This is a genomic window from Streptomyces sp. NPDC001920, from assembly GCF_053594495.1.
Window position 1 is genome coordinate 39,092 of sequence record NZ_JBSFEP010000030.1, and the last position, 57,671, is coordinate 96,762.

A 57,671-nucleotide genomic window follows, 5' to 3' on the forward strand; every position below is an offset into this window, starting at 1 on the left:
CACCGCCTGCCCCCCCCCCCCCCGCGCCCCCCCGCCCCCGCCCGGTCCCCCCCCCCCGGCGGCTTCTCCCCCGCGGGGGGGGGGGGCGGGGGGGCGCCCCCCGCCCCGCCACCGGCGTACGGCTGCCCCGGCCGGTCCCGGGCTCGCGGTACTCCACGCGGCACCTGTCGCCGGGGGGCTCCACACGTGCCGTCGCCCAGGCGATGCCGAACCTGTCCCACTACCTCGTATCCCCGCGGACATGCCTGCCGGGCGGCGTTTCTTGGCCCAACCGGAACCTTCAGGCCAGGCTTTTGTTGTCGCACGACAACTGAGTTAACCTTCACGAGATTTTCTCAACCGGCCGGTGCCGTGAACAGCGGAAACACGGACGGTAAGGGGGCCCTTCGCGGCCCGGCGCGGTTCCGAGTCCCCGGTGCGGGGGCTCTTGGGGAGCGGAACGAGGGTGCGCATGACCAGCAAGATGATCGACGTCGTCGACGTGTCGCCGGGCGAGCAGGAGCTGCGGCAGCTGCTGGCCGGACTCACCGCCGTACGCGACGGCGACTTCGGCACTCGGCTGCCGGCCGACGGTGAGGGCCTGCTCGGTGACATCGCCACGGTCTTCAACGGCATGGTCGACCAGCTGTCCGTGTTCACCTCGGAAGTCACACGGGTGGCGCGCGAGGTCGGGACCGAGGGCACCCTGGGCGGTCAGGCCGAGGTGCCGGGCGTCTCGGGCACCTGGGCCGATCTGACCGACTCGGTCAACGCGATGGCGGGCAACCTCACCACCCAGGTGCGCGACATCGCGCAGGTGGCGACCGCGGTCGCCAAGGGTGACCTGTCGCAGAAGGTCGACGTGCCCGCACGCGGCGAGATTTTGGAGCTGAAGGAGACCGTCAACACGATGGTCGACCAGCTCTCCGCCTTCGCCGACGAGGTCACCCGCGTCGCCCGCGAGGTCGGCAGCGAAGGCCGCCTCGGCGGACAGGCCCAGGTGCCCGGCGTCGGCGGTGTGTGGCGGGACCTGACGGACTCGGTCAACTTCATGGCGGGCAACCTGACGTCCCAGGTCCGAAACATCGCCCAGGTGACGACCGCGGTCGCGCAGGGCGACCTCTCCCAGAAGATCACCGTGGACGCACGCGGCGAGATCCTTCAGCTCAAGAACACCATCAACACGATGGTCGACCAGCTCTCCGCCTTCGCCGACGAAGTCACCCGCGTGGCCCGCGAGGTCGGCACCGAGGGCCGCCTCGGCGGACAGGCCGACGTCAAGGGGGTGAAGGGCACCTGGCGGGACCTGACGGACTCCGTGAACTTCATGGCGGGCAACCTCACCGCGCAGGTCCGTAACGTCGCCCAGGTGGCGACGGCCGTCGCGCAGGGCGACCTCTCCCAGAAGATCACCGTGGACGCACGCGGCGAGATCCTGGAGCTGAAGACCACCATCAACACGATGGTCGACCAGCTGTCCGCCTTCGCCGACGAGGTCACCCGCGTGGCCCGCGAGGTCGGCACCGAGGGCAATCTGGGCGGCCAGGCGATCGTCCGGGGCGTCTCGGGGACCTGGAAGGACCTGACGGACAACGTCAACGTGATGGCGTCGAACCTGACCGGTCAGGTCCGCTCGATCGCCAAGGTGGCCACGGCCGTCGCGCGCGGTGACCTGTCCCAGAAGATCACGGTCGAGGCCAAGGGCGAGGTCGCGGCCCTGGCGGACGTCATCAACACGATGGTCGACACGCTGTCCGCGTTCGCGGACGAGGTGACCCGCGTGGCCCGCGAGGTGGGCACGGAGGGACGCCTCGGAGGCCAGGCGCACGTGCCCAACGTGGCGGGCACCTGGAAGGACCTCACCGACAACGTCAACTCCATGGCCAACAACCTCACCGGGCAGGTGCGCAACATCGCCCTGGTGACGACGGCGGTGGCCAACGGCGACCTGTCGAAGAAGATCGATGTCGACGCGCGCGGCGAGATCCTGGAGCTGAAGACCACCATCAACACGATGGTCGACCAGCTGTCGTCGTTCGCCGCCGAGGTCACCCGCGTCGCCCGCGAGGTCGGCAGCGAGGGCCGACTCGGCGGACAGGCGGAGGTCGAGGGCGTCGAGGGCACCTGGAAGCGGCTGACCGAGAACGTGAACGAACTTGCCGGGAACCTCACCCGTCAGGTCCGTGCGATCGCCGAGGTCGCGAGCGCCGTCGCCGAGGGCGACCTGACCCGCTCGATCACCGTGGAGGCGTCGGGCGAGGTCGCCGAGCTCAAGGACAACATCAACTCCATGGTGGAGTCCCTGCGGGAGACCACACGGGCCAACCAGGAGCAGGACTGGCTGAAGACCAACCTCGCCCGGATCTCCGGGCTGATGCAGGGCCACCGGGACCTGCCCGTCGTCGCCGAGCTCGTCATGGACGAACTCGCGCCCCTGGTCTCGGCGCAGTACGGCGCCTTCTACCTCGCCGAGGACGCCGAGCGCGGACCCGAGCTGCGGCTGGTGGGCTCGTACGGCTATCCCGACGACGTCGACCGGCCCGACCGCATCCGCGTCGGGCGCTCCCTGGTCGGGCAGGCCGCGCGCAACCGCCGCGCCATCACCGTGGAGGAGCTGCCGCCGGGCTATGTGACCATCTCCTCCGGTCTCGGCCAGGCCGTGCCCAGCGCCCTGACGGTGCTGCCGATCGTCGTCGAGGACCAGGTGCTCGGTGTCATCGAGCTGGGCTCGGTCACCCGCTTCACCCAGATCCACCAGGACTTCCTCGCCCAGTTGATGCCGACCATCGGCGTCAACCTCAACACCATCGTGGCCAACGCCCGCACGGACGAGCTGCTGGACGAGTCCCAGCGGCTCACCGCCGAACTCCAGGCCCGGTCCGAGGAGTTGCAGGTCCAGCAGGACGAACTCCAGCGTTCCAACGCCGAACTGGAGGAGAAGGCCTCCCTGCTGGCCTCGCAGAACCGCGACATCGAGGCCAAGAACCTGCAGATCGAGCAGGCACGGCAGGAACTGGAGACCCGCGCGCAGGAGCTGGCGCTGGCCTCGAAGTACAAGTCGGAGTTCCTGGCGAACATGAGCCACGAGCTGCGCACCCCGCTCAACAGCCTGCTGATCCTGGCCCAGTTGCTGGCCCAGAACCCCTCACGCAACCTCACGCCCAAGCAGGTAGAGTACGCGGGCATCATCCACTCGGCGGGCTCGGACCTGCTGCAGCTGATCAACGACATCCTCGACCTGTCGAAGGTCGAGGCCGGCAAGATGGACGTCGCTCCCGAGCGCATCCCGCTGCGCCAGCTGCTGGAGTACGTCGAGGCGACGTTCCGGCCGATGACGACACAGAAGAGCCTGGACTTCACCGTGGCCACCGCGCCGGGCACCCCCGCCGATCTGCTCACCGACGGCTCCCGGCTGCGGCAGATCCTGCGCAACCTGCTGTCGAACGCGGTGAAGTTCACGGAGCAGGGCCAGGTGGAGCTGCGCATCGAACCCGCCGCGGACCGGGAGGTCCCGGTGGGCGTCCTGCGCGGCGGCCCCGTCGTGGCCTTCCGTGTGAAGGACACCGGCATCGGCATCCCGCAGCAGCAGCTGGAGACGATCTTCGGGGCGTTCCAGCAGGCGGACGGCACGACCAGCCGCAAGTACGGCGGGACCGGCCTCGGTCTGTCGATCACCCGGGAGATCGCCCATCTGCTCGGCGGCGCCGTCACCGTCGACAGCACCCCGGGCCAGGGCAGCACCTTCACCCTCTACCTCCCGGTGACGCGCGCGGACTTCGAGGACCTGCTCGCCGGAGGCGGTGCCCAGACGGAGCAGCCGCACGCCACCGCCCCCGAGCTCCCGTCGACGGCCTCCGCGGAGACCGCTCCCGTCAGAACTCCCGAGCAGCGCAGGCGCCGCCTGCTCGTCGTGGAGGGCCGCCCCCGCGGGCTGCTCACCCTGGTCGCCGAGCGTGCGGTGGCCGACATCGTCACCGACCCGCACGACCCGCTCGGACAGATCGACGTGATCACGGCGGTCGGCGCACAGGAAGCGGCGAGCACACTGGCCGCCGAACCGTGCCACTGCGTGGTCCTGGAACTCGACATGCCCGACGACGAGGGCGCGCGTCTGCTGCAGGCCATGGAGGGCGACTCGGCACTGGCGAGTGTCCCGGTGCTCGTGCACACCGGGCACCACGCCGACCTGGCGCAGGAGCAGTCGCTGCGCTCCCGCGCGGACGGCCGCCCGCTGGACTTCCTCTCCAGCCTGGACGAGCTGCGCGAGCGCATCACCCTGCATCTGTCCGCCGAGGAACCGGGGGACGTGTTGTCCCTGGTGCGCGGCGAGGAGCCGCAGCGCTCGATGACGCAGATCGTCGACGACGCCTTCCGCGGGCGCACGGTGCTCGTGGTCGACGACGACGCGCGCAACCTCTTCGCGTTGAGCGGGGCGCTCGAACTGCACGGCTTCCGCGTGCTGCACGCGGACAACGGCCGCAGGGGCATCGAGACGCTGCTCGCCCACGAGGAGGTCTCGCTGGTCCTGATGGACGTGATGATGCCCGAGATGGACGGTTACGCCGCCACCGCGGAGATCCGTGCGATGCCCCAGTACGCGAACCTGCCGATCATCGCGGTCACCGCCAAGGCCATGCCCGGCGACCAGGAGAAGAGCCTGGCGTCCGGAGCCGACGACTACGTCACCAAGCCCGTCGACACCAACGACCTCATCAGCCGCGTCCAGCACTGGCTGTCCGTATGAACGGCAGCCGCGCGACCGCGCGCGTCGGTCGACCGCCCGGCGTTCTCGGACGCCCGAGCCGAGAAGCAGGGCAACTGTGAGCAATCCCCATCAGCCGACCGAGCCGGAGAGCCGCGGCGCTGCGGTGTCCGGCGACCCGCCTGCCGAGGACCCGGCCACGGGCGGGGAACTCCTGCCCGCCGACCGGCCGACCTCGGTCCCCGCCGCCCGCCCGGGCGACGACCGGGCCGGGGACGGTGTGGCGGCTCACGACAAGGACGGTCACCCCTCCCCCGTCGGCAGGCTCGCGGCGACCGTGGACCGGTTGCGCCGGGAGGTGCGGGCGGCCCAGGCGGAGGCGGACGGGCGGGCCCTGATCGAGCTGGCCAAGGGCATCCTGGTCGAGCGGCTCGGGTGCGGGCCGGCTCAGGCGGCACGGCAACTGGCCGAGCTGACCGAGCAGGCGGGCATGACACCGCTCGAATTCGCCGTCGAGGTCATCAACCAGGCTTCACGTGACCGGCTCTCCGAGGTGACGACGGCTTTCCTCGCGGCCACGGTGGATGCCACCGACGCCGTCGAGGCACCGTCGAGCGTCTCCTCCGCCGTACGGCTCCGGGCCGCCGAGAGCGGGGCTCTGGCCGCCCACGACGCCCAGGCCGTGGCCGACTCCCTGATGGAGCACGCTCTGCGGCCGCTCGGTGCGGAAGCCGTGGCCATCTGGGCGCTGGACGGTGACGGCTCGCTCACCCTGGCGGGCAGCGCCGGGTTCTCGGCCGCCGAAGCACGGCGCTGGCGCTATGTGCCGCCGGGTGTGGCGACCGTGGCGCGTCGCGGCCTCGGCGAGCGGACGGGCCATTGGATCGACTGTCTGTCGGCGACCGGGCTGCCCTCCGTCGGCCAGCACCAGTACCCGGACGGCGGCCGGGTCGCCGTACCCGCCGGGACCGCCGGACGGATCCACGGCGTGCTGGAGATCGTCTGGCCGAAGCCGCTGGAACCGCAGCCCCCGCAGATCGTCCGCCAGGTGGAGGCCCTGGCCGAGCTGTGCGCGCACACGCTGGAGACCTCCGCCGCGCGCCACCCCGACGACGAGGTGCGGCCGGCCGTCCTGCCGGACGTCGCCGAGCTGATGGACCTGGCCGACGGTCTCCACGACCCCGCGCTGGTGCTCGTCCCGCACCTGGACACCGCCGGCGAACTGGTGGACTTCCGCATCCACCACGTCAACAGCCGCTTCCTCGACCCCACCGGTCGGCCGCGAGGCGTGGTCAACGGCTCCCTGCTGCTGGAGGCGTACCCGCTGGTCGCCGGCGAGAGCGAGCTGTTCGAACAGATCGAGCGGGTGTACGCCACGGGCGAGCCGTTCCGCGCCCACCGCATGCGGCTGACGGCACTGGTGGACGACGTCCCACTGGCGGCGGTCGCCGACATCAACATCAGCCGGCACGGTGGCAGTGTCCTGCTCATCTGGCGCATAGAGGACGAAGCGGCACGGCTGGCGAGCCTGCTGCAGCACGCCCAGCGCCTCGGCCGCATCGGCGGCTTCGAGGAAAACGTCCTCACCGGCGAGATCACCTGGAACGTCCAGCTCTACCACCTCTACGGCAGGCCCACCGCCGACGCTCCGATCCCGTTGGAGGACCTGCCCGCCCACGCGCACCCCGATGACGCGGTCGCCATCGGCAGGTTCCTGCGCACGCTGCTGCACCACCGCCGCCCGGCGTCCACGGCCTTCAGGCTGCAGCGGCCCGACGGCGTGACCCGGCACATCCGCGTGGTGGCCGAGCCGGAGCTCGACTCCGACGGCCGGCTGTTCGTCGTACGCGGCGCGTACCAGGACATCTCCTCCCACCACTGGACGGAGGTCGCGCTCGCCGCCACCCGCGACCAGCTCGCGCACACCGAGCAGCAGGCGATCGAACGCGCGCGGCTCGCCCTTCAGCTGCAGCACGCGATCATGCCCCCGGAGCAGGGCCCTCTGGAGGCCCCCGGCCTGCGGGTGGCCGTCCGCTACCGGCCCGCGGAGACCCAGCAGCTCGTGGGCGGCGACTGGTACGACGCGGTCGTACTGCCGTCCCGGCTGGTGCTGCTGTGCGTGGGGGACGTCGCCGGACACGGCATCGAGGCGGCCACCAGCATGGTGGTCCTGCGCAACGCGCTGCGCGGCCTCGCGGTGACGGGTGCCGGACCGGCCCAGCTGCTGGCCTGGCTCAACATGGTGGCCCACCATCTGACGGGCGGGGTCACCGCCACCGCGGTCTGCGGCCTGTACGACCCCGACCGCCGCACCCTGCGCTGGGCCAGGGCCGGCCATCTGCCGCCGGTCCTGGTGCGCGACAGCGAGGCGGCGCCGCTGCCCTTGGTCAAGGGCCTGCTGCTGGGCGCTCTGCCCGAGGCGACGTACGAGGAGCACGAGGTCCAACTGGCCGTCGACGACACCCTGCTGATGTACACGGACGGTCTGATCGAGCGCCGTGACCGTTCCGTGGAGGAGTCACTGACCCAGCTGCTGGCGGCTGCCCGCAAGGTCCCGCCCACGCTCGAACAGCAGCTGGACCGTCTGCTCACCTACAGCAGGTCCGACACGGACGACGACACCTGCATCGTGGGTGTGCGGGTGGCCTGAGCGCGACGCCGGTGGTGACGCGGGACGGTGGTGACGCGGGACGGTGGTCCGTTCGGGCGGTGATAGCCACATCACAGGTCTGTGCGGGCGAAAGCAGGGCACCTGAACTCCGACTTCACCTACGGAGAAGGAGTAGCGAACGTGGCGAAGGACCTCACCCCCAAGTACACGGTGCCGGGCATCGAACGCGAGGCGGCCGGTCGGCTCATCGACGTCCTCCGCCTGCGGCTGCACGCCCTCAACGACCTCCATCTGACGCTCAAGCACGTCCACTGGAACGTCGTGGGACCCCACTTCATCGCGGTGCACCAGATGGTCGACCCGCAGGTCGACAGGGTGCGTGACATGGCGGACGACGTGGCCGAGCGCATCGCGGCGCTCGGCGGGGTCGCGCAGGGCACCCCCGGCTCGCTGGTCGCCGAGCGGACCTGGGACGACTACTCGATCGGCCGCGAGGACGCGCTCGCCCACCTCGGTGCCCTCGACATCGTCTACACCGGTCTGATCGAGGACGTCCGAGCCGCGATCAAGGTCGTCGGGGAGATCGACCCGGCGACGGAGGACCTGCTCATCGAACAGCTGCGGGACCTCGAACAGTTCCAGTGGTTCGTCCGGGCCCACCTGGAGAACGCCGGCGGCGCACTGACGACGGCTCGGGCGGGCACCGAGGAGGATGCCGCCAGGGCCGCCAAGGGGTGACGCGCCGGGCTTCCCGGCCGGGTGTCGGATATGTTCCCGAGCCATGACTCAGTACGTGGGGCCGCTGGAGAAGGTCGACGACCAGTGGGTGATCGGGGATCCGACGCGGAAGGAAGGGCTGTACGTGGTGCTCACTCCGGTGGGGGTGGAGCACCGCCGGCGCGGGGGGACGGCGCCCCTGCTGACCGTTCCGTGGTCCCGGTTCCTGGAGCTGAGGGTGCGTGCCGCCTACCGGAGGTGGCAGCTCACCCCGCTCGGGGGGCTCGCGGGAGCGGCTCAGCCGGGCGCCGACATGGGCCGTGACGGCTGCTCACTGCAGGGCATCGTCCGGAATCCGTACGACCTGTGGAAGGTGCGGTACACGCACCACCTGCGCACCTACAAGGCCGGCCACGTCATCGTGCTCAAGGCCCTGTTCGACCAGCTCACCGAGGCGAAGGCGCTGGACCGGCTCGGCGATCCCGAGTGGCTGGGCGCGGCGGTCGCCGAGCTCTCGTCGTACACCTCCTGGTACGCCCCCGAGGGAAACCGTCTGGTGGAGGCGACCCTGCGGAGCCTGGGCACGTGAGCGGCCCTCCCGGGACACGGTGACCTGCGGCGGCACCCCCGGGGATCAGGACCGGACACGGTAGGTCAGGTGCGTGACCAGGCTCGCCGCCCGCGATCCCACCTGCTCCAGGTTCAGCGGCGGGACGCCATCGAACAACCGCGTGCCGGCGCCGAGCGTGAGCGGCACGATGTGCAGCCGCAGCTCGTCGACCAGGCCGGCGGCGAGGTACTGGTTGATGGTGGTCGCGCCGCCCTGGATGCCGACATCGCCGCCGTCGGCCGCGGCGCGGGCCTGTGCCAGCGCCGACTCGATCCCGTCGGTGACGAAGACGAACGTGGTGCCGCCGTCCATCGGCTGCGGCTCGCGCGCGTGGTGGGTGAGCACGAACACCGGCGCGTGGAACGGCGGCAAGTCGCCCCACCAGCCGTTCCACCGCCGGTCCCACTCGCCGCGCACCGGGCCGAACATGTTGCGCCCCATGATGAAGGCGCCGGCGGCACCGAGCTGTTCCACCTCGGCCCGGTTCTCGTCGGGAGTGTCGAACATCCAGGCGTGCAGCCGCTCGCCCGTGCCGTCACCGCCGTCGTCGCCGAACGGGCGCTCCTCGCTCTGGCCGAGCCCGGCCGAGTACCCGTCGACGGAGATCGTGATGTCGCAGATCACCTTGCCGATGTTTCCGGTCATGGGCCCAGCATGCCGCGGTCCGGCTCCGGTGGCCGGTCACGTCAGGAGCGACGGCCGCTTTCCCCGGGCGTGGTCGGCACCGGCCGTCGCGGCGGCCCGGCCGGTTTCGCTCGGCCACCAGGCCACCCTCCCGAAATCTCGGGCCAGTGCCGGCACCAGCAGGGAGCGCACCACCAGCGTGTCGAGCAGCACGCCGAAGGCGACGATGAAGGCGATCTGGACGAGGAACGCCAGCGGGATGACGCCGAGCGCCGCGAAGGTGGCGGCCAGGACGACCCCGGCGGAGGTGATCACCCCGCCGGTGGCGACCAGTCCGCGCAGCACGCCCTGGCGGGGGCCGTGCCGCAGGGTCTCCTCCCGTACGCGGGACATGAGGAAGATGTTGTAGTCGACGCCCAGGGCGACCAGGAACACGAAGCCGTACAGCGGAACGGACGGGTCCGTGCCCGTGAAGCCGAACACGTGGGTGAAGACGAGCGCCGAGATGCCCAGCGTGGCGAGGAAGTTGAGGGCCACGGTGGCCACCAGCAGCACGGGCATCAGCAGCGAGCGCAGCAGCACGGTCAGGATCAGCAGGATGATGGCGAGGACGACGGGGACGATGAGGGTGCGGTCCCGTTCGGCGGTGCGCAGCGTGTCGTACTGCTGGGCGGTGTAGCCGCCGACGAGGGCGTCGGCGCCGGGTACCGCGTGCAGGGCGCCGCGCAGCCGCTCGACGGTGTCCTTGGCCGCGTCGCTGTCGGCGGCCGCGCGCAGGGTGACGTCGACGCGGACGCGGCCGTCGACGATCAGCGGGGTGCCGCCGGGTCGTCCGGAGGCGCTCACCGCGACGGCCGAGGCGACGCCGTCGGTCGTACGGGCCGTGGTGACGACCCGGTCCAGGCGGTCGGCGTCGGCGACGACCACGGTCGGGTTGCCGGAGCCGCCCGGGAAGTGCTCGGCGAGGGTGCGCTGGGCGGACACCGAGGGTGCGTCGTTGACGAAGGTCTCGTCGAGCGGGACGCCCCTGGGGGTGAGGGTCGGTGCGAAGGCGGCGCAGGCCAGCAGCCCGGCGAGCGAGACCGCCCACACCGTGCGCGGTGCCCGGTCGACGAGGGCCGCGACCCGGCGCCAGACGCCGCTGCCGCCGGCACGGCCCTCAGCGGACGGGGGCTTGGCGGGCCAGTAGGCGGCGGGGCCGAGCAGTACGAGGGCGGCGGGCAGGAAGGTGAGCGAGCCGACCACGGCTGCGGCGATGCCGATGGCCCCCACCGGTCCGAGGGCCCGGTTGTTGGTCAGGTCGCTGAGCAGCAGGGCCAGCAGGCCCGCGGCGACGGTCGCCCCGCTGGCCACGATGGCGCCCCAGGACTGCCGCAGCGCGGCCCGGGCGGCGGCGAACCGGTCGTCGTGCCGGGCCAGTTCCTCCCGGAAGCGGGCGCTGAGCAGCAGGGCGTAGTCGGTGGCCGCGCCGATCACCAGGATGGACAGGATCCCCTGCACCTGGCCGTCGACGCGGACCACGTCGCGGTCGGCGAGCGCGTAGACGACGGCGCAGGCCAGACCCAGGGAGAAGACCGCACCGAGGATGATCAGGAAGGGCAGCAGCACGCTGCGGTAGACGAGCAGGAGGATGGCCAGGACCGTCACCAGGGCGACGGTCAGGAGCAGTCCGTCGATGCCGGCGAAGGCGTCGGACAGGTCTGCCTGGCTCGCGGCGGGGCCGGCCAGCACGACCGTGGTGCCGGGGACGCTCTCGGCGGTCGTGCGGATGCTCTCCAGCGCGCCGGGCAGGTCCTCGCCGAGGTTCGGGCGCAGGGGTATGACGCCCTGCAGGGCCTCGCCGTCCTCGGAGGGGACCGCCGGTGAGATCCGGCCCGCCACTGCGGGGGCGTTGGCGAGGGAGGCCAGCGCGCGTGCGGCGGCGTCCCGGCGGTCGGTCACCGCGGCCCCGTTCTCGTCGGTCCAGACAACGACGGCGGGCAGTGTCTCCTTCTGCCGGAACGCCCGCTGTGCCTCGACGACCTCGGTGGACTCCGCGCTGCGCGGCAGGAAGGCGGCCTGGTCGTTGGTGGCGACCTCGCCGAGCCGGCCGGCGAAGGGCCCGAGGGCTCCGCCGATGCCGAGCCAGGCGATGAGCAGGAGGACGGGGACGAGCCGGCGGGCCCGCCGTGCGGTGAGGGACATCGTTCTCCGGTTGCGAGGTGAGGTGCGGGAGGAGGGAAGAGGCATGTAGCTCGACAATAAAGTATCTCAATCATCGAGCTAACAGCCTTCGGCCGGTCCTCATGGGCACCGATGCCTCCGCCGCGGCGCCGCCGGCGGATGCATCCGACGGCGCTCCGCCGATCAGGGCCTGAGCCGGCCCATCTCCTCGTTCATCGCGGCCAGGAAGCGCAGCACGGTCGCCAGTTCGTCCTCGGTGAAGCGCTCACGCGCCGCCTGGGTCGCCTGTGCCAGCGGGCGGAAGTATGTGCGGGCCGCCGACCTGGCGTCGGCCGCGTAGTGCAGGTGCACGACCCTGCGGTCGGCGCTCTCCCGGACCCGGCGGATGTGTCCGGCGCGCTCCAGCCGGTCGACGCACGCGCTGACCGCGCCCGAGGTGAGCCCGAGGTGCTGCCTGAGGCGACTCGGCGTCATGGGCTCCTCGGCGTCCAGGATCGCCGCGAGCGCCTGGACGTCGGTGGCGTGCAGGCCGTGGTCGCCCGCGAAGCCGTGCACGAGGCGGTTGATCTCGCCGTTCATACGGCGCAGTTGCACGGCGAAGTCCTGGAGGTCACCGCCCGCGCGCCCCCGCTCGGGCACCACCCGCCCGGCCGCCGTCTCCCCCGCCCTGCGCTCGGGTCCTTCTCTTCCTGCCACGCGAGCAGCCTATAGAAGCCGCCGCATCCGAGACGGCGCGGCCGGTGGAAGTAGTGATCGACCGGTGGAAGCAATGAGCACGGGGAGCGCGGCCCGTCCGCCGGCGCTCCTTCCTGCCGCGACCGCTCGCTTTCTCGTCTCCTCCTGGAGTGCGCGCCATGAACGTCTCAGTCGTCCTGTTCACCTCCGACCTGCGGTTGCACGACCATCCGCCGCTGCGGGCCGCGGGCGACGGCAACGGGCAGATCGTGCCCCTGTTCGTCCGGGACCGTGCCGTGGACGCCGCCGGTTTCGCCGTTCCCAACCGGCTGGCGTTCCTCGCCGACTGCCTGCGTGACCTGGACGGGGCACTGCGGGAGCGGGGCGGGCGGCTGATCGTCCGCTCCGGTGATCTCGTCGAGCAGGTGTGCCGGGTGGTGACCGAGGCGGACGCCGACGAGGTGCACATGGCGTCCGAGGCCAGCGCGCACGCCCACCGCCGTGAACGGCGACTGCGGCGGGCGCTCGAAGCACAGGGGTGCCGCCTGCACGTCCACGACACGGTGACCACTGCGGTGGCACCGGGTGGCGTGACGCCGGCCTCCTCGGACCACTTCGCCGTCTTCACGCCGTACTTCCGCCAGTGGTCGGCGCAGCACCTGCGCGGCGTCCTCGGCGCGCCGCGCGTGGTTCGGGTCCCGGACGCGGTGACCTCCGAGCCGCTGCCCTCCCGCGCGGACCTGCGGGGTCTGTCGGAGGGCCTGGCCCCGGGCGGTGAGACGGCGGGCCGCAGGCGGCTGTCGCACTGGCTGCGCGGGGGCGTCACCGCGTACGAGGACCGGCACGACGACCTGGCCGCGGACGCCACGTCCCGTCTCTCACCCCACCTGCACTTCGGGACCCTCTCCCCCGTCGAGGTGGTGCACCGGGCGCGCGCGACCGGGGGGCCCGGAGCCGAGGCGTTCGTACGGCAGGTGGCCTGGCGTGACTTCCACCGCCAGGTCCTGGCGGCCCGGCCGGACGCCGCCCACCGCGACTACCGCACGCGGGGCGACCACTGGCGGTCGGAACAGGAGGCCGAGGCGGACGTGGCGGCCTGGAAGGAGGGCCGTACGGGCTACCCCGTGATCGACGCGGCGATGCGTCAACTGCGTCACGAGGGATGGATGCACAACCGTGCCCGACTGCTGACCGCGAGCTTCCTGACCAAGACCCTGTACGTCGACTGGCGGGTCGGCGCCCGCCACTTCCTGGACCTGTTGGTCGACGGGGATCTGGCGAACAACCAGCTCAACTGGCAGTGGGTCGCGGGAACCGGAACCGACACCCGGCCCAACCGGGTCCTCAACCCCCTCATCCAGGCCAAACGGTACGACTCCGACGGCGGCTACGTCCGGCGCTGGGTGCCCGAACTCGCGGGTCTGGACGTCCCCGCGGTGCACGAACCGTGGAGGCTGACCGGCCTGGACCGCGCGGAGATCGACTACCCCGAACCGATCGTCGGCCTCGCGGCCGGCCTGCGGCGGTTCCGCGAGGCCCGCGAGCGCGCCTGACCGGCCGTCACCGCGGCTACCGGCCCAGGTCGCGCAGGACCTCACGTGCCGCCCGGGCCCCGGAGGCCATCGCGCCCTGCGCCGAGCCGGTGGCCCGATGGTCCCCGCATACGTAGCGGCGGCTCGCGAAGCGGGAGGTGCGGCTCAGCGGCTGGGGCGGCCGCATGACGGGCAGGGCCGCGGCCACGGTACGCACGGCCAGCAGGTCCCAGTCGCCGGTTGCGGCGCGGTAGGCCTCGGCCAGTGCCGCGCGCACGGCGTGCTCCCGGCCGTCGGCGTCCGCGCCGAGCACGGATGTGCAGACGAGCGCCGCGCCGGAGGGTGCGTAGCCGGGGACCACCTCGCTGAGGACACAGGTGTTGAGGAAGCGCAGCCGTGTGTCCACGAGGAGCGTCGGCTCGCCGAGCGGGGAGCGCGGGGCGACGTGGTAGTAGCTGGTCACCGTCCGGTAGGCAGGCACGTCCAGTCCGGGCAGGAGAGTGGCCGCCGCTTCGGGACCCGTCGCCACCACCACGGCACGCGCGGCGAGTTCCTGACCGGCCGCCGTGGCCACCGCGTCGTCCGTCAGCGAGGTCACCGGTGTCTGAAGGCTCACGGTGCCGGTGGGCAGCCCTGCGGCGAGGGCTGCGGGCACCGCCCCGATCCCGGCGGCGGGCAGACAGAGCGTGCCGCGCAGCATGCTGCGCCAGACCAGGTGGAAGAAACGGCTGGACGTCTCCAGTTCGTCCTCCAGGAACACCCCCGACAGGAACGGCCGGAGCACGGCCTCGACGAACTCCTCGGAGAGCCCGGCGTCCGCCAGTGCGGTGCGGGTGGCGCGGTCCTGCGAGCGCTTCACCAGGCGCACCGGAGCGAGCATGTCCCGCGCCGACAGGACGCCGAGGGCCATCAGATCGCGGGGGCCGGCGAGACGGCCCGGCACCAGATCGGGCAAGGCACTCGGGCGTCGCGTGGGGTCGCTGAAACGCAGGCGCCCGTGGTCGCCATGGACCAGGAAGCCCGGGGTGAACGGCCGCAGCCTCAGATCCCGCAGCCGCAAACGGCGGCGGAGCTGCGGATAGGAGGTGTTGAACACCTGGAAGCCGCGGTCGATCACGAAGCCGTCCACGTGGTCGGAGCGCATGCGCCCGCCCACCCCGTCGGACGCCTCCAGCACACGCACGCCCAGCCCGGCCGCGAGCAGGTCCTGCGCGCAGGCCAGGCCGGCCACCCCCGCGCCGATCACGATCACGTCGGTGCTCGCCCGGGACCCGGACACGGCGTTCTCCCTCGCTGTCGCACACCGGGCGTGCCGGTGGCCCTCGCTCGTGCGCCGCGGCGCACCCGTCACCGTTCGATTCCCCCTCCGCGCGCCCCGCGGATGCGCCCGCGCCCCGGTTCACCCGGCCTGCCCGGTCACCCCGCCCGGTCGGCGGACCCGCCTACTCGACGGCCCCCTGAAGCCGACCGGCGTCGGCGAGGACGTCCAGCGCGTCGCGCAGGCTGGACGGCCTGAGCATCCCGGCGGCGGAGCGCCCGGCCCACCCGTTGCCCCCGAGGAGTACCAAGGGCTGACTGCGGGCCCCTCGAACGCCCCACTGGGCGGCGGCGACATGCCGGGCCAGGGGCAGGCTCGCCGTGGACCGGGCCTGCGCCCACAGGACCACGGCCGCCGGCCCGATGCGCCGCACCGCCGCGGTGAGCGCCTCGACGGGTACGGCCGCGCCGAACATGCGCGTGGAGACGCCCTGTTCGCAAAGCGCCGCGTTCAGGGCCTCCAGGGGAAGCGTGTGCTGCTCACCGGGGACACAGGCCAGGACGACCGGTCCGGAGCCGTCCCCCTGCCGGGCCACAGACCGTGTGCAGCGCCGCAGCACGGACGAGACGTGCCACGACAGCAGGTGCTCGACCTCGACGTAACGGTCCCCGGACGACGCCCACTTGCGGCCCACCGCGTGCAGCGTCGGCACCATCACCTCCTGCCACGCCACCACCACTCCGTGCCGGTCGACGGCGGCGGCGAGCTGGTCCTCCACCGCGGGCGCGTCGAGCCGTACGGCGGCGCGTGCCAGCCCCCGGCACTCCTGACGCACGTCCCCCAACGGCAGGGCGCCGGCCGCGTGTGAACGACCTCCTGCCGGGGCGGCGGCGGGTGGGGCCGAGGGGCCCGGCGGCCGGGCGTGCGACGGTCCGGGGCGGTCCTCGGGTGCCTCGGGCGAGGGGTTCCCGGGTGCGGGAGCCCCGGGCGCGGGAGCCCCGGCCGGGAGCGCGGAGCCGCCCTGCTTGGCCACCCGGGCGGCCTCGGCGGGCGGGACACCGGCCGAGGTGAGCCGGCACATCGTCTCCAGGACCGCCACGTCGTGCGGGCTCCATCGCCGGTGCCTGCCGCCGCCCTGACCTGCGGGGCCGATGCCGTAGCGGCGGTCCCAGGAACGCAGGGTGGTGGGCGACACCCCGATCCGGCGAGCCACGGCCCCGGTGGCCAGCGGCGCCTCGGGGACCGGGGCGGCGGGCGCGGGACGGCCGCCCGCACCCTTGCCGCCGTTCCTGCCGTTCGCGCTCCCGCCGGTCGTGCCGCTGCCGCGAGAAGCGTTTCCCACTGCGGATCCGTCCATGTCCTCCAGTATATCGATGCAGAAACGATGCGAGTTGTCCGAGCATGAGGACCGCACGCACGATGGCGGGACCTGGAAGTCCGAGACGTCCCCATCCGACCGGCGGCGGGAACCACCGACCGCCGAGCGCCGGGGCGGATCCGGTCCGAGCGAGGAGCCGTCCGATGAATCCGCAGCACCGCACTCCCTTGTGGATGCCGGCCGAGGAAGACTACGGCGACGAGGAGCTGGCGCGGGGCCTGGTGGCCGGCGACGAGGCCTGCCTGGCCGCCGCCTACCACCGCTGGTCGGCGATGGTGCACACGCTCGCCTGGCGTTCCCTCGGGGACGCCAAGGAGGCCGAGGACGTGGCCCAGCAGGTCTTCCTCGGCGTCTGGCGCGGACGCCACGGCTTCCGGCCCGAGCGCGGCACTCTCGGCGGCTGGATCGTGGGCATCACGAAGCGCAAGATCGCCGACGCCCTCGCCGCCAGGACCCGCCGCAGCGACCTGATCGCCTCGGCCGGCTCGGCGCCGGAGCTGTCCGACGGCGCCGTCGGCCGGCCGGAGGCGGCCCTGGACCGGGTACTGGTCCGGCACGCGCTGGCCGGACTGCCGGCACCGCAGCAGCGGGTCCTGCGGCTGGCGTTCTTCGAGGACCTGACGCAGACACAGATCGCCGAGCGCACCGGGTGGCCGCTGGGCACGGTCAAGAGCCATGCCCGGCGCGGGCTGCACCAGCTGCGTCGATGCCTGGAGCCGGAACTCGTGGGCTGAGACCCCCGCGGCCGGCTCCTCGTGCAAAACGATGCACAAACGATGCAGGGAAATCGACACCGTTCGGCGAAGGGTTCAGCGACCAGTGTCCCGACGCCTCCCACGGCGGAGTCGGGCTGCACGGCGGACCCGGAACCCTCACCCTGGAGCAGCGAAGAGACCGACCGAAACGGTGGCTACGGAAGTGGGGCGCAGTGGACGACGAAGAGCGCGAAGCGATCCGGGACCGGTTCCGTGAGCTGGTGAACATGACGCCGGCCGAGCTGGAGAAGTGGCTGGAGACCGACGAGTCACAGAGCTCCGGCCAGCACCCGGACGGCGGGGAGTCGACCGGGCATGCCTCCGGCCGCCGCATCGTGGAGATCCTGAGGACCAAGAAGGGCGACCTGTCGGACGACGACTACGCGCACATGCGCAAGGTCGACGGTTACATCGGCCGCCATCTCGCCCAGCGGCCTTCAGGCGACGTGACGGACACCCGTTGGCGCCACTCCTTGATGAACTGGGGACACGACCCGCTGAAATGACATCGGCCGCTCCTGGACGGCGCGGTGCGCCGGTGCGTTCACCCGCTCACCCACCCGGCCATCCCCCGCAGCAGCGCGCTGCGCCCGCGCCGGGGCACCGTCCACAGGGTCTGACCGCGCACCCCCCACCGCTGCAGCAGGGCGTTGGCGGCCAGAAAGCCCGTGGTCGCCGCACGTTCCATCAGCGCCACGGGCAGGTCGGTACGCACCACGTCCCCGGCGACCACCACGCGCGGGTCCGGGGTGCGGACGGTGGGCCGGTCGGCGTAGCCGCCCACCGGGAACAGCGGGCAGTCGTCGCGCCACTCGTGGCGGACGTCGACGACACGGGCCGTACGCGTCTCCGGGCACACCCACCGCAGCTGCTCGACGAGGCGCTTCTCCTCGACTTCGCGGACCGCTCCCGGCGGCAGCGCATAGGCGTGCAGTTCGACGACGGACCCTCCCGTGCGGTCCGCCCAGCGGGCCGCCTCGTCCTCCCAGCGCTCCAGCACGCTGACGTTGTCGAGGCTTGCGAAGCCGCTGGTGCCCTGGAAGCCCGGCCGGTGGGACGCGACGGGCCGGTCCAGCCACAGTCGGGTCACCAGGAAGGGCGGGGCGTTGCGCAGCCGCGCGATGCGTCCGCGCCACGCCTCGTCCCCCAGCCGGCCGGAACGCGCGACGAGGCGACGCAGACCGGCGGGGTCGAGGGCGAGGACGACGCTGTCGTGGCGCCGCTGGTCGCGCTCGGTCACGACCTCGAAGCCGCCGTCGCCCCGCGGGGTGATCCGCTCGACGGCGGTGCGGACGCGGACGTCGGCGCCGTGCGAGCCCAGGTATTCGGCCAGCGGGTTCCACAGGGCGGCCGGGAAGGGGGCTGCGGGCACGTCGAACAGCAGTCCTTCGGCCGAGCCGAGGAAGTAGATGTGGAACATCAGGGCCATCTCCGCCGCCGACAGCTGCCGCGGGTCCGCGAAGAAGCTGCGGGAGAAGACCTCGAACGCCAGATGGCGGGCCCGGGCGGGGAATCGGACCGCTTCGAGGAGGTCGTGGGCGCTGGTGGAGTCGAGGCGTGCGTACACCTCGGGGACGCGGACGTCGAGCAGCGGCAGGGCCGCGACCGGGTCCAGCGCGCGAAGGTCCCGCAGGCCGAAGGAGGGGCTCAGGGCGACGAAACCGAGGGCGCTCAGCGGCGGGGTGCGCGGGACGTGCCGGAAGCTGTCGCGCAGTCCGCTGCCGTGGAGCAGCGGGTAGTCCGGCAGACCCGTGAGCCGCTCCAGCCCCGGATCGGTCCGGCGCAGCAGGCCCCGCAGGTTGTAGTACTGGCGGAAGAAGGCGTGGAAGCCGCGGCTCATGGTCACCGTGGTGCCGTCCCGCAGTGCGGTCGGCCAGCCGCCGACGCGTCCGCCGAGGTAGGGCTGCCGCTCGTACAGCGTCACGGCGACGCCGCGTTCGGCCAGGGCGGTCGCCGCGGCCAGCCCGGCGATGCCGCCGCCGATGACCGCGGTGCTGGGCGGGGGGCCGTCGACGCGCTCCGCGCCCGCGGGCGCCGGCAGCACACATGCCCGGCGGTCCCGGCCCCGGCGGGCGCCGTCCGCGCGGCGTGGGGCGGTCATCGTACGGTCTCCGCGCGACGGGCGACGAAGGTGTGGGTGATGCCGGTCTGCCAGCCCGGCAGCGGCAGGGACCGGACGCGCTCGAAGCCGGCCGCTCGCACACGCCGGGCGAAGCGGTCGGCGGTGTCGAACCCGACCACGCTGCGCCACAGGTGGCGGTACAGCTCGCCGTCGCCGAGCACGGTCGCCGCCGGCTGGACGATCCCCCGGCAGACGGCCGTCCACACCACCCGGTCGACGCGGCGGCCGCTGAGGGTGTACTCGTGCACGCCGAGCCGTCCGCCGGGCTTGAGCAGGTCGCGCGCGAGGGCGAGTACGGCGTCGGGGTCGGACACGTTGCGGAAGAGGTACGCGGCGAAGACGGCGTCGAACGGTCCGCCGACGCCTGCCGGGGTGAGGCGTTCGACGGGGGTGTGGACGAAGGTCACCCCGTCCGCCCAGGGCTTGAGCGCGGCCCGTCGCAGCATGCCCGCGGAGGCGTCCACGGCCGTGACGGCCGCGCCCGGCAGGACCGAGCGAAGCGCGGCGGTGGACGCGCCCGTTCCGCAGCCGAGGTCCAGCAGGCGCAGCCCCTCGCCCCGGCCGGGCAGGCCGAGCCTGCGTGCCGAGCGCCGCAGGTGCGCGTGGTAGCCGGGGTTGGCGGCCACCAGGGTGTCGTAGCCGCGGGCGGCGTGGTCGAACGCGGCGGCGAGGTCCTCGTCGCGCAGCAGGGTCATGCGGTCTCCAGGTGGTCGGGGCCGGGCGGCTCACTCGAAGGGGCGGCGGGGCAGGCGGGGCAGTTCCACGGCGGAGCGGAGCATCGGGGCGATGGGGGTGCGCAGGCCGATCCGGAGGTCCTCGGGCAGGCTGGTGCGTCCGTCGAGGAAGCGCAGGATCCGTTCCATGGGGACCTGGCCGAACAGCCCGCTCAACAGCGCGGGTCCGTCGGCCCGGCCGCTGTCGAGGGCGCGCAGCAGGACGGCGTCCATGGCACGGGAGCGCGCCGAGTGGGCGGGCGGCGGCACCGGGCGCCGTCCCTGGCGCAGCGCCGCGGCGACGGCCCGGGTCTGCCGCTGGATGCCGGCGAAGGTGTAGCCGGTGGCGGGCCTGGTGGCGCCGCCCGCGGCGCCGATACGGAAGACCGATGCCCCGACCCGTCGCGGCATCGGGGCGTCCGTCATCGGGATGACTCCGGTCTCGGTCGCGGTGATGTGCCGCTCGCCGACCCGCAGGACGTCGTCGGCGTAGTGCCGTACGGCCTCCTCGTAGCCGTCGGCCGTGCGCAGCCTCGTTGAGAACTCGGTGTACTCCACGAGGGCCTCGTGCGTCCCGACCGGCAGGACGTACCCGAAGGACAGGCCGTCGGCGGGCTGCGCGGTACGGAAGTCCATGAGGTCCGCGGTGCCGGGTTCGAAGGCCGGCCGGGACGTGCGGACGAACCAGCCGTGGAAGTGCTGGAGCAGGGTCGTGCGGGCGGCCGGCAGGCTGCCGAGGGGCCGGGAGTCGAAGACCCAGCGCGCGGCCAGGACCCGGTGCCCGCCGCCGGGGTCGTGCAGATGGACGTGCGCTCCCCGGCGGACCTCCTCCACGGCCTCGACGGTGGCCTGCACGCGCCGCACGTTCGGACTGCGCCGCAGGTGCCGCGTCACGAGCTGCTCGAAGTCGTCCGAGCGGATCATCTTGTACCGCAGGGGCGCGATGTCCCCTTCGATGGGGGCGCCGGTTCGAGGGCGCACCCGCAGCCGGCCCCAGTCGGCCGTCACCGCCGCGTCGAAGCGGCCACGGCCCGGCTCCCAGAAGCACCATGTGCGGCGCGGCGGACGGAGCGGCCCCGGTGGCGCCTCGACCAGCACCACCGACGGGGTGCGCATCCCGGACACGTGTCCGGACAGGCGGTGAGCGAGGGACAGTCCGGCGGCGCCCGCCCCCACGACGGCCACGTCCGCCTCCAGCACGGCTGCTCCCTTCGTCCTGCGTCCGGGTGTTCGTCTCCGGTCTTCCCGTGTGCGGGCCCCGGCGGATGCAGTCACCCGTACGCGCCGAGACGGTGCCGCCGTCCGGCGGATCCCGCGCAGGCACCAACCGTTTTCCGGGAATCCGGATCACGCCGCATCCGTCCGCCGCACACGGGCCGAAGGACGTCGGTGAGGGAGCGATCCGCTGCACGACGACACGTACGAGAGGAACGGGATGGGCCCCACACCGGCGAAGGATCACCACGCGGCCGTACCGCCGCCCGCCCCGCGTCTGGTCTCCGTGGCGGGAGGCGGCCGGGTGGGTGCCGCCGGGGTGTCGCAGGACACGCCGGACGCCACGGCCCTCCTCGTGCCGGTCGACGCGGGCGACGCACGGGCGGTCGACGCGGACGTGCCGGCCGCCGTGGCCGCGGTCCTCCAGCAAATCCTGGCCGATCGTGTCGCCCGCGCCGGTGCCCTGGATCCGCTGTTCGCCGAGGATCTGGCCGGCCGGGTCGCACGCTTCACCCAGGCGGGCGGCAAACGCGTCCGTCCGCAGCTGCTGTGGTGGTCCCTGCGAGCCTGCGGCGGCGGCAACGGGTCGGCCGCCGCCGCGCTGCGGATCGGCGCGGCCCTGGAACTGCTGCAGACCTGCGCCCTGGCGCACGACGACGTCATGGACGGCTCGGCCGTGCGCAGGGGCAGGCCCGCCCTGCACACCCAGGTGCGATCCCGGTACGAGGGCCGCGCCCCCGCCGGGCGCGCCGCGCGCTTCGGGGAGGCGGCCGGGATCCTTGCCGGTGACCTGGCGCTCGCGTGGGCGGACGACCTGGTGGCCGAGACGCCGCTCGGGCCGCGGACGGCGACGGTCGTGCGGCGGCTGTGGAGCGACATGCGCACGGAGATGGTGGCCGGTCAGTACCTCGACGTACAGGCCCAGCTCACCGGGTCGCCCTCGCTGCCGCGGGCGCTGCGCACCGCCTGCCTGAAGAGCGCCCTGTACTCGGTCGCCCGGCCCCTGGCGTTCGGCGCCGCCCTGGCCGGCGCGGACGACGCCACGACGCGAGCCCTGTGCTCGGCGGGCCGCTGCGTCGGCATGGCGTTCCAGTTGCGCGACGACCTCAACGACGTCTACGGCGACCCCGGGCAGACCGGCAAGGTGTGCGGCGGGGACGTCCGCGAGGGCAAGCCGACGTATCTGATCGCGCTGGCCCGGGCCCGGGCCGAGGCGGCCGGCGACCGCGGTGCGCTCGCGGTGCTCGAACGGTCACTCGGGGACCCGGAGTTGACCGAGGCGGATCTCGGTGACGTGCGTGGCGTGCTGGAGCGTACGGGAGCCAGGGCGACGGTCGAGACCAGGATCGACCGTCTGGTCGCGCAAGGGCTGCAGCATCTCGACGGTGCTCTCCTCGACCGGGAGGGCGGGGCGCGTCTGCGCCTGCTGCTGGGCGCGGCGGCCGGCGGGACCGCTGCCGTAGGCAGGGGGGCCGGGAGTCTGGCCACCACCATCGGCGCCGCCACCGCCGGGGCCACTGCCGAGGGCACGGAGGCCGGGAGCCGGGCCGCCACCATCGGCGCTGCCGCCGCCACTGCCGAGGAGCGTGTGCGATGAGCGCCGCGGTGCCCGGACGGACCGACCATGTGGTGGTCGTGGGAGCGGGACTCGCCGGCCTTTCGGCCGCTCTGCATCTGCTGGGGGCGGGACGTCGTGTCACCGTCGTCGAGCGTGATCCGCTCCCCGGCGGCCGCGCCGGACGTCTGGACCTCGGCGGCTACCGGATCGACACCGGCCCGACGGTGCTGACCATGCCCGAACTCGCCGACGAGGCCTTCGCCGCGGTGGGCGACAGTCTCGCCGAACGTGTGGAGCTGATCGCCCTGCGTCCGGCCTACCGGGCCTGCTTCGCGGACGGCAGCACACTCGACGTGCACACCGACGCGGAGGCCATGGCCGCGGAGGTCGAGCGCTTCGCCGGACCCGACGAGGCGGCGGGCTACCTGCGGCTGCGCGACTGGCTGCGCCGGCTCTACCGGGTGCAGATGCGCAGCTTCATCGACGCCGACTTCGACTCCCCGCTGAGCCTGCTCCACGGGGACCTCGCCCGGCTGGCCGCACTCGGTGGCTTCGGCCGGCTGGACGCCCGTATCGGCCGCTTCCTGCGCGACGAGCGGCTGCGTCGGGTCTTCTCCTTCCAGGCCCTGTACGCCGGGGTGCCGCCGGCCCGGGCCCTGGCCGCGTACGCCGTCATCGCCTACATGGACACCGTCGCCGGCGTGTACTTCCCGAAGGGCGGCATGCACGCGCTGCCGCGGGCCATGGCGGACGCCGCCGCGGACGCGGGCGCCGAACTGCGGTTCGCGGAGCGGGTGACCCGCCTGGAACGTTCCGGGCAGCGGGTCACCGCCGTGGTCACCGAGCAGGGCCGCATCCCCTGCGACGCGGTGGTCCTCACGCCCGACCTGCCCGTCGCCTACCGGCTCCTGGGCCGGCGCCCGCGCCGACCGCTGCGGCTGCGGCACTCGCCGTCCGCCGTGGTGCTGCACGCGGGGACGGACCGGACCTGGCCTCAACTGGCCCACCACACGCTCTCGTTCGGCGCGGCCTGGGAAGGCACCTTCGACGAGCTCACCCGGCAGGGGCGGCTGATGAGCGATCCCTCGCTGCTCATCACCCGGCCCACCGCCACCGACCCCGGTCTCGCTCCCCCGGGCCACCATCTGCACTACGTCCTGGCGCCCTGCCCCAACACCGACATCGGACCCGCAGCCGCCACCTGGGGTGACCTCGGCCCGCGCTACCGGGCCACGCTCCTGAGGGAGTTGGAGCGGCGCGGCCTCGACGGCTTCGAGGCCGCCATCAACGAGGAGGCCCTCGTCACGCCCGCTTCCTGGCAGGCCGAGGGGCACGCCGCGGGCACCCCGTTCTCCGCGGCCCACACGCTCTCGCAGACCGGGCCGTTCCGCCCCCGCAACGTCGTGCGGGGCACCGACAACGCCGTGCTCGCCGGCTGCGGCACGACACCGGGCGTGGGCGTGCCGACCGTCCTGCTGTCGGGGAAGCTGGCCGCCGCCCGGGTCACCGGCCGCCCCCGGCGCCGCCCGGGCCGCGCGGGGCCGGACTCGCCGTACCGGGCGCCCGTGTCCACCTCACCCTTCCCCGTCAAGGAGACCTCGGCATGACCGACCGCGAACTCGACGCGGCGGGCATCGGTGACCCGGCGCTGCGCCAGGCGTACCACCACTGCCGCACGCTCAACGCACGGCACGGCAAGACGTACTTCCTTGCCACCCGGCTGCTGCCGATCGAGCGCAGGCCGGCCGTGCACGCCCTGTACGGCTTCGCCCGCTGGGCCGACGACATCGTCGACACGCTCGACCCCACCTCCTCGGCCGCCCACCGTGTCGCGGCTCTCGCGAAGCTCGAACGCGGCCTGGAGGAGGGGCTGCGGCACGGGCACAGCGACGAGCCTGTGGTGCGGGCCCTCGCCGACACCGCGCGCCGCTACGCCATCGCCCACGCGCACTTCCACGACTTCATGGCGGCGATGCGTTCCGACCTGGTGGTGAGCGACTATCCCAGCTACGCCGACCTGCGCCGCTACATGCACGGTTCGGCCGCGGTCATCGGACTGCAGATGCTGCCGGTGCTCGGCACGGTGGTCCCCCGTGAGGAGGCCGCACCGCACGCCGCCGCGCTGGGCGTGGCCTTCCAGTTGAGCAACTTCCTGCGGGACGTCGGCGAGGACCTCGACCGCGGTCGGGTCTACCTGCCCGGCGATCTGCTCGCCGGCCACGGCGTCGACCGGGGTCTGCTGCGCTGGAGCCGGGACACGGGCCGCGGCGACCGCCGTATCACCGCCGCGCTGCGGGAGTTCGAGGCGCTGACGCGCGGTGTGTACCGCGAGGCTGCGCCGGGCATCGGGATGCTCGACCCGGTGGCACGGCCGTGCATCCGTACCGCCTTCGTGCTCTACGGCGGGATCCTGGACGCGGTCGCCCGTGACGGATACGCGGTCCTGCACCGTCGGGCGGTGGTGCCGCGCCGACGGCGCGCAGTGGTGGCCGCCGACGGGCTCGCCCGGGTGGTCTCCGCGCGGCTGCGCGCGGGCACGCACGGCCGGCACCTTGCGGAAGCGGGGCCGGGCCACCCGCGGTTCGCGCCGCCCGGTGTTCCGCACAGGCCCGTCCCCGAGGAGGTCGCGTGACCGCCGGCCCGGGCCGACGCCGTCGGCTGCCGCTCTCCGTACGCCGCCGTCCCCTGCCGTGGGACCGGCAGCGGCCCACGTGGCGCGCCGCCAAGCCGGCGGTGATCGCCGGGGCGCTCAAACGCGCCCAGGCCCGTCCGTCCGGGAACTGGTACGTCGTCGGCGCCTCCCGCGACCTGCGCGCCGACCGTCCGCTGGCCCGCACCGTGGCGGGGCGCGAGGTGGTCGTCTGGCGCGGCGCGGACGGCCGGGTGGTGGGCGGTCCCGGTGTCTGCCCGCATCTGGGAGCCCCTCTGCGGGACAGCCCCGTGCGCTGCGGCACGCTGGTGTGCCACTGGCACGGACTCGCACTCGAAGGCACCCCGTACGCGGGCTGGGCCCCCTTCCCGGTGCACGACGACGGCGTCCTCACCTGGGTGCGGCTGGACGAGGCCGGTGGGGAACCGCCGCTGCGGGCGCCGGTGGTGCCGCCACGACCCGAACGCACCGTTGCGCTGACGGCCGTCCACGTCGGTACGGGGACGTGCGAGCCCGAGGACGTCGTGGCCAACCGTCTCGATCCCTGGCACGGGGCGTGGTACCACCCGTACTCGTTCGTCGACCTCGACGTGACCGGTGTGCCCGACGGGTCCGCGAGCGGGGCCGACGACTGCTTCACCGTCGACGTCTCCTTCAAGCTGGCAGGGCGGCTGGTCGTACCGGTCCGGGCCGTCTTCACCGCTCCCGAGCCGCGTACGGTCGTCATGCGCATCACCGAGGGAGAGGGCGAGGGCTCTGTCGTCGAGACCCATGCCACTCCCCTCGGACCGGACCGGTACGGCCGTCCGCGCACCGCGGTGATCGAAGCCGTGATGGCGACCTCCGACCGGCGGGGCTTCACCGTCGCCCGCTCGGCGGCACCGCTCCTGCGCCCGCTGGTGGCCCGGGCGGCGGGCCGACTGTGGCGCGACGACCTCGCCTACGCCGAACGCCGCTGGCAGCTGCGCTCGACGGGCCGCTTTCCCGGCTGAGACACCTGCTCACGCGCCCGGCCGGCCGCCGGGTGGCGTCACCCGGCGGCCCACCATCGGCACCGGCACGGGGATCCCCCACTGCATCCCCGGTGCCGCCCCGGCGGGTGTCCGGCTCATCCCCTGGCGGCGAGATCACGCGGACCACTGCCCGGCGGCGCCTTGCCCCCGGGAGGGGAGAGATGGCACGCAGGGCAGTGAGATCAGTGCATCGTGAGGATCTGGGAAGGATGCCGTCTCGAAGCTACTCGGAGGAGCACAGGGATGCCGTACGTCGTGGCACGTGACGGGACGAAGATCGCGTATCGCTCGCTCGGGCAGGGACCGCCGCTGATGTGCCTCGCCGGTGGGCCGGGGACGGACGTGCGGAGCCTGGGGAACCTGGGCGGGCTCGACCGGCACAGGACGCTCGTTCTGGTGGACTCACGCGCGGCGGGTGCCTCGGACGTGCCGGCCGACCGGTCCGGCTGCGCCTACACCGAACAGGTCCACGATCTGGAGGCGCTGCGTCGTCACCTGGGAGCCGGGCCCGTGGACGTACTGGCGCACTCTGCAGGTGCCCTGACCGCCCAGCACTACGCAGCCTCGTTCGCGGACGGGGTGCGCCGTCTGGTACTGGTCGCGCCCGCCGGCCGCATCGGGCGGGAGGTCGACCCGACCGAGGTCGCCGCCCTTCGGGCGCGGCGCGCAGACGAGCCGTGGTATCGCCCCGCCGCCGCGGCCGCGGAGCTGTTGGCCACCGGCGTCTCGGGCGCCTCGGCCGAAGAGGCGCAACGGCGATCGGCGCCCTTTCTGTACGGCAGGTGGACGGAGAAGACCCGTGCTCACCATGAAGCCGACCGTGTCCGGCCGCCCTCCTGGCTCTACGAGGCCTTCTACCGAGGGAACCCCGCCGAGCACGCGGCCGAGGAGCGGTTGAGGTTCCTGCGGTCGGTGGCAGTCCCGGTGCTGGTGCTGGCAGGCGCCGAGGACTGCGTCGCCGGCACCCGGCCGGCCGCGCTGACCGCCAAGCTGTACCGGTACGGCAGGCTCGAGACCGTTCCCGGCGCCGGCCACCATCCGTGGCTCGATGAACCGGAGTGCTTCCGCGACGTGATCGAAGCCTTCCTCAGCGACTGACTCCGGGCCCGGGGAGGCAGGCCCGCTCCCCCTCCGGGGCATCGCCCGTGGACCGGGCCGCGTGCTGCACCAGCTTCAACGCCCCGAAGGACAGCAGCCCTTGCACGCCGCCTTCGTAGCCGTACCCGCTCGCGCCGCGTCCGCCCAGGGGCGCGTCGGGAGCGGCCCCCGGGGAGCAGTTGACGCCCACGCTCCCGGCGTCGAGTCGCCGGGCCAGCTCACGCGCATGGGCGGTCTCGCCGTAGACGTACGCGGACAGCGCGTACGCGGTGCTGTCGGCCAGCGCGACGGCTTCCGCGTCGTCGCGGTAGGGCAGGACCGGCGCGACCGGCCCGAACGGCTCCTCGTGCAGGATCCGCGCCTGCGGCGGCACGTCACTCAGCACCGTGGCCGGGTAGTGGAAGCCTGCTGTCTCGGGGACGCGCCCTCCGAGCACCAGGCGTGCGCCGCAGCGTACGGCGTCCTCGACCAGGGCGTGCACGGCCGCGCGGCGGCGCGCGCTGTTCAACGGCCCCATCGTGCCGCCCGGCTCGCTGTCCGGTGCGGGCGCGCCGAGCACCAGGCGTCGTACGAAGGCATCGACGACCCGTTCGTGCACGATGAAGCGGCTCGGGGCGCCGCAACTCTGGCCGGCCGAGCCGAACTTGGCGACCGTGAGGGCGTCCACGGCGGACTCGACATCCGCGTCCTCGGTCACGATCACCGGTGCGTGCCCGCCCAGTTCGAGAACACACGGAGTGAGCTGCTGCGCCGCGGCGGCAGCCACCTGGCGGCCGACGCCGGTGGAGCCGGTGAAGGAGACGCGCCGGAACTCCGGGCGGCGCACCAGCGCCTCGGCCTCGGCCGGCGCCGCGTGCACCACCTGGACCAGACCGTCGGGCAGCCCGGCCTCGGCCGCCGCCCGAGCCACCGCGGCGGGGACGCAGGGGGTCTCCTCGGGCCCCTTGACGACGACGGAGCAGCCCATGGCGAGGGCGGGGCCGAGCTTGCGGGCGAGTACCACGGCGGGGAAGTTCCACGGCACGATCGCCAGTACCGGGCCGGCCGGGTCCACCACGACCTCACGCACGATCCCGGCGCGTTCGGGCAGCGCGGTGGGCCTGGTGACCTCGACAGCGGCGTCGGCGCTCCACCGAAGGGTCTCCACGGCGCGCCGGAGCTCCGCCAGGGCCTCGGCCGGCGTCTTGCCGTGCTCCTGGCTGAACCGGGGCGCGAGCTCGGGCAGTCGGCGGTCCAGGGCGTCGGCGAGGTCCCGGATCTTGCGGGCCCGGTGCTCCACCGCCCTGCCCGCCCAGTCCGGCGACGCCTGCGCGGCCCTGCGCGCGATCCGGGGCACGTCCGCCGCGGCCAGCAGCGGGACCTCACCGATGCGCCGTCCCGTACGGGGATCGACCACGGCCGCGACCGCGCCGCGTCCCGTCTCGGTGGCCATCAGATCGCCGGCCGGAAGAAGTAGGTACGACGGCCGACGATCCGGCCGTCGCGGACGGTGTAGGTGTCCGCGAACTGCTCGTCCAGGGCTGCACCGGACCGGCTCGTACCGGTGAACCTGCCCCAGCAGGCGGCGGCTTCCAGATCACTGACGATGTGCAGCACATGATGGCACCCGGAGGCGACGACGCGTTCGAGGCGATAGAAACGCTCGATCCGGGCCAGGCCGCGCAGCGGCTCGTAGCCGGGGCGGTCGTACACGCAGTCCTCGGCGAAGACACGGCCGAGGTCGTCCCAGCGTGCCGCGTCGATGATGGAGAAGAGCTCGGTCACCAGGCTCTCTGCCGACCGGGTGACCGTCGTGGGTGCAGCCATGTTCCTTCCTGTCCTTCCTGCGCAGGGGTTCGTGAACCGGGTCAGGCCAGCAGGGACGCGGCGGGAACCCGGCGGATGCCGTCCGCGTCCTCGAATTCGTAGGTGAGAACCGCCAGGGCCTTCGCGATCACGGCGGTCATCGCGGCGTGGTCGTCGCAGGCGCCCCACAGGATGTCCATCTCGTGGGTCATCACCCCGCCGGGCAGCTCGTCGCCGGGCCGCACGAACGTGCGGTACCCGCAGATCCCGTCCAACTGCCGCACCTCCCGCCGGCCGTGGACGGCGACGAACCGGCAGGGGGCGACCGGCGCGAGCCCGTGATGCTGGAAGTGCACGCGCTCCGGCCGCAGTTCGCCGGCCTCGACGTCCTCGCCGAGCGCCTGCCGGCCCGCGAGCCGCACCAGGTCGACTCCGCAGGCACGCCGGGACAGCTCGTTGATGTGCCCGCCGACGCGCCCGTTGACCTCGATGATCCTTGGCCCCGCCGGGGTCAGCTTGATCTCGGTGTGGGTCAGGCCGGTGCGCACGCCCAGGGCCATGAGCGCGCGCGTGGTCAGATCGAGGATCTCCCGCCGTTCCGCGTCGGATGTCTGGGCCGGCCAGTACTGGCCCGGCTCCCGGAAGGGGTGCGCCAGCGGGAACTTACCGGTCAGCGCCAAGTGGTCGACGCCGTCGGGGCCGCACAGGCTCTCGACGGACACGTAGTCACCGGACGGCAGACCGGGCCTGCCCACCAGCAGTTCCTCGACGACGAGCGGCGCTTCGCGGCCGGGGGGCGTGGGGACCGCGGCGAACAGTTCGGCGAGCAGGGCCGGGGCCACGGCCGCATCGTGCACCGCGTGGGTGTTGCGGCTGCCTTCGCCTCTGACGGGCTTCACGATCGCGGGGAGACCGACCGCCGCGACCGCCGAGGGCCAGTCCGCCGGAGCGCGCAGCGGATGGCTGCGCACCTCGTCGACGCCGGCCTCCCTGAGCCGTCGCCGCTGGCGCACCTTGTCGGTGAGCAGGCGGGCGGTGTCCTCGTCGTGGAAGGGCAGCCCGAGATCGGCGGCGAGCCGGGCGGCGGTCCGCAGCATCGGTTCGCTGAAGGTGACCAGCGCCGACGGCCCGTAGCCCCGCAGCGCCGCGGAGTCGGCCGCCGGGTCGCCCGTGAGCGGGAGTACGGCGCCCAGGGTGCCCAATACCTCGGCGAGCCGCGCCACATGATCGGTGGGGGCCACCACGAACACGATGTCCGCGAGGTCACGCAGCCCCACGGCGATGTCCCCCGCGGCCACGGCACCCTTGTCATAGACGACGGCGATGACCGGCCGACCGCCCGTCATGCCCGCACCGCCGGCGATACGGACGGCCGTCCGGCCGGGGCGGAGGGATCCTCGGCCGCGACGGCCAGCGCCTGCCGGTACAACTCGGTGTAACGCCCCGCATGCTCCGGATCCACCAGGTCGGGATCGAAGTCCACGACGACGCGGCTGCCGCCCTCCAGCCCCTCGACCTCGAAGTCGACGCGGAACGGGAAACTGGGCTTGCCCGCCACCCACCAGCCGTCGGCACGCAGGGCGGTCAGACTCTCCAGGCCGTCGTAGAGGTGGAAGTCGGTGTAGTTGAACGTGACGTCGAAGGCCGGACGGCCGAGCCGGTTCTCGATCTCGGCGAGGGGAAACGCCCGGTGGGGCAGGGACCGCCGCTCGGCCGTCATGGCGTCCCCGGCGAGGTCCGCCCACGAACGGGCGGTCCGTGTGAACCGCATGGGCAGCGTGTTCAGGTGCAGGCCGACCACCAGGTCGGAGTCCGCGGTCTCCGGGCGGGTGCTGACCACCACGCCGGTGACGATGTCCTGGTCGCGGCCGAGCCAGGCGCCGAGTGTCCAGGCGTGCACACCGAGCACGAAGGCCTTCAACGACGTCCCCGACCGCCGAGCCGCGGACCGCAAGGCCGCGAGCAGCTCCGGCTCCAGGTCGAAGGCGTGCTGGCCGACCGGGTTCGCCGCGGCCGGGCGGGCGCCCGGGTCGATCAGCAGCACCGGCGCGTCCGCCTCGGCCCGCCAGAACTCCGCGGCCTCGGGAGAGGCGAGCGCCGCGGCCTCGGCGGCGGCGAAGTCCCGGTGAGCGGTGGCGGGCAGCTCCGGCAGGTCGGGGGTGACACCGCGCAGCAACGCGTCGTACACCGTGAGCAGGTCCACGATCAGCCGTCCCAGCCCCCAGCCGTCGGCGATGGCGTGATGGCAGGAGAGCGCCACCTGGAAGGAGTCCCGATCGGTGACGACATGGCAGCGCAGCAGCGGCGCCCCGCTCCAGTCGAAGGGCCGGTTCACCTGCTCCGCACTCCACCTCCGGGCGAGCTCGGCCGCCGTGTGCGGACCGTCCTCGCCGGCCGACTCGACGGTGAACCGTGGCTCGGCCTCGGCCCACACCAGTTGGACGGGCACCGAGAACGTGCCGAGTTCGAAGGAGGTGCGCAGCGCCGGGTGGCGGCGGCTCACCTCGGTCAGCGCCGCACCGAACAGTTCCTCGTCGAACGCCGCCCGGGTCCGCCAGCCCGTCCTGGAGTGGTACAGCTCGGGATCCCCGCTCGCCTCGCACAGGTAGATCATCCCGACCTGCAGCGCCGAGGCCGGGATCGCCTCGGCCACTCGGTCGGGCACCAGGGCCCGGTCGGCCGGGTCGAGCAGAGCGGCGGGAGCCGGCCCGGCAGCGCCGGACGCGGATGCCTCGGCGTCCTTCTCGGCGGCGGACTGTTCGAGGTGGGCCGCCAGTTCGCGGGCCGTCGGGTAGTACAGAAGATCCCGCAGGGAGACGGCAAGACCCCGGCTCTGCGCCTCGGTGACGACGCGCAGCGCGGTGAGCGAGTCCCCGCCCATCGCATAGAAGTCGTCGTCGGGGCCGATGTCCGCATCGCCCAGGTGCGTGCGCACGAGATCCAGCAGCAGGTCGGTGACAGAGACAGTCATGGGCTCCCCTCAGAGCGGACGGGCCTGGCTCGGGGCGCGGCGGCGTGCGTCCGCGCTCAGCCGGGTGCGGACGGGCACTCGGGTGAACCCCGCCACGAAGTTGGACGCGAGCCGGCGCGGCGGCCCGGCCGGCTCGAACTCCTCGACCAGGGCGACGATCTGCTCGAAGAGCACGCGCAGGGTCAGCCGGCCCACGGCCGCGCCCAGGCAGTAGTGGGGGCCGTAGCCGAACGCGATGTGCCGGTTGTCGGGCCGGGGGACGAGGAACCGCTCGGGGTCGGCGAAGACCGTCTCGTCACGGTTGGCCGAGCCCACCCACACCGCCACCGCGTCCCCCGCCGGCACCACGCCGCCGCTGAGTTCGACGTCCTGGACCGCGTACCGCAGGAAGGAACGGGCGGCTGACGTCCAGCGCAGTCCCTCCTCCACGAGCGCCGGGACGAGTTCCGGGTTCTCCCGCACCGCCCGGTACACCTGGGGGTTCCGGGCGAGGGCGAGCACGGTGCCCGCCGCGGTGTGCGGGGTGGTGGCGTTCGCGCCGAGCAGCACGCTGTAGCAGTTGACGACGACCTCGTCCCGGGTGAGCGCGGTCCCCTCCACGGAGGCGGCCGTCAGGTGGCGGATGAGGTCCTTGCCCTCGGTGCCCGCCCTCGCCCGGGCTTCTCGCGCGAAGTACTCGAACAGCTCGTGGTGCGCGATGGCGAGCGTCGCGGCGCCGCTGCCCGTGCGGTGGACCGGATCCTCGGGCGCCGCCGCCATGCCGGTCCATCGCACGAGGTCCGGCCAGTCCTCCTCGGGCAGGTCCATCAGTGCCGCGGCCGCCGCCATGGGCAGCAGCGCGGCATGCTCGCTCACCTCCCACACCTGGTCGTCGGCGACCGATCGCAGGGCCGCGTCCACGGCCGTCCGGATCCGCTGCTCCGCCGCCGCCAGCGAGGCACCGCTGAACAGGGCCCGCAGCGGCCGGCGCAGTTCGCCGTGGCGGGGCGGGTCCGTGGCGACGAGCATCTTGCCCGCCGCGGCGTCACCCCGCCCGAGCTGCTGGAGGAGGCTGCCCCGCTCGGACGTGAACTCGCGGTGCTGACCGAGCACCCGGCAGGCGTCCTGGTAGCGGGTGACCGACCAGAAGGCGCGTCCGTCCGGCAGTTGCTGGCGGTGCAGCGGCGCCCGGCGCCGCATCGCCGCCCACACCGGATGGGGGTCGCCCGCTGCGTGGAAGCCCGCGTCGAACAGGTCGACGCCGTCCAGGTCGACCGCGTCGAGGTCGGTCACGGACCAGCCGCCCGCCAGGTCCTGCGTCATGATCGCGACCTCGCTTCCGCCACGGCTCGGGCCAGTCCGGCAGGGCTCGGGTCCAGATACAGGGAGCGCGGCGAGATGTCGACGCCGTACGACCGCCGCAGTTCGCCCAGGATCGTGACGGCCAGCAGCGAGTTCCCGCCGATCTCGAAGAAGTCGTCGTCCGCGCCGATACCGACGACGCCGATGTGGTCCGTCCACAGCTGGACGATCGCGCGCTCCAGCGGCGACCCGGGCGCCCGGTGGGGCGCGCTCAGCTCGGGCCTGTCCTGCACCGACGTGGCGGCCAGGGCTGCACGGTCCACCTTGCCGTTCGGGGTGAGCGGCAGCGTGTCGGCGATCCGCACGAGCGCGGGCACGCAGTAGTCCGGGAGCACCCGCACCAGTCGCTCCCGCACGTCCAGCGCGGACAGGGGACCTGTGTCGTCGGCGACCACATGGCCGATCAGCCGGCGTTCCCCGGACGGTGCCCGTTGGACGACGACCGCGGCCCGGGCCACGCCGGGCAGCGCGGCCAGCGCCGACTCCACCTCGCCGGTCTCGACCCGGAAGCCCCGGATCTTCACCTGGTCGTCGTCGCGCCCGAGGAACTCCAGCGTGCCGTCGGACAGCCGCCGCACCCGGTCTCCGGTGCGGTACATGCGGGCGCCGGGCGCCGGTGCGTACGGGTCGGCCACGAACCGCTCGGCTGTCCGTCCCGGGGCCCCGAGATAGCCGTGGGCCAGGCCTTCACCGGTGACGTACAGTTCCCCTTCCGCGCCGTCCGGCACGGGACGCAGCCGCTCGTCCAGGACCCGCGCCCCGGTGCCCCTGATGGGCCGGCCGATCGGGACCGTCGCGGTGGCGGGCGCCTCCCGCATGGGGTGGCAGCAGCTGAACGTGGTGTTCTCCGTGGGTCCGTACCCGTTGACGACGGTGGTGCCCGGCAGGGCGGCGACGGCGCGGGCGACATGCGGCCCGGACAGCACGTCGCCACCCGCCAGCAGGCAGCGCAGCCCACGCAGGTCGTCCACACCGGTGTCGACGACCTGGTGGAACAGGCCGGCGGTCAGCCACATCACCGTGACGCCCTCGCGGCCCGCGTACGCGGTCAGTTCGGCGGCGGACAGCTGCCCGGGCGGGGCGACGGCGAGCCGTGCCCCGGACAGCAGCGCCCCCCAGACCTCCCAGGTCGACGCGTCGAAGGCGAGGGGCGCGAACTGGAGGAACACGTCGTCCGCGCGGATGTCGGTGATGTCCGTCCCGACCACCAGGCGCAGCACCGCCCGGTGCGGGACGCACACCCCCTTGGGCCGGCCGGTGGACCCCGAGGTGTAGGCGACGTAGGCGATGTCCTGCGGTCCGGTCCCGGCGGCCGGCCCCGCGGCCGGCAGGTCGTCGTCCTGCTCGCCGCCGTCCGGGGTGAGCACCGTACGGCCGTGGGCCGACATCTCGGCCGCCAGGTGAGGTGGCGACAGCACCACCTTCACCGAGGCGTCGTCGAGGACGGTCTGCCGCCGTTCGAAGGGCTGTCGGGCGTCCAGCGCCAGGTAGGCGGAACCGGCCTTGAGCACGGCGAGGAGCATCACCACCGCCGCGGCGGATCGCTCGGCGTGCACGGCGACGACGTCTCCGGGCCGCACCCCGTGCCGCCGCAGCCGCCCTGCCGTCCGGTCGGCTCTGGCGTCGAGCGCGGCGTAGGTCAGCTCGCCGTCGTGGGCGCTGACCGCGACCGCGTCGGGTGTCTCGCGGACCCGCTCGGCGAACACCCCGTGAATGGTCTGCATGATCAGCCGTGCCCTCCTGAGTGACCGGTCCCCGCACCACTGGGTTCAGGGCTCCTCGGGTCGGCGAGCAGCGAGGCGAGGAGGTCCGTCAGCTGCTCCGGTGCGCCGAGGAAGGCGTAGTGCCCGCCGTCGAGCACGGAGAACCGGACGTCCGCCGAGTACTCCCGCCACGGCCGGATCTGCTCCAGGGTGATCTCCTCGTCGTCGGCCCAGTGCAGCGCGGTGATGCCGACGGGCAGGGTCAGTGGGCGCTGCCGGCGGTAGACACGGTTGGCGTCGAGGTCCTGGTGCAGCACCTCCAAGGTCAGCTCGATCAGGGCGGGATGCGGTTCACCGCCCCGCTCGACGACGATCCGGCCCAGCTCCCGGCCGAGTTGCTCGTCGTCCATGTCCAGGAAGCGGTCCTGCGGACAGTGGTGCGGGGGCACCTGGGCCGAGACGACCAGCCGGTGCGGCAGGGGCAGGCCCCGCTCGGCCAGCAGAGCCGCCGTCTCGAACGCGGGCAGCGCGCCCGCGCAGTGTCCGAACAGCACGAACGGCCGGTCCAGATAGGGCAGCAGCTGCTTCACCAGGTCGGCGGCCAGTTCCTCGTAGGTGCCGTAGTGCGGCTCCCGCACCCGGTTCTCCCGGGCCGGGAGCTGGATCGGGCACACCTCGGCGGTGCCGATCATGCGGGGCCACTGGCTGAACATCGAGCCGCCCACACCGGAGTACGGAAAGCAGAAGACTCGGGCTTCGGCGTCGTCGGACGGCCTGCGCAGCAGCCGGGTGGGGAGAGGGTGCGTGTCGCTCATGTCCACGACACCACGGTGCTGTCGTCGACGAAGCCGAGGATGCCCGCCAGCGTGGTGCGGCGCAGCCGCGGATCGGTGTTGGGCTCGACCGCGTGGACGTGCGCGCCGTTGAAGACGTAGACGTCACCGGCGTGCACGTCGACCCACTTCAGCTCGACTCCCTCCAGGGTGTCCAGCGGGTAGGGCGAACCCGTGTAGTGCAGGCCCAGTGCCCGCTTGGACGTCTCGTCGGGCCGGATGTTCCAGTACGCGAGTCGGCCGCCGTCGCCGTTCTCCAGGCAGATGTTCAGCGCCGCGGGCTGGTAGCCGGCCACCTTCTGTATCTCGAAGTCGGCCTGCTGCGGTTCGGTGCACTGGGACAGGTCGTCGTGCGGAGCCAGCGCGTACTCGCCCTGGCCGTGCCAGGAGCGCAGCAGTCCGCGGCAGGCCTCCCGGCCCCCGTGCCGGGCCGGCCGCACCGTGGCGCCGGCCTCGGCCAGCACCCTGTCCAGCCCTTCGTAGAAGATCTTCAGGGGGTCGTCCGGAACGGCGAGCACGTCGTCGAGCGCCGCGGCCACCTCCGCGGTCTCGTCCAGGTACGCCGCGGTGGTCTTGTGGTAGTGGAAGGCGCCCAGGAAGTAACCGGGCGCCTCCGCGCCGCGGGTCCTCCTGGCGGGGCTGGCCCAGAACCGCTCGGCCAGTTCGGCGCAGGTGTCCGGCTTCACCATGCCGCGGAACATGACTCCGGCGATCCGGCCGTGCAGGACGTCGAGGAGCGCCCTCGGCTCGAAGGTGTCGTACTCGCGGAAGACGAAGTAGTCGGCGTCGCCGCTCCAGCCGGTCAGCCGGCGGCGGGACGCGGTGCTGTCGGTCGTGGCGAACGTGGTCATGATTCCTCCAAACGGTGGTCGCCGCGGGCCGGTTCGCCGCCCGCTTCCGGGCGGTTCCCGGGCGGGCCGGAAGCCGGGACGGAGACCTCGGGTGTCGCGCTCGCCGGGGACTGCCCGTCGTCGACCGCGCGCACCGAGGGCAGCAGCAGGACGAGGGGTCCCGCCAGCACGATCAGCACACCGGCCCCCACCAGTGCGGGGCCGACGCCGAGCGCAGCCGACGCGGGACCGGCGAGGGCGAGCCCGAGGGGAACGAACGCGAAGGAGCCCACGGCCTCGTACGACATGACCCGGGCGAGTTTCTCCTCGGGCACGTTCTTCTGCAGGGCGGTGTCCAGCAGCACTTCGTAGACGTCGATGCAGACGCCCGCCGCGAAGGCGAGCACGGCGACGGCGGCGACCGGCGCCTCGGCGGCGAGCAGGAACAGAGGCAGCGGGAAGCCCATGGTCAGCAGTGCGGCCAGCCGGATCGGGCGGCGGGTGCGCAGCCGTACGGCCGTGGTGCTGCCGACCACGTAGCCGATGGCCTGCGCGGTGAGGATCAGACTCCAGGCGGGCGCCCCGCCCAGATGGTCCTTGGCGACCACCGGGCCGAGCACGTAGAAGCCGCCGGCCAGCAGCACGTTCACGAAGCACAGCTGGGCCACCATCAGCCACACCCACTGGCGTGCCGTGAACTCCTTCCAGCCGTCGCGCAGTTCCCGCACCAGGGAAGCGGACGTCTCGGCGGGCGGGGTCGACTTCAGCCGGATCCCCAGCAGGAGCGCGGCGGAGATGAGGAAGGAGGCCGCGTCGATGGCCAGCGTCGGCCCGGCGCCGACCAGGGCGACCAGGATGCCGGCGACGGCCGCACCGATGATGTTCCCGCCGCGCATGGCCAGTTGCAGCAGGCCGTTGGCGGACTGCAGGACGTCCCCGGAGACGAGCTGCGGCATCACGGACCGGGAGGCCGGTTCGAAGAGTGCGGCGGCGGCGCCGTTGACGCAGGCCAGGAGGGCGAGGGAGAGCGTCGAGGCGTACTCGGTGATCACCAGCGCGGCCGCGGCGCCCTGCGCGAGGCCGGCCACCACATCCGCTCCCACCATCACCCGGTACCTGGGCCACCGGTCGGCGACGACGCCGCCCAGCAGGACGAACACCACCTGGCTCGCCAGCCGGGCGGTGAGCACCAGACCGAGCCCGGTGGCCGACCCGTCGGGCAGTTCGAGAACGGTGAAGGCCAGGGCGACCGGAGCGATCGCGTTGCCGAGCAGGGAGACGGATCGGGCCGACAGCAGGCACAGCACCGAGCGGTCGCGCAGAACCCACAGGTTGGACGACAAGAGTCACCCACCCGTGCCCGGGTCGGGGCGTGAGGAGGCCACGAGGCCGGCCGGGCGCAGGTCGCTCCAGTGCTCCTCCACGTACGCCACGCATTCCGGGCGGGGCCGGTCCGCGAGGACCATCTCCCAGCCCGGCGGGACCTCGGCGAAGGACGGCCAGAGGGAGTACTGGCCTTCCGCGTTGCGCAGGACCCGGTACAGCGCGTCGGGATCGTCGAAGGGGTTCGTCATCAGTCGTCTCCGTTCGCGGGAGCCGTACCGGCTCCCTGGGGGGACGCCGGCCGCTCGAGGGCGGCGGAGAGATGACGGCCGATCTCCGCGAGCGGGGCGGGGTGGTTCATGTTCGTGTGAGTGGTCTCGATCGGGTGCCACCTCACCTCGCCGTCCACGAACTCCTTCCAGACGTCGGGCGTGGGAGCTCCCTCGGTGCGGCCTTGTGTCGCCATGAAGAACAGCACGTCGCCGGTGATCCGCTTCGGCTCGTACGCGCCCACGATGTGCCGGTTGTGCGCCATCGCCGTCAGCAGGGCGACCAACTGCGCTTCCTGGAGGCTGGCGAGGGCTCCGGTGTCGTTCCGCAGGATCTCCACCGCCTTGGCGATCTCGGGCGAGCCCTCCTGCGGGACGGCCTGCGGCCGGGACGGGTCCAGCAGCGCGGCCAGCATCTCCCGGTCGTCCAGGCGGTAGTGGTTGGGCACGCCCGGATAGCAGTCGAGCATGGTCAGCAGCGCCACCTCATGGCCCTGCCGCTGGAGCTGTGCGGTCATCTCGAAGGCGACGATGCCGCCGAACGACCAGCCGAGCAGGTGGTAGGGGCCGGCGGGCTGGATGGCCCGGATCCGCTCGGCATAGTCGGCGGCCATCTCCTCCACGGTGGCGGGCATGTCGTCCGGGTGGAGCAGGCCCCGTGCCTGGATGCCGTAGACCGGGACGTCGCCGGGGATGTGCTTCAGGAAGCCCGCGTAGCTCCAGCTGAGACCGCCGCCGGGGTGGATGCAGAAGAGTGGGGGCCGCGTGCCGACGGTACGCAGCGGCAGTTCGACCTCCAGGGCGCTGTCCCCGTTGCCGATGCCGGCGTGTTCGGCCAGCCCGGCCACGGTGGGCGCCTCGAACAGGGTGCGCATGCCGATCCGCAGACCCAGGGTGTCACGCACCCGGCTGATCAGCCGGGCCGCCAGCAGTGAGTGCCCGCCGAGCTGGAAGAAGTCGTCGTCGATGCCGACCGAGGGCAGTCCGAGCACCTCGGCGAACAGTTCGGACAGCACTTCCTCACGTGGTGACCTGGGCCGCCGGGTGCTGACGTGGTCGGTGAGGTCGGGCGGCGGCAGCAGGTCGCGGTTGAGCTTGCCGTTGCCCCGCAGCGGGAGGGTCTGCAGGCTCACGAACGCGGCCGGCACCATGTGTTCGGGTACCCGCGCGCTGAGGTGGTCGCGCAGTTCGGCGGGGCCGGGGGCGTCCGGCGATCCGGGCACCACGTAGGCGACGAGCCGCTTGTCGCCGGGCCGGTCCTCGCGTACGACGACCGCCGCGCGCGCGATCCCGGGATGTTCGGTGAGGACCGTCTCGATTTCGCCCGGTTCGATGCGGAAACCGCGCACCTTGACCTGGTCGTCGGCCCGGCCCGCGAACTCCAGGGTGCCGTCCCGTCGCCAGCGCGCCAGGTCCCCGCTTCGGTACATCCGCTCGCCGGGCGCCCCGAAGGGGTCGGCGACGAACCGCGCGGCGGTCAGCCCGGGCCGGCCCAGATATCCGCGCCCGACGCCGGCGCCGGCCAGGTACAGCTCGCCCGTGACGCCCACGGGTACCGGGTTGAGCCACTGGTCGAGGACGTGGACGCGGGTGTTGGCCAGCGGCTGTCCCACGGGGATGACACCGTCCAGGTCCTGCGGGCGTACCCGGTGGACCACGCTCATCATCGTGGTCTCGGTGGGGCCGAGCTGGTTGACCACCTCGCAGCCCCAGCGGTCCAGCAGCTCACGCGCCTCGCCCGGGCGCAGCGTCTCCCCGGCGGTGCCGACCAGCCGCAGCGAGGAGAAGTCGGCCGGGTCGGCCCCGTACACGGTGATCGACTCCAGCAGGGACGGCACGACGCAGAGGATGACGGTGGGACGGCTGTCGCGGATGGCGCCGATGACGACACCGGGGTCCCGGCTGCCCTCCTCCGGCAGCAGGGCGACGGACGCGCCCACCGCCAGCGGCCCGAAGATCTCGCGCACCGGGGGCTCGAAGGCCAGGGAGGTGATCTGCAGACTGATGTCCTGAGCGGTCAGACGGAACCGCCGTGCCATGTCGAGCAGTCGGTTCACCACACCGCCGTGCTCGATCAGCACGCATTTGGGCTTGCCGGTGGAACCGGAGGTGTAGATGGCGTACGCCAGATCCCTTCCGCCGGTGTCGCGGTCGGGCCGTAGGACCGGGGCGGCGTCGAGCCGTGCGTCGGAGTCGACCCGGACCACCTCGGTCCCGTCCGGGGCGATGCCGTCGGCGAGGCCGCCCCGGCTGACCAGGAGAGCGGCCCCGCTGTCCGCGGCCATGAACCGCAGCCGTTCCGCGGGCAGCTCCGGGTCCAGGGGCACGTACGCGCCGCCCGCCTTCCACACGCCGAGCATGGCGGCCACGGCCTCCGGGCCGCGTGGCAGGCAGATCCCGGCGACCGTGCCCGGGCCCACGCCCAGGGTGCGCAGCAGGTGGGCGTACTGGTTGGCGCGTTCGTCGAGCCGCCGGTACGTCCACCGGACATCCTGCTGCATCAGGGCCGTCGCGTCGGGGGTGCGGTCCGTCTGCTCCTCGACGAGGTCCGCGACGGTCTTGTGGCGTGGGTAGGGCGCGTCCGTGTCGTTGCGCTCCACCACCAGCAGCCGGTGTTCGGCCGGATCCAGGACGGCGAGGCGGCCGAGCCGTGCGTCGGGCCGCGCCACCGCGTCCCGCAGCAGCCGGACCAGGCACGCGGCGACGTGCTCGGCGGTCTCCCGGTCGAAGAGGTCGCGGCTGTACTCCAGGTCGCCCAGAATGCGCTGCGGCGCGTGGGGCGCCCCGCCCGCGGTGTCGAACTTGAAGGACAGGTCGAACTTGGCGGTGCCGGTGGTCACCGGCTGGGACGAGACCTCCAGTCCGGGCAGGGCGAAGTCGTCCGGGATGCCGCTCTGGGCCGCGAACATGACCTGGAAGAGCGGGTGACGGGCGGCTGAGCGGGGCGGGTTCAGCACCTCGACCAGCCGCTCGAAGGGCAGGTCCTGGTGGTCGTAGGCGGCGAGACTGCCCGTCCGCACCCGGCGCAGCAGCTCCGCGAAAGTCGGGTTGCCGGAGGTGTCGGTGCGCGTCACCACCGTGTTGACGAAGAAGCCCACGAGATGGTGCAGCGCCTGATCGCCGCGGCCCGCGACGGCGTTGCCGATCGGGAGGTCGGTGCCCGCTCCCAGCCGGGTCAGCAGCGCGGCCACCGCCGCCTGGAGGACCATGTGGACCGTACAGCCGCTGCGCCGGGCCAGGGCGAACAGGTCGGCGCTCAGCGTCTCGTCGAGGTCGACGGGAACCATGTCGCCGAGGAAGCCGGGATCGGCCGGGCGGGGACGGTCGGCCGGCAGCGCCAGCTCCTCCGGGGCGTCCTCCAGCGCCGCCCGCCAGTACGCGAGCTGCCTGGCCGCCAGGGTCCCGGGCCGGTCGTCGCCCTCCAGCAGACGCCGCTGCCACAGGGCGTAGTCGGCGTACTGGACGGGCAGGGGCGGCCACGCGGGCGCCGTGCCGGACAGCCGGGCCGTGTACGCCTGCGTCAGGTCCCGCATGAGCGGTTCGAGCGACCAGCCGTCACCGGCGATGTGGTGCAGCACCAGGAGCAGCACGCTCCGTTCGGCGCCGGTCTCGAAGAGCGTGGCACGCAGCGGCAGATCGGCCGCCAGATCGAAGCTCCGCCGCGCCTCCTCGGTGAGGAGTCGGTCCACCTGGCCGGGGGTGGCACGGCGGACGACCAGTCGCACAGCGGCGTCCGCCGGGTCGAGGATCCTCTGGTACGGGGTGCCCTCCCGGTCGACGTACAGCGTCCGCAGGATCTCGTGCCGGCGCACCACGTCCCGCAGGGCCGCTTCGAGAGCCGCAACGTCGACGCGGCCGCTCAGGCGCAGGGCGTAGGGGATGTGGTAGGCCGGGTTCTCGCCGTGCACCTGCTGCAGGATCCACAGCCGCTGCTGGGCGAAGGACAGCGGCAGGTCACCGGACCGGTCCGTCGGGGTGAGGGCAGGCCGTGCGCAGTCCGGTCCCGTCTCCAGCCTGCGGGCGAGGGCGGCCGGGGTACGGGTGTCGAACAGGTCCTTGAGGGCGACCTCCACGCCCAGCAGTGCCCGGATCCGGTTGACCACGCGGATGGCTGTCAGCGAGTGACCGCCGAGCGCGAAGAAGTCGTCGTCGGGGGCAAGACCGTCGCGGTCCAGCACTTGGGCGAACAGCTCGCGGATCAGCTCCTGGCGCAGGGAACCGGAGAACGCGCCGCCCGGTGCGGGGGGAGCGTCGGCGAGGGCGCCGGACAGGGGCAGCCCTTGTGCGCCGAGCGCGTCCCGGTCCAGCTTCCCGTTGGCGGTGAGGGGCAGGGCTTCCAGGGTCCGCAGGGCGGCGGGCACCATGTAGTCCGGCAGGCGCTCAAGCAGGTGGGCTCGCAGGCCGGGTTCGTCCAGGGGGAGCGACGGATCGGGTACGACGTAGGCGACGAGGGCCGGCGTGCCGTCGGCGTCCTCCCGGGCGGCAGCGGCCTGCCGGACGGCGGGATGGGCCGTCAACGCCGCCTCGACCTCGCCCAGTTCGACACGGAAGCCCCGGATCTTGACCTGTTCGTCGGCCCGGCCCAGATACTCGATGTCGCCGTCGGGCAGTCGGCGCCCGAGGTCTCCGGAGCGGTAGCCGCGCACCGGGCGGCCGTCCGCGCCGGTGACCGTGACGAAGCGCTGGGCCGTCAGTTCCGGACGGCCCAGATAGCCTCTGGCGACGCCGGGACCGGTCACCACGATCTCGCCCGGCTGCCCGTCGGGTACGGGTGTCAGGTCGTCGTCGGTGATGAGCACCCCGAGATCGGGCAACGGGCGGCCGATCAGGCTGCCGCCGCGGTCGAGGTCCTCGCGCACCACGCGCCGGTATGTGGCGTGCACGGTGATCTCGGTGATGCCGTACATGTTGACGAGCGCAGGACTCCGGTCCCCGTACTTGTCCAGCCACGGCGCGAGGTCGGTGAAACGCAGCGCCTCTCCCCCGAACACCACCCACTTCAGGGGCAGCCGCTCGTCGTGGCGGGCCTCCTCGGCGACCAACTGGGCGAACGCGGTGGGGGTCTGGCTCAGGACGGTCACCCTCTCCTCGGCCAGCAGCCGGCGGAACGCGGCCGGGTCCCGGGCGGTGTCGCCCGGAACGACCACGATCCGGCCGCCGTGCAGGAGGGCTCCCCACATCTCCCAAACGGAGAAGTCGAAGGCGAACGAGTGGAAGAGGGACCACACGTCCTCGTGGCCGAAACCGAACAGGGCCTGGCTGCTGTGGAAGAGCCGCAGAACGTTGTGGTGGGTGACTTCGACACCCTTGGGACGGCCCGTGGTTCCGGACGTGAAGATGACGTAGGCACGGTTCGAGGGCGCGATCCCCTCAGTGGTGTAGGTCCAGTCACCGGGATCGTCGGGCACGTCGTCCACGTACACCACGGGAACGCCCGCGGGGACCCTGCCGGACAGCGAGCGTGAGGCCAGGACGAGGGGCGGAGCCGCCTCTTCGAGGATCGCCTGTGTTCTGGCGCGGGGGGAGGCGGGATCGAGGGGGACATAGAAGTTGCCGGTCTTCAGGACGGCGAGTGCGGCAGCCACCATGTCGGTGGAACGATTCACCATAAGGGCAATACCCTGATCGCCCGCCGACACGTGCGGCAGAATTCTCTTGGCCAGAGAGTTCGCCCGTACTTCCAATCGACGGTAGCTGAGGCTTTCTTCGCCGCAGCGTAACGCTTCCCTTTCGGGATACCTCTCCACCGTTGCCGAAAATGCCTCAAGGAGGTTTTCCGAAAAAGATGAAGACCGTCCGGAAAGGGCGTCTGGTATCGGCATCTATCCCCCGTACCCTCACTCCACGCTTGAAAGGGCGGCGCGGATTCTGCATATGCAGGCCGCACCCACACGAGGACGCTAGCCACCGTCGGGGGAATGATCAACCATCCATCTCTGTATGACTGAAACAGATATGTCGTCAGGGATACGGGATGACGCGTTCCCGCAGTTGGGAGAGGTTCCGAGTCGCCCTCCAAGGACCCTGGAACGTGGCTTGAACCGGGGCGTTTCTCCTCTGACACGTCGGGTACGCGTAGAGATATTTCGGCCCTGACCGGACCGCGCCGGACCGCGGTGACGGGGCATTCCGGCGAGGAGCGCCAAGTTCATGGCAGCGCGACGGGCCTCAGGCTCTTCGCCGGGTCCGCCGGGCCCGCCGACGTCACGGCGCCCGGAGGTCGAGTCCCGGTCTCGGTGGCGATGCCGCCGGTGGGAGCGGGTCGGTGCCGCCTCCGGTCGAGGCGGCTTTCCTCAGACCGTGAGCGGGTCGAGGCCGCCTCCGGCGAGTGAGCCATAAGACGACGTGGTCTCGTTCGGTGAGTCGGCGGTGGCAGATCAGGAGGGGCCGCGGTCGTGCGGATTCGCGCCGGAGATCCCGATCGGGAGGGGTGAACCGGTCCGCCCGGTGATCAAGTGGGCCTTCGGGCCCTCGTCGCCGCGCGTCCACCCGTCCCGCGCCCGTACCGGCCGGCCCATGGCGGGTCCGGTGGGCCTTGCACACCTCTGGCCAAGCCGCCCCGGGTGCGGGCAGGGTGCGTCGTGGCGCATTCTTGCTGTGTCGCACGCGTGACGGCGTACGGACGAAGGTAGACCGATGACTGGGAGCGCCGAGGGCGCAGAGCGCACGCCCGGCAGGCTGGCGGCGCTGCTGATCGATGCCTCGGCGGAGGCGATCAGCGCGGCCGGGGGCCACGCCGGAGGGGTCTATCTGCGCTCACGCACGCCCGGACTGCTGCGTCTGGCGGTGCTGGAAGGGTTGCCCGGGCCACTGTTCCGGCCGTGGTGGCGGCTGCACGTGGACCGTCCGTTCCCCGTCGCGGACGCCTATCGGCTCGGCGTGGAGGTCGCGCTGCCGAACGCGACGGAGACGATGCGCCGCTATCCGCAGTTCGCGGCCGGTCTGCCGTTCCAGTTCGGGTCGCTGCACATTCCCGTGGCGGCCGGCTCGTCGGTCTTCGGTGTCCTGACCGTGCTGCTGCCTCCGGCGGGGGACGCCACGGAACTGCTGCCCGTGCGTGAGCGCCTCACTCGGCTGGCGGAGGAGCTGGGAGGGGCGCTGGAGAAGCTGCGGGACGGGGAGGGTGCGTCGGCGGTCACGTGGGAGGGCGGTCCCCTCTGTGTCCGGCCCCCGGCCAGCCGCCCGCCCTCGGGTCGTCTCGGCCAGTTCGTCTGGGACCCGGTGACGGGCACGGTGACGACGGACGAACGGCTCAACCTGGTCCTGGGTCCGGGCGCCTGGCAGGCCGACGGAACCGTCGAGGGGTTCGCCCGGGCGGTCGCCCCGGATGACGCGGAAGGGATCCTGGCGGCGCTGCGGGAGGCGGCGGGAGGCCGTCCGCCCTCCCTGCCGCTGTGCGTGCACGCCCCGGACGGTGCGCTGCGGCTGGTCGAGGTCTGGGGGCCGTACGAGGACGCGGCGCGCCCCGGTGAGCCGGCGCCGGCCGGCGCGACGACCGTTCGGGGTGCCGTACTGGAGCCGGGGCCGGGCACGGTGGCGGACTCGGCGGCCGACCTGCTGCCGGAAGGGGTGTTCTGCCTGGACCGGCTGGGTGCGGTCGTCTACGCCAACCCGCGTGCGGCGGCACTGCTGCGCCGCCCCCGCAGCGAGCTGCTGGGCCGCACGTTGTGGGAGGGCGTGCCGTGGCTGAACCAGCCGGCCTTCGAGGATCATCTGCGCGGAGCGCTGCTGTCACCGGACCCGGTGCACTTCCATGTCCGCAGACCGTCCGCGCACAGCGGTGACTCCGCCGCCGACCCGCTCGGCGGGGACCTGCTGTCCATGTCGGTGTATCCCGGTCCGGACCTGCTGACCTGCACGCTCCGCCCCGGGCACCACATGGCGGACAGCCCGTCCGGGCCTGCGGAGGCGCAGGGTACGCCGGAGCCGGTCGGCACGCCCTCGCTGTCTCCCCTGTACCGGCCCATCGTGCTGGCCATCGCGTTGACGGAGGCGGTGACCGCCCGTCAGGTCTCCGCGGTGGTGATGCGGGAGCTGCTGCCCGCGTTCGGCGGCCGTCGGCTGGCCATCTACCTGCTCCAGGAACGGCATCTGTTCCTGGCCTGGGAGACGGGCTTCCCGCAGGGGTTCCTCGCCCCGTTCGAGGGGGTGGGCCTGGACGCGCGGCTGCCCGGTGTGGAGACGCTCACCACCGGTCGACCCCTGTTCTTCGACTCGATGCAGCAGCTCGCCGACGCGTATCCGGGCATCGCGCTGGACGCGACGGAGGGGGCCCGTGCCTTCCTGCCGCTGATCGCCTCCGGGCGGCCCGTCGGCTCCTGCATCCTCGGTTTCGACCGGCCGCGCAGCTTCAGCACCGAGGAACGCACGGTGCTGACGGCCATGGCCGGGCTGATCGCGCACGCCATGGAGAAGGCGCGGCGCTACGAGAGCGAGGCCGCGCTGGCCCGTGGCCTGCAACAGGTGCTGCTCCCCCGGCGGCTGCCGCAGCACCCGCTGATGGAGACCGCGGGCCGGTATCTGCCGGGGACGCAGGGCATGGAGGTGGGCGGGGACTGGTACGACGTCGTCGCCGCCGGGGACGGGCTGGCGCTGGTCATCGGCGACGTGCAGGGGCACGGGGTGCAGGCGGCGGCCACCATGGGGCAGCTGCGCAGCGCCGTCAGGGCGTTCGCCCTCGGGGACCGGCCGCCGGACGAGGTCATGAGCGGCACCAACCGCCTGCTCATCGACCTCGACAGCGGCCTGTTCGCGAGCTGCTGCTACATCCGGCTGGACCCGGCGACCGGGGTGGGCCAGGCCGCCGTGGCGGGGCATCCTCGCCCGCTGCTGCGCCGCCCGGACGGCCGTACGCAGGTGGTCGACCTGCCCGGCGGTGTCGTGCTCGGTGTGGACCCGCAGGCCCAGTACCCCGTGACCGAGCTGCGGATGGAGAGCGGGGCCGTGCTGGCGCTGTACACGGACGGGCTGGTGGAGCGGCCCGGTGTCGACATCGACGTCGGCATCAGCGCGCTGCGGGTGGCGCTCGCCCGAGCCGGTGCGCCCGCCACCGGGGCGGGGGGCCGCTCGCTGGCGGGCGTGGCCGACCGGCTCACCGCGAAGGCCCGGCACACCGTGGACCGGCCCGACGACATCGCGCTGTTGCTCGCGACCCGGCGCTCCTCACCGCTGCGCCGGAAGTGAGACCGCAGACGAGACCCAAGGTGCGGGCGGACACGAACACCCGGAGTGTGACGGGACGCGAGCACCCTGAACGCGACCGGACGCGAGCACCCGAGGTGTGACGGGAAGGCGGAACCGCGCCGACCGGCTGTGGCAGGTCGTCCGGCGCACGTGCGCCCGGAGGTGCGGCGGCGGTCGTAACCCTGTTGCGAGGACCGGAGTTGCTCGGGCGGGGTGTCTCGGACATGTGATCGTGCTGTGGGAGAAGGAGCAGGTCCTGTCACGGTCTGTGGCGTCTCTCGCCTCCTGCGGCCCGGCAGTGTAGACATGGGCACATGGTCCGACTATGGGGTCGATCCGGGGCCCGGTCGGCCCGTCGTCCCGGCGGTCCGCGCGCCCGGAGTGCGCCCGGCCGCGCGCTCGGTGTGCCCGAGCGGGCGATCCCGTCCGCAGTGCTCGCCGGTCAGCGCCGTACCGGCCGGTTCTCCGGGATGCGCTCGACGCTGGGCGGTCGCAGCGTCGCGGGGCAGGTGTTCCTGCTCCAGGTGGTGATCGTGCTGCTGCTGGTCGTCGCCGCGGTGGTGGCGCTGGTGCTCCAGGTGCGGTACGACACCACGCGGGAGGCCCGTAACCGCTCGGTGGCGGTCGCCGAGGCGTTCGCGAACGCGCCCGGCACCAGGGAGGCGCTGGACAGCCCGGACCCGAGCGCCGTGCTGCAGCCGCGGGCCGAGGCCGCGCGCGAGGCGACCGGCGTGGACTTCATCGTGGTCATGAACACCGAGGGGGTCCGGTACTCCCATCCCAAGCCGGACCGCATCGGGAAGAAGTTCGTCGGGACCATCGCACCGGCGCTGAACGGGAAGGTCGTCACCGAGGAGATCACCGGCACGATCGGACCGCTGGTGCAGGCGGTGGTGCCCATCGAGGATCCCGACGGGAAGGTCGTCGGACTGGTGTCCGCCGGGGTCACCAAGGCCACCGTGGGCGGCACCGCGAACCGGCAGTTGCCGCTCCTGCTGACCGCCGCGGCGGCGGCGCTGGCCCTGGCCCTGGGCGGCACAGCCCTGGTCAGCAGGCGTCTGCTGCGGCAGACGCACGGTCTCGGCCCGGACGAGATGACCCGGATGTACGAGCACCACGACGCCGTTCTGCACTCCGTCCGGGAGGGCGTGATCATCGTCGGCGACGAGCGGCGGCTGCTGCTCGCCAACGACGAGGCGCACCGCCTGCTCGACCTGCCCCCGGACGCGGAGGGCCGCCGGGTGCTCGACCTCGGTCTCGCTCCCGACACGGCCGAGCTGCTGGACTCAGGCCGCACGGCCACCGACGAGGTGCACCTGGTCAAGGACCGGCTGCTGGCGGTGAACCAGCGCCCGACCCATCTGCGGGGCCGGCCGTCCGGCAGCGTCGCCACCCTGCGTGACTCCACGGAGCTGCGGGCCCTGTCCGGCCGCGCCGAGGAGGCGCGCGAGCGGCTGAACATGCTGTACGACGCGGGTGTGGGCATCGGCACCAGCCTGGACGTGACCCGTACCGCGGAGGAACTGGCGGAGCTGGCGGTGCCCCGGTTCGCGGACTACGCCACCGTCGACCTCTTCGACGCGGTGCTGGCGGGCGGGCATCCGGAGTCGGTGACCCGGCTGCGGCGCACCGCGTGCAGCGGGATCCGCAAGGACGCGCCGCTGTACCCGGTGGGTGAGCAGATCCGGCTGGTCGACTCCTCCCCGCAGGCCCGCGCACTGCACGGCGGACAGGCGGTCATCGAGCCGCGCCTCGCAAAGGCGCCGGGCTGGCAGGCCCAGGATCTGGAGCGTTCCGCGCAGGTCGTGCAGTTCGGCATCCACTCGCTGATCGCCGTGCCGTTGCGGGCGGGGTCCCTGGTGCTGGGCGTGGTCAGTTTCTGGCGGTCGCAGAAGGCCGAGCCGTTCGAGTCCGACGAGGTCGCGCTCGCGGAGGAGCTGGTGGCTCGGGCCGCGGTGTCCATCGACAACGCCCGCAGGTACACCCGCGAGCACAGCATGGCGGTGACCCTGCAGCGCAGCCTGCTGCCCCGCAGCCTGCCCGAGCAGAACGCGCTGGACATCGCGTACCGGTATCTGCCGGCGCAGGCCGGGGTGGGCGGCGACTGGTTCGACGTGCTGCCGCTGTCCGGGGCCCGGGTCGCGCTGGTGGTGGGGGACGTGGTGGGGCACGGGCTGCACGCGGCGGCCACGATGGGCCGGCTGCGCACGGCCGTGCACAACTTCTCCTCCCTGGACCTGCCGCCCGACGAGTTGCTGGGGCTGCTGGACGAGTTGGTGGCCCGGATCGACCAGGACGAGGCCGAGGCGGACGACAGCGCTCCGGTGACCGGCGCGACCTGCCTGTACGCGGTCTACGACCCGGTCGCCCAGCGGTGCACGATCGCCCGCGCCGGTCATCCGCCGCCTGCCCTCATCGGGCCGGACGGGTCGGTGACCTTCCCGGACGTGCCCGCCGGCCCCCCGCTGGGTCTGGGCGGACTGCCGTTCGAGACGGCCGAGTTGGAGCTGACGGAGGACAGCCGGCTCGTGCTCTACACGGACGGGCTCGTGGAGGACCGGGGCCGGGACATCGACGAGGGACTCGAACTGCTGCGCACGGCACTGACCGGGGCCGGCCGGTCGCCCGAGGAGACGTGCCGGGCCGTGCTGGACGCCCGGCAGCCGACCCGGTCGAGCGACGACATCGCGTTGATCGTGGCGCGCACCCGGGCGCTCGGGCCCGACCTCGTCGCGGAGTGGGAGGTGCCGTCCGACCCGGCGGCCGTCGCCCGGGTGCGCTCGTGCGTGACGCAGACGCTGCAGAGGTGGGATCTGGAGGACCTGTCGTTCACGACGGAGCTGATCCTGAGCGAGCTGGTCACCAACGCGATCCGCTACGGCGGTGACGCCATCCGCGTGCGCATGCTGCGCGACCGCAGCCTGATCTGCGAGGTCTTCGACAGCAGCAGCACGTCGCCGCATCTGCGCTACGCGACCATGACGGACGAAGGCGGACGCGGCCTGTTCCTGGTCGCGCAGCTGGCCGAGCGCTGGGGCACGCGGTACCTGCCCGCCGGCAAGGTGATCTGGGCGGAGCAGCCGCTGCCGTAACAGGCACCTGTTGTGCATTGGTACGAACCTTCGACGCGACCGGTGTCCTGCGCGCCCCACGTCTGATAGGAAACCTTCCTATCAGTGTCACGTACGGCCAACTCTCCTCCCCCCACCTCCCTTTGGAGCCGCCGTGAAGCACCCCACGCACGCGTCGCGCCGCACTCTGCTCGCCCTGATCGGCGCGTCCCTGGCATCGATCCCCCTCCTCGACGCCCCGCCCGCCGCCGCCCGCGCCGCGGTGGGGCTCGACGACCCGGCGAAGAAGGAGATCGCCATGAAGCTGGTGTCGAGCGCGGAGAACTCCTCACTCGACTGGAAGGCGCAGTACAAGTACATCGAGGACATCGGGGACGGCCGGGGCTACACCGCCGGGATCATCGGCTTCTGCTCGGGCACGGGCGACATGCTCGACCTCGTCCAGCTGTACGCCGACCGCCGCCCCGGCAACGTCCTCGCCCGGTACCTGCCGGCACTGCGCCGGGTGAACGGCACGGACTCGCACGACGGGCTCGACCCGCACTACCCCCGCGACTGGGTCCGGGCGGCACGGGACCAGGCGTTCAGGCGCGCGCAGGACGACGAGCGCGACCGCGTGTACTTCGACCCGGCCGTGCGGCAGGGCAAGGCCGACGGCCTGCGCGTACTCGGCCAGTTCGCCTACTACGACGCCATCGTCATGCACGGCGACGGCACCGACCCCACCAGCTTCCGCAACATCCGACGGCGCGCCCTGAACCGGGCCCGGCCGCCGGCGCAGGGCGGCGACGAAGTCACCTACCTGCACGCCTTCCTGGACGCGCGGGTGTGGGCCATGAAGCAGGAGGCGGCCCACGAGGACACCAGCCGGGTCGACACGGCCCAGCGGGTCTTCCTGCGCAACGGCAATCTCGACCTCGCCACACCGCTCGACTGGCGGGTGTACGGCGACAGTTACCACCTCGACTGAGCGGCACCCGGCGCCCCGCGCGAACCGGGGCGCCGGACCCGCACGCCCCGCCCCGGCCACCGCGTGAGACAGTGACCGCACGAGCCGTCCTCTCATAAAGTCGCTTTATGGGTCCATAGACCGGACCCGCGTACCGACTTAGGCTTGCCTTAGTTTAGGCTTCCCGTCGAGTCGATCCATCGCCGCTCGAAGGGAACCTGATCATGCCCCGCCCCCTGCGGGTAGCCATCGTCGGAGCCGGCCCGGCCGGAATCTACGCCGCCGACGCCCTGCTCAAGTCCGACGTGGCCGCCGAACCCGGCGTGTCCATCGACCTCTTCGAGCGCATGCCGGCCCCGTTCGGGCTGATCCGCTACGGCGTCGCGCCCGACCACCCCCGCATCAAGGGCATCATCACGGCCCTCCACCAGGTGCTCGACAAGCCGCAGATCCGCCTCTTCGGCAACGTCGACTACCCGAACGACATCAGCCTCGACGACCTGCGCGCCTTCTACGACGCCGTGATCTTCTCCACCGGAGCGACGGCCGACCGGGCGCTGCCGATACCGGGCATCGAGCTCGACGGCTCCTACGGCGCCGCGGACTTCGTCTCCTGGTACGACGGCCATCCGGACGTACCGCGCACCTGGCCGCTGGAGGCGGAGAAGGTCGCGGTGCTCGGCGTCGGCAACGTCGCGCTGGACGTGGCCCGCATCCTCGCCAAGACGGCGGACGAGCTGCTGCCGACGGAGATCCCGCCGAACGTCTACGACGGTCTCAAGGCCAACAAGGCCCTGGAGATCCACGTGTTCGGCCGCCGCGGCCCGGCGCAGGCGAAGTTCAGCCCCATGGAGCTGCGCGAGCTGGACCACTCCCCCAACATCGAGGTCATCGTCGACCCCGAGGACATCGACTACGACGAGGGCTCGATCGCCACCCGGCGGGGCAACAAGCAGGCCGACATGGTCGCCAAGACCCTGGAGAACTGGGCGATCCGCGACGTCGGCGACCGCCCGCACAAGCTGTTCCTGCACTTCTTCGAGTCGCCGGTCGAGGTCCTCGGCGAGGACGGCAAGGTCGTCGGCCTGCGCACCGAGCGCACCGCCCTGGACGGCACCGGCAACGTCAAGGGCACCGGCGAGTTCAAGGACTGGGACGTCACCGCGATCTACCGCGCGGTGGGTTACCTCTCCGACAAACTCCCCAAGCTGCCCTGGGACATCGAGTCGGGCACCGTCCCGGACGAGGGCGGCCGGGTGATCCAGGAGTCCGGCGAGCACCTGCAGTCGACGTACGTCACCGGCTGGATCCGGCGCGGCCCGGTGGGCCTGATCGGCCACACCAAGGGTGACGCCAACGAGACCGTCGCGAACCTGCTGGCCGACTTCGCGGCCGGCCGTCTGCAGACGCCGGGTTCGCCCGAGCCGGAGGCCGTGGACGCCTTCCTCGCCGAGCGCGAGGTCCGGTTCACCACCTGGGAGGGCTGGTACAAGCTGGACGCCGCCGAGAAGGCGCTGGGCGAGCCGCAGGGCCGTGAGCGCGTGAAGATCGTCGAGCGCGAGGACATGCTCCGCGAGAGCGGCGCCTGATTCCCCGACGCAGCGGGGCGGGCCGGGGTCGACCCCGGCCCGCCCCGTTCTCGCACCCCGGCAGGCGCCCGTAGCGGAGAACGTCCCGGCCGGCTCCTGTTGACGTCCCCCGGTGTTCACACTTCCGGAGCCCCCCTTCTTCACCCGGCTGCGCCACGCGCGGCGGGTGCTGGTCGCCGGTGCGGGCGGCGGTTTCGACGTGTACGCCGGATTGCCTACGGCCCTCGCGCTGCGCGCCGCCGGCAAGGAGGTCCACCTCGCCAACGTGGCCGCCGTCGCCGGGCTCGACGAGGTTCCCGAACGACTGGTGACGTGCCTCGGCTTCGGAGTGGACGCCTGCCACGGGGTCAACCACTCGCTCGTGCTGGAGAACCTGGCCGCGGTGGAGCACGCCCGGCGGTGCACGCCATCTCGGGGTTCAGGGACGAACTCACCCGCTGGCGTCCGCCCCGTACATACCCGCACTGACGCCCGCCCGTCTCACGATTCGGTGAAGTCGCCCCCCTCAGAATGCGATCCGCCTACACTCCTGATCTTCACACAAGCTCCACACAGGGGGGTATTTCTCCATGCGTATACGCATCGTCGCCACAACCGCCGTCGCGGCCGGCACGCTGGCCGCACTGTCCGCCGCACCGGCCCAGGCCACCGAGTACTCGTCCGCGCTGAAGATCCGCGGCATCCAGTACGACGCTCCGGGCCGCGACTCCAACAGCTGCTCGACCGGCAACACCGACGAGGAATACCTGACGATCAAGAACTACTCGTCCGGCACCACGGTCAACCTCAAGGGCTATGTCGTGAAGGACAAGGCCGGCAATCGCTTCGCCTTCACCGCCAACCACTACCTGCAGCCCGGCGACTATGTGAAGCTCCGGGGCGGCAACGGCTCCGACTCCGACTCCGGGAACGTCGTCTACCGCGACAACTGCAACTTCATGTGGAACAACGACACGGACTCGATCTACCTCTACAAGCCCTCCGGCGCCGGGGCCGACTCGCACTCCTACACCCGGAGCGGATCCGACCCCGACCGCAACGGCTACATCAGCTACCACGGCTGAGCCGGACATCGCTGCATGAGCGGGACCCGCCCCGATGCGGATGGCGGGCGAGTCCCGCTCACCGAGTCATTGTCATGACGGGAGGCGGAGCGCACCACGAGTGAGCAGCAGTCGGACTGTGCGGACCGCGCACACCCCGTGTGCGGATCTGTGCGGACCCCGCTTGATCGGGACCCACCTGGGGCATCGATACTGGTACGCACGTGCCCCCGCCCACAGATGGACTCATGCCCAGCTCCTCCAGCGCCCGCCCCCCAGCCCCGCCCTCGGTGTGGTCGGCCCGTGGCCGCCACCTCGGACCCGCCGCGCAGGACACCCTCCGGCTCAGCCTGCGGCAGCTCAAGGACAGCGGGACCATAGACGACTTCCTGGAAGTGCCCGAGACCGAGGACGCCCAGGAGTGGATCTTCGAGGCCCGATGGCGGGTCGCCGGGAGCGTGACCGTGCGCGCCCGGATGACCGTCGAGCGCGGCCCCGTCAACGGGCAGATGTGGCAGCTGACCGCGGAGGCGGAGGCCCCGTGGGACCCGCGGTGGCCGTCACCGGCGACCATGTTCTGGCCCCGGGAGCCGGACACGGGCTGGGACAACGACGCCGTCACCGGCCTGCGTCTGACGAACATCAACCCACTGCCCGAGGACGACAAGGACGTACGGCGCATCCTGCGGGACGCGGCGCGGGACGGCTGGAGCATCCATGTGGTCGTCCATGAGGCCATGACCACGGACGAGCGCGGCCAGGTGCCGCTGGCCGGGATGCTCCCGCCGAGCCTGCGGCACCGGGTGGTCGAGCACCGGGCCGCGCCCAGCCAGCTGCGCGTCGTGAACTGGGCCCTTCGCGACGTCGGCGTCGAGGTGCCGCGCGGCGGCGCCGTCGTCCTGCCGGGGACCGCGTCGGCGTCCTCGTACGACGCCGAGGAGTTCGCCGTACGCAGCGTCTTCCTCGACGGCTCGGAGCCGGCCGAGCTCATTCACGCCGTGACGCGGTTCGCCGCGCTGCCGCGCCCGTTGCCGGACGGCGGCGAGGAGGCCGTCGCCGCACTGCGCGAGGACTGGCGGCTGCTGACGCTTCAGGAGGAACTCGCCCGCGAACGCGCGCTGGTGGCGATGTACGCCGAGGCGCTGGAGGCCATGACGAAGTCCCGCGACCTGTACCGGGAGGCCGCCGAGCAGGCGCACGCCGCGCTGGCCGCCTACCGCGAGTCCGCGGACGCGGCACCGGTGGCGCGGCCCGAGCAGGCCGCTCCCGCACCGTCCCCGCTCCAGCACCTGACCCGGACCTTCGAGCGCCTGAAGGGCTCGGCATGGGCCCGCAGGAACACCTCGGACGGGAACGGGACCCACGAGGAGCCCGCACGGCTCGACGAGGCCGCCGGGGAACGGCCGGAGACGGTCGAGGAGCAGCCGCAGACCTCGGACCGTTAGCGACCGGCAGCCGAAGCGGAAAAGTCACCGCAACCGCCCTCGCCGCGTTCAGCCGGGATGCGTACGGCGGCTGCGCCGGATCCGTCGGCGGGGAGTACCGCGTCGGACGGGTTCCCTCCGGCGCACGGGTGGACGGTTCACGCGCCCGCCCAGGCAGGTGGCCGGGCCTCCTGCGCGTCTTTCGTCCTGACGGGTGATGGGGTGCGCCAGGTGACCGCCGTCATGCAATGCGCACGCCCAAGGAGGGAATCCGACCAGCAGTGCGCGCGGTGCGCACCCCGGCAGGAGGAGGCTCCGTGGAGTCGACCACCACTGTGATCTTCGTCGCCGTCGCCCTCGCGGCCGTTGTGCTCGTCGTGGCCCTGTACGTGCTGGTGCGGCTCGTGCGCACGCGGCGTCTGCTGCGCCGGGCGGGGCTGCCCACCGGGCCGCGCTGGGTGTTCTGGGGCGCCCTGCTGTACTTCGTCCTGCCGACCGATCTGGTCCCCGATCCGGTGTATCTGGACGACATCGGAGTGCTCCTGCTGGCACTGCGTACCCTGCGCCGCTCCCCCCGAGCCGAACGACCGGCCCCGTTGGTTACAGAAAGTAAGGAAACCAACCACTCGTTCGATTCGTATAAGTAAGTGGAAACCACAAGGCGTCGGCGAACCGTGGCCGCCGCCGGGTGACCAGGCTCGTTCGGAGCACCACCTGTGAGGGAGAGACGATGCAACCGTTCGCGCTCAACTATGCACGGCCGGCAGCGGAGTTGGAGGTCACCGCTCCGTACGCGTACGACTCCGGTCTGCAGTTGAACGTGCTCCGGGACGGGCGGATAGCCGCCAGTGACCTCGCCCTGATGCGCGAGTTGGGGACCACGACGTCCACGGCGGGTTCGAAGACACACTTCGACGACTGAACACAGGCCGACGACGATGACGGTCTTGATTCTGACCAACGAAGAGGACGTGACGGCCGACATGGTGGTCGTGCACCTGAACGCCTCCGGCGTCCCGGTGGTCCGGCTCGACCCCGCCGACCTGACCGGTGGGGTCGCCCTGTCGGGCGAGTACGTGCACGGCGCCTTCCGCGGCCATCTGTCGGCCTCGGGGCGGCTGGTGGGCATCGGCGGGCTGCGGTCGGTCTGGGTGCGCAGGCCCGGCACGGCGGCGACCCGGGGGGCCACACCCTCCGCATGGCTGACGGAGGAGGCGGGCCAGGCGCTCTACGGCATGCTCCGGGGCTGTGACGCCCGTTGGATGAACCACCCCGACGCGGCCCGCCGGGCCCGGTACAAGCCCTGGCAGTTGCGGCTGGCCCAGCGCTGCGGCCTGCCGGTGCCGGCCACGCTGATCACGACGTTCCCGCAGGCCGCCCGTGAGTTCGCCGCGCGGTATCCGGACCTGGTGGTCAAGCCGGTGTCCGGGGCGCACCCGCAGGATCCGCCGCGGGCGGTGCCCACCAGCAGGGTGGACCCGGACACCGACTTCTCCGCCGTCGCGTTCGGCCCCACTCTGCTGCAGCGGCGCGTCGCCAAGCGGGCCGACATCCGGCTGACCGTGGTGGGCGAGCGACTGCTCGCGGCGCGCAAACCGGCCGGCACGGACGGCGAGGTGGACGTCCGCTTCGCCGAGTCCGAGGTGCCCTGGGCCCCTGTCGAGGTGGCACCGCGTGTCGCCGAGGCCGTGCTGGCGTATCTCAGGGACGCCGAACTCGCCTACGGCGCCTTCGACTTCGTGGAGGACGCCGACGGGACGTGGTGGTTTCTGGAGTGCAACCAGTCGGGGCAGTTCGGGTTCGTCGAGGTGGACACGGGCCAGCCCATCGCCCGGACCATAGCCGAGTGGCTCGCCCGCCCCATTGCCGGGGAGCAACCGCAGGCCGACGGGGCGGGCGCGCGGGTGTGCTGACGGGCTCAGATCCCCTGCGGGCCGGGCGGCAGGGCGCTGCGCTGCCAGGTCGGGGCCGGGGGTGCCGGGCG

General features: G+C 72.9%; 41 protein-coding genes and 1 pseudogene (1 of these 42 cut by a window edge). 22 read left to right on the forward strand and 20 right to left on the reverse strand.

Annotation, left to right across the window (positions count from 1 at the left end; genetic code table 11):
* The first annotated feature begins 451 nt into the window (after window positions 1-451).
* The 4 genes from ACWCPI_RS35950 (at window position 452) to ACWCPI_RS35965 (ending at window position 8,598) form a co-directional block, all read left to right on the forward strand.
* Window positions 452-4,723 carry a HAMP domain-containing protein gene (locus ACWCPI_RS35950; RefSeq protein WP_451042164.1) on the forward strand — a complete coding sequence of 1,424 codons (4,272 nt, stop codon included), beginning with the start codon at window positions 452-454 and terminating at the stop codon, window positions 4,721-4,723.
* Between the two features lie 76 nt (window positions 4,724-4,799).
* Window positions 4,800-7,331 carry a SpoIIE family protein phosphatase gene (locus ACWCPI_RS35955; RefSeq protein ID WP_451042165.1) on the forward strand — a complete coding sequence of 844 codons (2,532 nt, stop codon included), beginning with the start codon at window positions 4,800-4,802 and terminating at the stop codon, window positions 7,329-7,331.
* 141 nt (window positions 7,332-7,472) lie between these two features.
* On the forward strand, window positions 7,473-8,030 hold the full coding sequence (locus tag ACWCPI_RS35960; RefSeq protein ID WP_451042166.1) for a Dps family protein: 558 nt from the start codon (window positions 7,473-7,475) through the stop codon (window positions 8,028-8,030).
* A 43-nt stretch (window positions 8,031-8,073) separates the two neighbouring features.
* Window positions 8,074-8,598 (forward strand): hypothetical protein, encoded by a 525-nt coding sequence (locus ACWCPI_RS35965; RefSeq protein WP_451042167.1) that lies wholly within the window; start codon window positions 8,074-8,076, stop codon window positions 8,596-8,598.
* A 45-nt stretch (window positions 8,599-8,643) separates the two neighbouring features.
* Here the strand turns inward: ACWCPI_RS35965 and ACWCPI_RS35970 are convergent, their stop codons facing one another.
* The 3 genes from ACWCPI_RS35970 to ACWCPI_RS35980 form a co-directional block, all read right to left on the reverse strand.
* Window positions 8,644-9,264, reverse strand: coding sequence for a dihydrofolate reductase family protein (locus tag ACWCPI_RS35970; protein ID WP_451042168.1), 621 nt, complete (start codon window positions 9,262-9,264; stop codon window positions 8,644-8,646).
* 36 nt (window positions 9,265-9,300) lie between these two features.
* Window positions 9,301-11,427, reverse strand: coding sequence for an MMPL family transporter (locus ACWCPI_RS35975; protein ID WP_451042169.1), 2,127 nt, complete (start codon window positions 11,425-11,427; stop codon window positions 9,301-9,303).
* 162 nt (window positions 11,428-11,589) lie between these two features.
* Window positions 11,590-12,102 (reverse strand): MarR family winged helix-turn-helix transcriptional regulator, encoded by a 513-nt coding sequence (locus ACWCPI_RS35980; RefSeq protein ID WP_451042170.1) that lies wholly within the window; start codon window positions 12,100-12,102, stop codon window positions 11,590-11,592.
* A gap of 158 nt (window positions 12,103-12,260) precedes the next feature.
* Between ACWCPI_RS35980 and ACWCPI_RS35985 the strand changes: the two genes are divergently transcribed.
* Entirely contained in the window at window positions 12,261-13,634 is a 1,374-nt protein-coding gene (locus ACWCPI_RS35985) for a cryptochrome/photolyase family protein (RefSeq protein WP_451042171.1), read from the forward strand.
* Window positions 13,635-13,650: 16 nt separating this feature from the next.
* Here ACWCPI_RS35985 and ACWCPI_RS35990 read toward each other — a convergent pair whose 3' ends face one another.
* Together ACWCPI_RS35990 and ACWCPI_RS35995 are read right to left on the reverse strand one after the other, a co-directional pair.
* Complete coding sequence (locus tag ACWCPI_RS35990; RefSeq protein ID WP_451042172.1) at window positions 13,651-14,892, reverse strand: NAD(P)/FAD-dependent oxidoreductase; 1,242 nt, start codon at window positions 14,890-14,892, stop codon at window positions 13,651-13,653.
* A 163-nt stretch (window positions 14,893-15,055) separates the two neighbouring features.
* The gene (locus tag ACWCPI_RS35995; protein WP_451042173.1) at window positions 15,056-16,228 is read right to left on the reverse strand and encodes a MerR family transcriptional regulator; all 1,173 of its coding nucleotides are present in this window, start codon (window positions 16,226-16,228) and stop codon (window positions 15,056-15,058) included.
* A 164-nt stretch (window positions 16,229-16,392) separates the two neighbouring features.
* Between ACWCPI_RS35995 and ACWCPI_RS36000 the strand changes: the two genes are divergently transcribed.
* Window positions 16,393-16,983 (forward strand): sigma-70 family RNA polymerase sigma factor, encoded by a 591-nt coding sequence (locus ACWCPI_RS36000; protein WP_451042174.1) that lies wholly within the window; start codon window positions 16,393-16,395, stop codon window positions 16,981-16,983.
* Window positions 16,984-17,177: 194 nt separating this feature from the next.
* The gene (locus tag ACWCPI_RS36005) at window positions 17,178-17,510 is read left to right on the forward strand and encodes a DUF3140 domain-containing protein (RefSeq protein WP_451042175.1); all 333 of its coding nucleotides are present in this window, start codon (window positions 17,178-17,180) and stop codon (window positions 17,508-17,510) included.
* 38 nt (window positions 17,511-17,548) lie between these two features.
* Here the strand turns inward: ACWCPI_RS36005 and ACWCPI_RS36010 are convergent, their stop codons facing one another.
* From ACWCPI_RS36010 to ACWCPI_RS36020, 3 genes are read right to left on the reverse strand one after another with little or no spacing between them, the layout of a single operon-like run.
* Window positions 17,549-19,105 (reverse strand): FAD-dependent oxidoreductase, encoded by a 1,557-nt coding sequence (locus ACWCPI_RS36010; RefSeq protein WP_451042176.1) that lies wholly within the window; start codon window positions 19,103-19,105, stop codon window positions 17,549-17,551.
* Window positions 19,102-19,821, reverse strand: a complete 720-nt coding sequence (locus tag ACWCPI_RS36015; protein ID WP_451042177.1) for a methyltransferase domain-containing protein — start codon at window positions 19,819-19,821, stop codon at window positions 19,102-19,104. The genes ACWCPI_RS36010 and ACWCPI_RS36015 overlap by 4 nt, the downstream gene beginning before the upstream one ends.
* Before the next feature lie 30 nt (window positions 19,822-19,851).
* On the reverse strand, window positions 19,852-21,039 hold the full coding sequence (locus ACWCPI_RS36020; RefSeq protein ID WP_451042178.1) for a lycopene cyclase family protein: 1,188 nt from the start codon (window positions 21,037-21,039) through the stop codon (window positions 19,852-19,854).
* 235 nt (window positions 21,040-21,274) lie between these two features.
* On the opposite strand from ACWCPI_RS36020, the gene ACWCPI_RS36025 reads away from it, so the two are divergent.
* The 5 genes from ACWCPI_RS36025 (at window position 21,275) to ACWCPI_RS36045 (ending at window position 27,373) form a co-directional block, all read left to right on the forward strand.
* On the forward strand, window positions 21,275-22,651 hold the full coding sequence (locus tag ACWCPI_RS36025; RefSeq protein ID WP_451042179.1) for a polyprenyl synthetase family protein: 1,377 nt from the start codon (window positions 21,275-21,277) through the stop codon (window positions 22,649-22,651).
* Window positions 22,648-24,219, forward strand: a complete 1,572-nt coding sequence (gene crtI / locus ACWCPI_RS36030; protein ID WP_451042180.1) for a phytoene desaturase family protein — start codon at window positions 22,648-22,650, stop codon at window positions 24,217-24,219. The genes ACWCPI_RS36025 and crtI overlap by 4 nt, the downstream gene beginning before the upstream one ends.
* Window positions 24,216-25,244, forward strand: a complete 1,029-nt coding sequence (locus ACWCPI_RS36035; protein ID WP_451042181.1) for a phytoene/squalene synthase family protein — start codon at window positions 24,216-24,218, stop codon at window positions 25,242-25,244. The genes crtI and ACWCPI_RS36035 overlap by 4 nt, the downstream gene beginning before the upstream one ends.
* Window positions 25,241-26,254, forward strand: a complete 1,014-nt coding sequence (locus ACWCPI_RS36040; RefSeq protein WP_451042182.1) for a DUF5914 domain-containing protein — start codon at window positions 25,241-25,243, stop codon at window positions 26,252-26,254. The genes ACWCPI_RS36035 and ACWCPI_RS36040 overlap by 4 nt, the downstream gene beginning before the upstream one ends.
* Window positions 26,255-26,518: 264 nt before the next feature.
* Window positions 26,519-27,373, forward strand: a complete 855-nt coding sequence (locus tag ACWCPI_RS36045; RefSeq protein ID WP_451042183.1) for an alpha/beta fold hydrolase — start codon at window positions 26,519-26,521, stop codon at window positions 27,371-27,373.
* Here ACWCPI_RS36045 and ACWCPI_RS36050 read toward each other — a convergent pair.
* From ACWCPI_RS36050 to ACWCPI_RS36100, 11 genes are read right to left on the reverse strand one after another with little or no spacing between them, the layout of a single operon-like run.
* Window positions 27,363-28,805, reverse strand: coding sequence for an aldehyde dehydrogenase family protein (locus tag ACWCPI_RS36050; protein ID WP_451042184.1), 1,443 nt, complete (start codon window positions 28,803-28,805; stop codon window positions 27,363-27,365). The genes ACWCPI_RS36045 and ACWCPI_RS36050 overlap by 11 nt on opposite strands.
* Window positions 28,805-29,179 (reverse strand): nuclear transport factor 2 family protein, encoded by a 375-nt coding sequence (locus ACWCPI_RS36055; protein ID WP_451042185.1) that lies wholly within the window; start codon window positions 29,177-29,179, stop codon window positions 28,805-28,807. The genes ACWCPI_RS36050 and ACWCPI_RS36055 overlap by 1 nt, the downstream gene beginning before the upstream one ends.
* A gap of 41 nt (window positions 29,180-29,220) precedes the next feature.
* Window positions 29,221-30,504, reverse strand: coding sequence for an ATP-grasp domain-containing protein (locus ACWCPI_RS36060; protein WP_451042186.1), 1,284 nt, complete (start codon window positions 30,502-30,504; stop codon window positions 29,221-29,223).
* Window positions 30,501-32,129, reverse strand: coding sequence for a condensation domain-containing protein (locus ACWCPI_RS36065; RefSeq protein ID WP_451042187.1), 1,629 nt, complete (start codon window positions 32,127-32,129; stop codon window positions 30,501-30,503). Before ACWCPI_RS36065 ends, ACWCPI_RS36060 begins: the two co-directional genes overlap by 4 nt.
* Window positions 32,130-32,138: 9 nt before the next feature.
* The gene (locus ACWCPI_RS36070) at window positions 32,139-33,431 is read right to left on the reverse strand and encodes a cytochrome P450 (RefSeq protein WP_451042188.1); all 1,293 of its coding nucleotides are present in this window, start codon (window positions 33,429-33,431) and stop codon (window positions 32,139-32,141) included.
* Entirely contained in the window at window positions 33,428-35,194 is a 1,767-nt protein-coding gene (locus tag ACWCPI_RS36075) for an amino acid adenylation domain-containing protein (protein ID WP_451042189.1), read from the reverse strand. Before ACWCPI_RS36075 ends, ACWCPI_RS36070 begins: the two co-directional genes overlap by 4 nt.
* Window positions 35,195-35,196: 2 nt before the next feature.
* Window positions 35,197-35,988 (reverse strand): thioesterase II family protein, encoded by a 792-nt coding sequence (locus ACWCPI_RS36080; protein WP_451042190.1) that lies wholly within the window; start codon window positions 35,986-35,988, stop codon window positions 35,197-35,199.
* The gene (locus ACWCPI_RS36085) at window positions 35,985-36,857 is read right to left on the reverse strand and encodes a hypothetical protein (RefSeq protein WP_451042191.1); all 873 of its coding nucleotides are present in this window, start codon (window positions 36,855-36,857) and stop codon (window positions 35,985-35,987) included. Before ACWCPI_RS36085 ends, ACWCPI_RS36080 begins: the two co-directional genes overlap by 4 nt.
* Window positions 36,854-38,179, reverse strand: a complete 1,326-nt coding sequence (locus ACWCPI_RS36090; protein WP_451042192.1) for an MFS transporter — start codon at window positions 38,177-38,179, stop codon at window positions 36,854-36,856. The genes ACWCPI_RS36085 and ACWCPI_RS36090 overlap by 4 nt, the downstream gene beginning before the upstream one ends.
* A 3-nt stretch (window positions 38,180-38,182) precedes the next feature.
* Complete coding sequence (locus ACWCPI_RS36095) at window positions 38,183-38,410, reverse strand: MbtH family protein (RefSeq protein ID WP_451042193.1); 228 nt, start codon at window positions 38,408-38,410, stop codon at window positions 38,183-38,185.
* Window positions 38,410-44,250, reverse strand: a complete 5,841-nt coding sequence (locus ACWCPI_RS36100) for an amino acid adenylation domain-containing protein (RefSeq protein ID WP_451042194.1) — start codon at window positions 44,248-44,250, stop codon at window positions 38,410-38,412. The genes ACWCPI_RS36095 and ACWCPI_RS36100 overlap by 1 nt, the downstream gene beginning before the upstream one ends.
* 814 nt (window positions 44,251-45,064) lie before the next feature.
* On the opposite strand from ACWCPI_RS36100, the gene ACWCPI_RS36105 reads away from it, so the two are divergent.
* From ACWCPI_RS36105 to tgmB, 10 genes and pseudogenes are all read left to right on the forward strand, one after another.
* Complete coding sequence (locus tag ACWCPI_RS36105; RefSeq protein ID WP_451042195.1) at window positions 45,065-47,611, forward strand: SpoIIE family protein phosphatase; 2,547 nt, start codon at window positions 45,065-45,067, stop codon at window positions 47,609-47,611.
* A 470-nt stretch (window positions 47,612-48,081) separates the two neighbouring features.
* Window positions 48,082-50,703, forward strand: a complete 2,622-nt coding sequence (locus ACWCPI_RS36110; RefSeq protein WP_451042206.1) for a SpoIIE family protein phosphatase — start codon at window positions 48,082-48,084, stop codon at window positions 50,701-50,703.
* A gap of 133 nt (window positions 50,704-50,836) precedes the next feature.
* A complete protein-coding gene (locus ACWCPI_RS36115) occupies window positions 50,837-51,652 on the forward strand; it encodes a chitosanase (RefSeq protein WP_451042196.1) in 816 nt (271 codons plus the stop codon).
* Between the two features lie 203 nt (window positions 51,653-51,855).
* On the forward strand, window positions 51,856-53,220 hold the full coding sequence (locus ACWCPI_RS36120; RefSeq protein WP_451042197.1) for an FAD-dependent oxidoreductase: 1,365 nt from the start codon (window positions 51,856-51,858) through the stop codon (window positions 53,218-53,220).
* A gap of 112 nt (window positions 53,221-53,332) precedes the next feature.
* Window positions 53,333-53,608: pseudogene (locus ACWCPI_RS36125) on the forward strand (DUF1152 domain-containing protein); the annotation flags it as partial.
* Between the two features lie 181 nt (window positions 53,609-53,789).
* Window positions 53,790-54,284, forward strand: a complete 495-nt coding sequence (locus ACWCPI_RS36130; RefSeq protein ID WP_451042198.1) for a lamin tail domain-containing protein — start codon at window positions 53,790-53,792, stop codon at window positions 54,282-54,284.
* A gap of 227 nt (window positions 54,285-54,511) precedes the next feature.
* On the forward strand, window positions 54,512-55,708 hold the full coding sequence (locus ACWCPI_RS36135; RefSeq protein WP_451042199.1) for a hypothetical protein: 1,197 nt from the start codon (window positions 54,512-54,514) through the stop codon (window positions 55,706-55,708).
* A gap of 296 nt (window positions 55,709-56,004) precedes the next feature.
* The gene (locus ACWCPI_RS36140; RefSeq protein ID WP_451042200.1) at window positions 56,005-56,334 is read left to right on the forward strand and encodes a DUF1232 domain-containing protein; all 330 of its coding nucleotides are present in this window, start codon (window positions 56,005-56,007) and stop codon (window positions 56,332-56,334) included.
* Between the two features lie 83 nt (window positions 56,335-56,417).
* Window positions 56,418-56,609 (forward strand): putative ATP-grasp-modified RiPP, encoded by a 192-nt coding sequence (gene tgmA, locus ACWCPI_RS36145; protein ID WP_388804843.1) that lies wholly within the window; start codon window positions 56,418-56,420, stop codon window positions 56,607-56,609.
* A 16-nt stretch (window positions 56,610-56,625) separates the two neighbouring features.
* The gene (tgmB, locus tag ACWCPI_RS36150) at window positions 56,626-57,600 is read left to right on the forward strand and encodes an ATP-grasp ribosomal peptide maturase (protein WP_451042201.1); all 975 of its coding nucleotides are present in this window, start codon (window positions 56,626-56,628) and stop codon (window positions 57,598-57,600) included.
* A gap of 5 nt (window positions 57,601-57,605) precedes the next feature.
* Here tgmB and ACWCPI_RS36155 read toward each other — a convergent pair whose 3' ends face one another.
* On the reverse strand, window positions 57,606-57,671 hold the 3' end of the coding sequence (locus tag ACWCPI_RS36155; protein ID WP_388804849.1) for a hypothetical protein. The gene runs 159 nt beyond the window's last position; the window shows 66 of its 225 coding nt (coding positions 160-225); its start codon lies beyond the right edge, outside the window; it ends in the stop codon at window positions 57,606-57,608.

What these genes read in the sequence shown, in the direction of transcription:
- ACWCPI_RS35950 (WP_451042164.1), top strand. Translation starts at nt 452, where the DNA reads ATGACCAGCAAGATGATCGACGTCGTCGACGTGTCGCCGGGCGAGCAG.
- ACWCPI_RS35965 (WP_451042167.1), top strand. Translation starts at nt 8,074, where the DNA reads ATGACTCAGTACGTGGGGCCGCTGGAGAAGGTCGACGACCAGTGGGTG.
- ACWCPI_RS35970 (WP_451042168.1), bottom strand. Translation starts at nt 9,264, where the DNA reads ATGACCGGAAACATCGGCAAGGTGATCTGCGACATCACGATCTCCGTC.
- ACWCPI_RS35975 (WP_451042169.1), bottom strand. Translation starts at nt 11,427, where the DNA reads ATGTCCCTCACCGCACGGCGGGCCCGCCGGCTCGTCCCCGTCCTCCTG.
- ACWCPI_RS35985 (WP_451042171.1), top strand. Translation starts at nt 12,261, where the DNA reads ATGAACGTCTCAGTCGTCCTGTTCACCTCCGACCTGCGGTTGCACGAC.
- ACWCPI_RS35995 (WP_451042173.1), bottom strand. Translation starts at nt 16,228, where the DNA reads ATGGACGGATCCGCAGTGGGAAACGCTTCTCGCGGCAGCGGCACGACC.
- ACWCPI_RS36000 (WP_451042174.1), top strand. Translation starts at nt 16,393, where the DNA reads ATGAATCCGCAGCACCGCACTCCCTTGTGGATGCCGGCCGAGGAAGAC.
- ACWCPI_RS36010 (WP_451042176.1), bottom strand. Translation starts at nt 19,105, where the DNA reads ATGACCGCCCCACGCCGCGCGGACGGCGCCCGCCGGGGCCGGGACCGC.
- ACWCPI_RS36015 (WP_451042177.1), bottom strand. Translation starts at nt 19,821, where the DNA reads ATGACCCTGCTGCGCGACGAGGACCTCGCCGCCGCGTTCGACCACGCC.
- ACWCPI_RS36025 (WP_451042179.1), top strand. Translation starts at nt 21,275, where the DNA reads ATGGGCCCCACACCGGCGAAGGATCACCACGCGGCCGTACCGCCGCCC.
- crtI (WP_451042180.1), top strand. Translation starts at nt 22,648, where the DNA reads ATGAGCGCCGCGGTGCCCGGACGGACCGACCATGTGGTGGTCGTGGGA.
- ACWCPI_RS36035 (WP_451042181.1), top strand. Translation starts at nt 24,216, where the DNA reads ATGACCGACCGCGAACTCGACGCGGCGGGCATCGGTGACCCGGCGCTG.
- ACWCPI_RS36045 (WP_451042183.1), top strand. Translation starts at nt 26,519, where the DNA reads ATGCCGTACGTCGTGGCACGTGACGGGACGAAGATCGCGTATCGCTCG.
- ACWCPI_RS36050 (WP_451042184.1), bottom strand. Translation starts at nt 28,805, where the DNA reads ATGGCCACCGAGACGGGACGCGGCGCGGTCGCGGCCGTGGTCGATCCC.
- ACWCPI_RS36055 (WP_451042185.1), bottom strand. Translation starts at nt 29,179, where the DNA reads ATGGCTGCACCCACGACGGTCACCCGGTCGGCAGAGAGCCTGGTGACC.
- ACWCPI_RS36060 (WP_451042186.1), bottom strand. Translation starts at nt 30,504, where the DNA reads ATGACGGGCGGTCGGCCGGTCATCGCCGTCGTCTATGACAAGGGTGCC.
- ACWCPI_RS36065 (WP_451042187.1), bottom strand. Translation starts at nt 32,129, where the DNA reads ATGACTGTCTCTGTCACCGACCTGCTGCTGGATCTCGTGCGCACGCAC.
- ACWCPI_RS36070 (WP_451042188.1), bottom strand. Translation starts at nt 33,431, where the DNA reads ATGACGCAGGACCTGGCGGGCGGCTGGTCCGTGACCGACCTCGACGCG.
- ACWCPI_RS36075 (WP_451042189.1), bottom strand. Translation starts at nt 35,194, where the DNA reads ATGCAGACCATTCACGGGGTGTTCGCCGAGCGGGTCCGCGAGACACCC.
- ACWCPI_RS36080 (WP_451042190.1), bottom strand. Translation starts at nt 35,988, where the DNA reads ATGAGCGACACGCACCCTCTCCCCACCCGGCTGCTGCGCAGGCCGTCC.
- ACWCPI_RS36085 (WP_451042191.1), bottom strand. Translation starts at nt 36,857, where the DNA reads ATGACCACGTTCGCCACGACCGACAGCACCGCGTCCCGCCGCCGGCTG.
- ACWCPI_RS36095 (WP_451042193.1), bottom strand. Translation starts at nt 38,410, where the DNA reads ATGACGAACCCCTTCGACGATCCCGACGCGCTGTACCGGGTCCTGCGC.
- ACWCPI_RS36100 (WP_451042194.1), bottom strand. Translation starts at nt 44,250, where the DNA reads ATGCCGATACCAGACGCCCTTTCCGGACGGTCTTCATCTTTTTCGGAA.
- ACWCPI_RS36105 (WP_451042195.1), top strand. Translation starts at nt 45,065, where the DNA reads ATGACTGGGAGCGCCGAGGGCGCAGAGCGCACGCCCGGCAGGCTGGCG.
- ACWCPI_RS36110 (WP_451042206.1), top strand. Translation starts at nt 48,082, where the DNA reads ATGCGCTCGACGCTGGGCGGTCGCAGCGTCGCGGGGCAGGTGTTCCTG.
- ACWCPI_RS36120 (WP_451042197.1), top strand. Translation starts at nt 51,856, where the DNA reads ATGCCCCGCCCCCTGCGGGTAGCCATCGTCGGAGCCGGCCCGGCCGGA.
- ACWCPI_RS36130 (WP_451042198.1), top strand. Translation starts at nt 53,790, where the DNA reads ATGCGTATACGCATCGTCGCCACAACCGCCGTCGCGGCCGGCACGCTG.
- ACWCPI_RS36135 (WP_451042199.1), top strand. Translation starts at nt 54,512, where the DNA reads ATGCCCAGCTCCTCCAGCGCCCGCCCCCCAGCCCCGCCCTCGGTGTGG.
- tgmA (WP_388804843.1), top strand. Translation starts at nt 56,418, where the DNA reads ATGCAACCGTTCGCGCTCAACTATGCACGGCCGGCAGCGGAGTTGGAG.
- tgmB (WP_451042201.1), top strand. Translation starts at nt 56,626, where the DNA reads ATGACGGTCTTGATTCTGACCAACGAAGAGGACGTGACGGCCGACATG.